The following is a 57,671-nucleotide window of genomic DNA, read 5'->3' on the forward strand; positions in this document are numbered from 1 at the left end:
CCGGCACCGTTTCGTTCGTCAGCACGGGAGGCGTAAGCTATACGTTCTTTGGTTTGCCGCTGTCCTCCGATATCAAGAGCGGACTGTCCCTGTCCTGGAACGAGGACGGAAACATTCAAGGATACGAGACGGCGTTCCAGGTTAAAGAGGAATCCGGCGCACCCGTAGAAGGAGCGCAAATTTCGGCCGACGGCAATCCGGTCGGAACGACGGACGCGCAGGGGCAGCTGAAAACGAAGGCGCTGACGTCCACCGTGAAGACGTACAAAGTGCAGGCGGCCAAAGGCGGCATGTACAGCCCGGTGGCGGAATTTAAGGTTTCCCCGCTTTCCGGCACGGAGACGCCGTATAACATCAACGTCAGCATGGGCGCCGACCCGACCGCTTCGAGAGGATTTACTTGGCACACCCATCCGGGAACGGAGCCGAGCGTCGTCGAATTCGCAAAGCAGTCGGAGTTCAACGGATTTGATCAGGCGAACGTGAAAAAGGCGGATGGCACAAGCTATTTGTACCAAACGGTGGATCTGGGTACCGTGCGGGTGCACAAGGCGACCGTCGACGGCCTGGAACCGGGCACCGTTTACGTTTATCGCGTAGGGGACGGCCAAGGCCATTACAGCCCGCAAGGGACCTTCAAAACCGCCGAAGCTTCCGGGGATCATACGAGTTTTCTGTATTTTGCCGATTCTCAGGCAGGTGATCAGAAGGGGTTCCAGCTGTGGGGCAACACGGTGAAAAAAGCGCTTGAAAATACGCCTGACGCCGAATTTATGGTGCATGTCGGGGATATGGTCGACAAAGGCTTCAACGAGCAGGAATGGAAATGGTGGTTCGGCGAAGCGCAGGAAGCGTTCCTGAACACGACGCTCGTCGGGGCGATCGGCAACCATGAGGTGATGGGCACGAAGGAAAACAACGATTTCCTTGCCCACTTCAATCAGCCGGGGAACGGGCTGGACAGCTTGAAGGGAAGCCAATTCTCTTTTGATTACAAAAACATTCATTTTGTCGTCCTGAACAGCGAATACCAATACGAAGAGCAGCAGCAATGGCTGGAAAAGGATTTGGCGGCGACGACAAAGCCGTGGAAAATCGCCATTTTCCACCGCGGCCCGTACGGCAGCATTTACGATACGGCCGAAATCCGGCGGCTGTGGGCGCCGGTGCTTGAAAAACACGGGGTCGATCTCGTGCTGAACGGCCATGATCATATTTATTTGCGGACCTACCCGATGCTGGACAATAAAATCGTCGAAGACGGCCAAGGCACGACGTACGTCGTTGCCGGCTCGACGGGGCCGAAGTTTTATTCGCTGACGAAGCGGGATTGGCAGCGGATCACGGACGATGAAGCGACGCAAATGTACGCTTCGGTCGAAGTCGACGGGGAGCAGCTCAAGTTCGTGACGAAAACGGTAGGCGGACGGATCGTCGACCAATTCACGCTGTCCAAAACGGCGATCGCTCCGGTAAGCATCGAAATCAAGGAGCAGGACGTAAAACTCGCCGTCGGCGAAACGCGCCGGCTTACCGCGCAGGTAAAACCGGAGCAAGCGACGGATAAAAGCGTCACCTGGTCCGTGTACAGCGCCGATCCTGCGGATCAAGAGGTGGTGAGCGTCTCCGCCGAGGGGCTCGTTACGGCCAAGGCTTTGGGAACGGCGGTCGTCAGGGCGACAAGCACGGCCGACCCGAACGTATACGGAGATACGACGATTACCGTCGGTCGGGTACCGGAAGGCGTGATCGAATCCATCCGTTTACAAGGAAAAGACAACCTGAAAGTCGGCGAGACCGATCAGACCGTGACGGAAGCGGTCTATCAGGACGGTACACGCATTCCGCTGCTGGACGGCGTCTCTTATGACAGCAGCCGCAAGGATGTCGCATCCGTCAATGAACGGGGCATGGTGACGGGATTGTCGGAAGGAACGACCGTCATTTCGGCAACCTATGAGGCATTCCATGCAGAGTATGTACTGAACGTCCAGGCTTCAGGGAAACCTGGCGGAGGCGACGGCAATGGGGGAGGAAACTCCGGCGGCAGTAATGGCAACGATGGTAGCGGCCATAACGGAGACGGCGGTAAGCCGGATCCGGTAACGCCTCCGAAAAATACAGGGAAGTGGAGCGTGTCGGAAAGCGAGCTGTCCGCGCTTGTCGCCAAAGGCGACGTTTCCTTCTCGACGGACCAGCCTTTCGAGGAACTGATTCTCCCCGGCAGCGCGGGTGCGCTGCTGCAAAATAAACCTGTACGCATTGAGGCGGGCAACGTCTCGCTGACGCTTCCGGCATCCGTACTTCAAGCTTTAAGCGAGTTGATCCCCGAGGGACAGCGGCAAGGAAGCCAAATCAAATTCAACGTGAACCGGATGTCCGGCAGCGAACTCGCGCAGTACATCGCGGCAGGCGAGCATGAATCAGGCGCTTCGCTCCGCGCGGGCAGCGATATGCTGAAGTTTAGCCTGAGCATTACCGCGAAGGACGGCAAAATCTATTCGCTGACCGATTTGAAGCAGCCGATCACGTTGACGCTGCCGGTTTCATCGGGCGTGAATCCGAAGCTTTCCGGCATTTATGGCCTGACAAGCTCGGGCAAGCTGAACTATTTCGGAGGGGCGTTGGCAAGCGGCAAACTGACATCCGGAATATCCAGTCTTGATCTTGCCTATGCCGTGTTGGAATACCGCAAAAGCTTTGCGGATACGGCGAATCATTGGGCGGCGGAGGTCATCCAAGAGCTGGCTGCGAAACATCTGATCGAAGGGATCGACGCCGGCCGGTTTGCGCCGAACCAGCCGGTGACCCGCGCCGAAATGGCAGCCATGCTCGTACGCTTGCTGCACCTGAAGGGCAGCGGTACGACGCCGTTTGCCGACGTGGCCGCGGATCAATGGTACGCGGAGGCCGTATCGGCGGCGGTGCAAGCCGGGATCGTGCAGGGCGTAAGCGAGAACAGCTTCGCGCCGAACGCTTTGATCAAACGCCAGGAAGCGGCGGCCATGATCGCCCGCGCGTATAAGCTGGCGGGTGGAGCTTCCGCATCCGGCGGTTCCGCCGGCAAGGCCGCGTTTAACGACGTCGCCTCTTCGCCGGCTTGGGTACAGGAAGCGGTGCAGTCGGTTTACGCTTCGGGACTGATGCAAGGGCAATCGCCGCAGCGCTTTAATCCAACAGGGGCGGCGACCCGAGCGGAAAGCGCGCAAATCATCTACAATTTGCTGGGCAAGTTGACGCCAGTCAATCCATAAAATAAAAGGCGGCAGGACCCGATTCGGGTTCTGCCGTTTTTTCATGTGAAACGCTCCTGCCAGTCACTGAGGGAACCATTTTCCGTATGATTGAGCCAAGCTTACTCACCTTTAATATGGAATTGGAGCCCGGGAAAATTTTCAGCGCATGACCAAGCGTACGAATCTAACAACCTTTCCAAATGTTTCCGATAAATGATGTAGTACGCATTCTTTCAGAAAACATACAAATAGACAATGCATCTTGCCTAAAAGAGGAGTGGAGACCATGTTTAAACGGGTGGAGAATGAACTGGAGCTGGCTATGTTTAACGGTATTTGGACAACCGTGTGGCTGGAAAAAGGATTCGAACTTGAGTTTTCCGAACAGGCTTTGGAAAGATATGTGGTCGTAACGGATGAAGGGCATTATGTCGGCACGGCCGAAATCAAACCATACGGCAATGACAGCCCGATCAACGAGGCGGCAGCCTTTGATCATCATCCCAAAATCATAAGCGCTGCGGGCGCCGTTGCGGAGATTGACAAAATGGCGCTGCTTTCCACCTACCGCGGTCATTTTATATCGGATTTACTGTCCGCCCTGGTGGAATTCGCCGAGAGCAACAAACTGAAGTATTATGTCACGCTGCTGGAGCCGGTGCTTTTGCGCGCACTGCGGATCACGTTTCAGGTGCCGGTGGAGAAGGTGTCGAATCGCATTTTTTATAAAGGAGACTACGTCATTCCGACAATCGTGGATGCCGAGGAGGTGTATACCAGCAAAGAACGTTACCCATGGCTGCGGAGCGTTGCCCAAGCAGGACCGAGGATTTGACGGTTGGCAGTAAAAGCAGCCGAAAAACAATTTACATACTCAGATTAAAGGGGCAAGAATAATGAAAAACGGAGCTCTTACCGAACTGGACAAGCGTAACCGATTGTTTATCAAAATATTATGGGCTATGTTGGCCCTCGGCGTGGTTACGGATTTGGCGATTGGCCTTGGCATGAACATGGTTTTGCTGCTGGCCGGCGTCGGCCTGGTCACTTGCGGTGCCGCAACGGTCATGACTTACCGGCGTTTGTTGGTATCTTATATCAAGTATTTCGTTGCATGTATTTTCACCTTGATCGTATTGCTGCTCATCGTGTCGGACCCCCATCCCATTATTAGCACGTATTTTCTGGTTTACGTGAATTTGGCCGTTATGACGCTGTATGCCGATTATAAGCCGATCGTTTTTACGGGAGTGCTTGAAGCGGGGGTTACCACGTATTTGTTTCTGACGCCCGATTTTCGGAACCAGTTGTTTCCGGGCGAGTCGCTTGTTTACTTGTATCTTTACCTTGGGTTCGCGACGGCGGCGTTGGCTTTTTCGGCGGGGTTCAGTCAGCGCCTGCAGCGCCAAGTGACGGCAAAACAACAGGAAACGCTGGAGGCGAAACTTGCGGTAGACGGCTTGCTTGATCAGTTGAAGGCTTCAGTGTTGGTTTTGAATGAATTCAGCGGCAATCAGCAGGAGGGCGTGCGTGCGACCGGGGATATTTCCAGAGAGGTGACGCTGAGCTTTTCGGAAATGTCGGCGTCGATCGAGAAGCAGACGGATCATATCATGAACATTAATGACACGTCCCAGCTGATGAACGAGGCCGTCGGGCAGCTGCTGGAGGGAACCGGCCGGCTGCGGGAGTATGCGGCGGATAACGCCAAGCTTACGGAACGGAGCAGCGAGCAGATCGGCATATTGTCCGGCGAGGTTGAAAACGTACACCGGATGATGGACCATACGGTTCACATGATGAAGCTGCTGAACGAGGAAAACGAACGTGTCGGCTCCATCGTCATGGTCATCCAAGAGCTTGCCGAGCAGACGAACCTGCTTGCGCTGAATGCCGCGATCGAAGCGGCCCGTGCCGGGGAACATGGCCAAGGATTTGCGGTCGTGTCCGGGGAGGTTCGGAAGCTGGCGGACAGTTCGCGCAAAGCAGCAGGCGAGATCGAAAGCATTCTTTCCGGCATCCGAGACCGCATCAGCGCCGTCCATGAGCAGGTTGTAGACGGCCAAGCCGCCGTAGCGACCAGCAGCGACGTGTCGCAGGAAGTGAAGCAATTCATCGGCAGCATCCATAAAAACATGGAAAAAGTAACGGAACATGCCCATTCCGTCGTCCGTTCCGCGGAACATCTGCACAAGCGGCAGTTGGAAGTGACGGATAATATGGCCCAAATCGCGGCGGCAACCCAACAAAATATGGCTTCGGTCGAAGAAATGCACGGAAGCATGCTCAGCCAGGACTCGCAAATCGGCGAGATGGTCAAAGACTTTGCCAAGCTGGATCAGTTGATATCTGACATGAAGCAGTTAGTCTCCAAATATTAGTTTAAGGCGATGACGCCAGATTTTATTATTAGGAAAGGCATTCTACAGCTTCCTTGACAAAAGGGCTTCCGAATCGGAGGGGCAGACTCCCTTCCGAATCCGGCAGCCCGTTTCACCGAGTTTCCCCTCATAAGCCTTATCGTCGATATCTCGCCTATAAAGTACCGGAATGTTAATAAAAGGTTATTCACTTGTAGTAGAATGAGATGTATACGGCAATATAAAGGGTCTAACAGGGAGTGATAGCACTTGGAAGATTTTATGTTCACAGGCGAAAAGATTTTTATAAGACCGTTCACACAAGAAGATGTAGACGCAAGATTAAAGTTACAAACGGAAAACCGTCATTTTTTTGAAATGTACTCGATGACCCGACAAGATAATTATTATACGGTCGAAGGTCAACGAGAGTTGATTGAAGAGTATGATAACAATTTTAAAAACGATCAAGAATATAACTTTGGAATCTTTACGACGGCCGATAAAAAATTGATAGGCACAATTAGTCTGTTTCAGGTTATACGAGGCTCTCTTCAAAGTGCGTTCATTGGATACTTTATAGACAAAGAGAATAATGGAAAAGGGTATGCGACCGAGGCTGTTAAATGGATCGTCGAATTTGCATTCACCAATTTAAATTTACATCGTATAGAAGCTGGTGTAATGCCCCATAACCTCGGCTCGATTCGAGTGTTGGAAAAAGCGGGATTTCATAAAGAAGGCCTAGCGGTAAAAAACGTAAAGATCAATGGGAAATGGGAGGATCATCAGGTTTTAGCCATTATTAACCCGAATGATTAAACCGCGATGGTGGAGCGTAATATTATAGAGATGATCGAATTTTTTATAAAAGAATGAGTCAATTGAAAATATAAAGAGCGTGTTTTGATCAAGCTTTTTTTCAAAACACGCTTTTTCTATTTGCTCATATATCTTTGTCGGAAACGCAGGATCATTAAGAAAAACAGCTATACGAGTGATTAAGGTTGTCGAGAAAATTCTCGACATCTTGAGCAATTTACGCAAAACGCAGCTATTTCGATTTCTCCCTTTTCTTTGTAGTAATGCTATAAAAGCTAATAAAATTGTAAAAAAACAGCATGCCTTTGTAGAGTTTTTGTATATTTCCTTGTGATAAAGTGAATGGGTTACAGCCGTACGTCCTAGGACGTTGGTTGTAGACGATACAGCACGTATTTTGGTCTAGAAGGAAGTGTTGCTTCATGGCAAGAGTGATTTGTGTTACTTCAGGCAAGGGTGGGGCAGGCAAAACGACGGTTACGGCCAACTTGGGGACGGCGCTTGCTTGCTTGGGACAAAAGGTCTGTGTGATCGATGCGGATTACGGCCTGCGCAACTTGGACATTCCGCTCGGGTTAAGCAGCCGATTGAACTATGATATTTCGGATTTTATGGCGGGGCGATGCGGTTTGCATCAAGTGATCATCCCGGATAAACGCCTATCGAACCTCTCGTTTGTCTCCTGCACCGCGAGCGCCGATCATCACGAAGATCCGGGGTTGTTTCGGGATGTGGTCCATTACATCGCCCAAAACTATGATTATGTACTGATTGATTCTCCTGCAGGGATCGAAAACGGATTCCGCAATGCCTCTTACGCCGCCGACGAAGCGATCATCGTCACGACGCCCAACCGGACGGCGCTTCAGGACGCCGATCGTGTCATCGGTTTGCTTGGTGACCTGATTGATTCCCCTCCGCAGCTTATCGTTAATATGTCGGATGATCCGGCCGAGCGGGACTTAAACCTTGAAAATATCGTAAATATTCTCAATATCGGTCTCATCGGAGTTATACGGATGGACGTGGATATCATACGTTCCGTAGCCCGAGGAATTCCGATCGCGCTTGACCCCGAGCAGGAAAGCGGACGCCGTTTCCGCCAGATTGCACAAAATCTCGTAACAAACGAGCAGGAAACGATATTCTCCGATAAGCCGCAAAAGAAACGCAAGCGTCTCTTTTCCTTTTCCAAAGGACTGCGGTGGGGGCAGAGCAATTCGGTTTGATTGGAAGAGGGGAAGAACCTGCCTTTAAAAATGGTGATGTGCCCTTAAGCAGGTTATGGAAGATTCTTGTCGAATATTAAAGCTGAAATGATGAAAGAAATGATTGGGTGCGAATGTATAGTGAACAAGATTTTCCAATGGGGTTCGCACCAAAAATATTTTGTTATTTATACATTTATGTAAATAAATACAATTTTAAATGGATACATGAGTGGTTATGAACGACTTTTCAGGTTCTTTACTTGAAAAATCGGAGTCGCACCCTATGTGGGTGCGTGGATTGAAAGAAAAATGCGGGGAAAGGCGTATCTGTTGGCGTTGTCGCACCCTACGTGGGTGCGTGGATTGAAAGAATGTATATTCGCCTAATAACGTTTTGACTGATGTCGCACCTATGTGTGCGCGTGGATCTTTAAAAAAGATACTTGCCTCTCCGGGGTACCCTTTACTTGTTTAAAGGGACATCGGTGAGGCAAGACGCGATCCGGATCGAACAAGCGAGTGGTGACCTTATCAATACGGATTATTCTTCAGCAGCTCCGACAAAAACGCCAACGCCAGCCCCTGTCCCCAGCCTTGAATCCGTTTGTCGGGCACGCCTTTGTAGCCCGCAGCGTCTTTCATGACGGCCGTGCCGGCGGAAACGCCGGTGACGGTGCCGTCGTCCGTGATTTTGGAGAGGATGCCGTCGATCGATTTTTGCGTGTATTTGTTGTAGATCCGGCCTTTGGTCAAAATCGCGGTCGCAATGCCGGCGGAGCCGGACGTTTCGAGCGGGGAATCCGGGTCGCCCACGATCGTGTGCCACAGCCCGGAATCGTCCTGCAGCCGGACGAGGCTGCTGAGCTGGTCGCGCAGCGAACCTTCGATGATCATAAAGGACGGATGCGTGACCGGCACCAGCTCCAGCGCCCGGGCCATCGTTAGAGCCGCCCAGGCGTTGCCCCGCGCCCAGAAGATGCCGGACATGTGGCTGCCCGCGATGTTGTCCCAGCCGTGGTAATACAGATTCGTGGCCGGGTCCTGCAGCACGTTTTCATGGCCGTGATACTGCCTCAGGCCGTCCTCGAAATAATCGTCGCGCTGCAGCGCCGCCCCGATCCGGAGCAGGAAATAACCGGCCATAAACATCGTATCGACCCATGCCTGTTCCGGGAAATTGTACGTTTCCGAGTTGACGGTGTGCTGAAAAATCCCGTCTCCGAAGCGGACGGCTTCATGCGTCAAATATTCGGCCATCTCCTGCGCCGTTTTTATGTACCTTTCATCGTTATACACCTCGTACAGCGTAAGCAGCGAATGCCCGATGGAGACGCCGTTCACCGAAAGTTTGGGCAGGCCGTCTTCCATATTTTCGTCGACCCAGGCTTTTAGCGGCTCCAGGTATTCGATTTTTCCCGTTGCTTTGTACGCTTCGCAGACGCCGTAAAAGGCGACGCCCCCCGGCCAGTCCCAGCCGAAATCCATCCGGAACGTGCGGTCCACCACGCGGTCGATCGTGTCAAGAATTTGTTTTTCGTCAAATACGAGTGCCGGCATATCGTTCATGCCCCTTTCAAGGTTGGTTTTGTCGCTTGCAGAATCCATTTGTTTTTCCATTCGGCGCCCCCTGGTTGGATCAGCCTTTCAGCCCGGTAGTGCTGATGCCCTCAACGATATATTTTTGAAAAATAAAGAAGACGATGACGACCGGCAGCAGCGACAGCGTCGCCATGGCGAACATGCCGCCCCAGTTGTTCAGGGACTCGCCGTCCAGGAAAAGCTTGAGCGCCAAGGACACCGGGTATTTTTCCGGGCTGTTCAAATAAATGAGCGGGTTGATGAAATCGTCCCAGCGCCAGTAAAAAGAGAAGATCGAACTCGTAATGAGCGCCGGCCCGATCAGCGGGAGGACCACCCGGTAGAAGACGCCGTATTTGCTGCAGCCGTCGATTTTGGCGGCTTCGTCGAGCTCCTTCGGAATCGTCCGGATAAACTGCATGATCAGGAAGATGAAAAACGGCGTCCCGAAAAAATGCGGGATGATCAGCGGTTTGAACGAAGACAGCCAGCCGAACTTGGCGAACATGACATATTGCGGCACGATGACGACGTCATGCGGCAGCATCATGGTGGCCATCATGCAGGCGAACCAGAACTTTTGCCCGAAAAACTTCGTCCTGGCGAGCCCGAAGGCGACGAGAGCCGAAGAAGCCACTGCGCCGATGGTGGAAAGGATGACGATGATAAAGGAATTTTTGAAAAAGGTCGCAAACGTCGTGCCGCCGAAACCTTTGAAGCCGGATGCATAGTTGGAAAACTCAAGTCGGCTCGGGATCAGGCTGTAGGAAGTCGTAAAAATTTCGTCGTTTGGCTTCAGGGAGCTGGCGACCAGCCATAGGATCGGGTAGATCATCAACAGGGCGAACACCGTGACCAGCACGTGATAGAGGATACGTTTCGGTTTCGATATGGCCATGGCTTTAATCTCCCTTCGTTTCGTAGTGGACCCAGCGGGTTGAAGATTTGAAGATCAGCATGGTCAGCACGCCGACGATGATCAGCATGATCCAGGCCAAGGCCGAAGCGTAACCCATCTCGAAATGGGAAAACGCCTTGCGGTACAAATAAAGCGAATACAGCAGCGTTTGATCGAGCGGACCGCCTTCACCGCGGGAAATGATGTACGCCGGCGTAAACGTCATGAACGCGGAGATCGTCTGCAGCGTCAGGTTAAACAGAATGATCGGGCTCAGCATCGGCAGCGTGATGTTGAAAAAGCGGCGAACCGCGTTCGCCCCGTCGACGCTGGCCGCTTCGTAATAGTCTTTCGGGATGTTTTTCAGCCCTGCCAAAAAGATGATCATCGACGAGCCGAACTGCCAGGTGGATAAGGCGATCAAAGTCCACAACGCGGTGCTCGGATTGCCGATCCACGAGGTGGAGGACGGGATGCCGATCAGTGTCAGGAAGGAGTTGATCAGACCTTTGTCCCCGAAAATTTGCTGCCACATGATCGACACCGCCACGCTGCCGCCGATGAGGGAGGGCAAGTAAAAAGCGGAACGGTACAATCCGACGGCGCGGGTTGCCGTGTTCAGCACCATTGCCACCAGCAAGGCGAAAATAAGGCGCAGCGGCACGCTCCCGAGCACGTACGTAAACGTGACTTGAAACGATTTGGCGACTTTTTCGTCGTCCATAAACATCCGTTTGTAGTTATCGAAGCCGAGCCATCTCGGCGCCTCCATCAGGTTATAATCCGTGAAGGAGTAATACAGCGAAGACAAAACCGGATACAGCGTAAAGATCAAAAAGCCAAGCACGAACGGGGCGGTGAAAACATAACCGGTAATGTGCTCGTTATCCCGCAGCTTTCTCATAACGTCAACTCCTAGGCTCACAAGTTCAGGACTTTGCATGCGAAAATCCTTGTATACTTCGATTATAGAAACGGGGACGGGCGGGGGTAATGGATAAAACCGGGCAGTTTGTTCAAAAAGCAGAGGTATGGAGAAGCCGGATCGACCTATATCCGCACATAAAAAGAGGCCGAAAAACCGCCGCCGGTTTTCGGCACTCTTTTTTTGGACGCTGCGTTACTTCTGGCTTCGGGCCAAAATGGCGTTCGCCTCTTTGCGAAACTCGGCGGCCGCTTGATCGATGGCGATTTTTTTGAACAGGATTTTTTCGCTCAAATCGCGCAGCAGCTTTTCGATTTCGACCGAGCCGATCGGGTTCGGCGGATCCATCGGGCTGCTGTTCGATTCGGCCCACGTTACGTAATCGAAAATTTTCGCTTCGTTTTCCGTCAAATTCGGCTTCAGCGCCTCTTTGACCTTGGAGGAGACCGGAACGCCGCGTTCGCCTTTGATCAGCTGGTTCGCCTCGAGATCGTTGATGAAGAAGCTGATGAATTTCGCCGCCTCTTCTTTTTGCTTGGACGATTCCGAAACGGCGAAGTACATGGAAGGCTTCAGGAACAGGCCTTCTTTCGTTCCCGGACCCGGCATCGGATTCAGCTCGAGCGGACGGTCCTTCACCAGGTTGGCGACGGCCAGGAACTGGTTGGACCAGCCGGTGCCGGATACGGAGTGGCCGAGCAGAATTTCGTCCTCTTCGGCGACGCCTTTTTTCTGGGCTTCCTTATCCAGGGACAAAATATAGCCGTTGTCGTACCACTTTTGGTAGCGGGTGAAGTAATCGATAAACGGCTTGTCGTCGGCGTAACCAAGCGTCTTGCCGTCCTCGCTGTACATTTTTTGGCCGATGGTTCTCAGGTAATAAGGGAAGAACACCTCATGATGGTATGCGAATCCACCGATTTGAAGTCCTTTGGCCTTGGCCTGGGCGCCCAACTTGTCCATGTCGTCCCAGGTCCAGTCTTTCGAAGGGATATCGATGCCGTTTTTCTTCATCGTCTCCACGTCGAACGTCGTTTGCAGTGCATTGACGCCGAGATTCATCGCCACCAGCTTGCCGCCCACTTCCCCGCCTTTCAGCGCATTTTCGCTCACGTCCTTGACGTCCAGCACGCCGCTGTCCATAAAAGGCTTCAAATCCGCCAATTGGTTGCGACCGGCATACTGGCTCAAATACGAAATGTCCATCTGGATGATGTCGGGCAGCCCTCCGGCCACCGCTTGCGGGGCGAGCTTTTTCCAGTAGTCGTCGAAAGGCGCGTATTCCGCTTCGATCGTGACGTTCGGATTTTTTTCTTCGTACATTTTGATGACTTTTAGCGTGTAGTCGTGTCTGGATTGGCCGCCCCACCAGGCGATGCGGAGCTTGACCGGATCTTTTTTCTCGTCTGCTTTTTCCCCGGCGGCCGCTTGGGTTCCCGAATTCGGCGTCCCCGCCGTTTCGCCGGGCTTATCCGCCGTTCCTCCCGAACAACCGATGAGGCTGCCCATAAAGGAAAACAGCAGTAAGGCAGTCAACGTTTTTCTCATCGTTTTTCCTCCCCTTATGTCGAACCGTTTCTTTGGACTGATTGTGCTTACAAGTTCATTATCGTTATTTGCCGCCGGCGGGGTAAGGAAAAAAACCGACCTGTTTGTTTAAAAAGCAGAGTTGTGGCATGGCGGGGGTTCCCTGGTTTCTTGGGCGGGAACGAGAGCTTATGAAATCGAAATGCAGCCGATGGGTTGTATGTACAACTTAGAGCGCAACCGGTCGCTCCTTGGATCATCCGTTTGGCGCGTCCTAAAGCGAAAAAGCTTTGCGGATATACTCCGACGGCGTACAGCCCACCTGTTTTTTGAACACTTGGCTGAAATATTGGGGATTGTCGCCGAAGCCGAGCCTTTCGGCCATTTCGAATATTTTGACATCCGGATCGGCGGACATCAGTTCCGTTGCCCGCTGGATTCGGATGCGCATCACGTAGTTGGAGAACTTTTCCCCGGTTTCTTTTTTGAACAGCTTGCCGAGATAATCGGCGTTCATGTACAGCATTTCATGGGCGACCATGTTGAGGGACAGGTCGGAGTTCCCAAGCTGCTCTTCCACGATGTCGACCACCTTCCTGACGATCGTGTTATATTTGCCTGCGTTTCGTTCGCCGTTGCGGCGCGCGACCTCTTTGACGGATTCATCGAGAAAGGAATGGATCGCCTGCAGCGATTCCATCTCGGCGATTTCGGGAATGCGTTTATACGCTTCGTTCAACCGTTCCGGATCAGCCACCCGGATCAGCGAGGCGTATTGCTGAATGGCGCAGGACTTGGCCATGTCGATGCTGAGCTGGGCGCGTTTCATTTCGGCGATGAGCTCGGACAAGGCCTGCGCAGCCTCCTCGATGCGGCCGGAACGGGCCGGAAGGATGAGACGTTCTTCGTCAAAGAAAAATTCGCCTGTTTCTCCGCAAGCAAGGGGGGCGTCTTGTTTCGTAATGATGCCGCTTTCGTCCAGATAGAACCGGTAATCCAGGCACTTCAGCGTTTCGCGGTACAGCTTCCGGGCTTGCACCATGGGGCCGGAATCGCTGACGGCAATGGTCATGCCCATCTTATAGTAAAGGTTGAAGGTATGCCGGATCTCCTGAAGGCGCTGATGAAAAAGCTCTTGGTCCTTCGGGTCGGCAATCAGGATCAGCACATGGTCGCCGATCGTTGTGCTCAGCAGCGTCGTCTGCAGCAAGTCTTCGGCAATGTTTTTGGCGGCAAATGGGTGCTCGGAATCCGTTTTGCCCTCAAGCCGGAAAAGCAGAAGCCGGATCGGATGATCGAAAGGATAGGGGAAAAGTCCTCGGTATTCTTCCAGGTCTCGTGTTCCGTAGGTTTTGTTCGTGACGAATTCTTTCAGCACCTGTTCCTTGACATGGGGAATGAATTTCTCGAAACGGTGCTTCATATCGCGGATGAACGTTTCCCTGCCGCGCTGCAGGTCCAGCTCCTCGGTCACTTCCTTGAGCGCTTCGGCGATTTTGACCTCGTCGGTCGGTTTGAGCAAATAATGTTTGACGCCGTACTGCATGGCGCGGTTCGCGTATTCGAATTCCCCGTAGCCTGACAGCAGCACGAATTTGACGGCGGGGTGGGAGGCATGGGTTTTGGCGACAAGCTCCAGCCCGTCCAGGCCCGGCATCCGAATGTCGCTGACGACGATATCCGGGGCCGCCTCGGCGATTTTTTCGTAAGCCTGGATCCCGTTTTGCGCGGTTCCGATCAGCTTCGTCCGGAATGCGGGCCAATCGACCATTTGGGATATGCCGTCCAAAATGATTCTTTCGTCGTCAACAAGAAGAACTTTATACATCGTTAGCCCTCCAATTCTTTTGGCAACTTGATGATGACGCGCGTTCCTTGGCCGGGGGAGCTGTCGATTTCCACGCCGTAAGGCTCCCCGAAGGCAAACCGGATCCGCTCGTCAATATTCAACAGGCCGATTCCGTTTCCTGCCGCCACAAGCTCGCCTTTTTGCAGCAATTGCAGCGTATCCGGAGCCATGCCCGGACCGTCGTCCTCGACGATCAGACAGAAAGCGTCCTTTTCATAACGGCTGTAAATAGCGATCGTGCACGTATCGACCGAAGGCTCCAGCGCATAGTGGACCGCGTTTTCGAGCAGCGGCTGCAGCGTCAGCTTAGGGATTTTGCGCAAAAGCTCCTTGTCCTCGACGTCAAGCCGGAAAGACAGCCTGTCCTCGAACCGGAATTTTTGGATCGTCACGTAATTCCGAACCATTTCCAGCTCCTCCGCAAGCGACAGGACCGGTTCCTTCAAGCTGACGGCATTGCGGAGCAAAAAGGCCAGCGCCTGAACCATTTGCGAAATGCGGGTTTGTTTGTTGATCTTCGCCATCCAGTTGATGGATTCCAGCGTGTTATACAAAAAATGCGGATTGATTTGGGCCTGCAGCGCCTTGAATTCGGTTTCCTTGATCAGCAGCCGGCTGGCATAGTTTTCCGTGATCAGCGCGTTGATCCGCTCGACCATCAGGCGGAAGGTCCGGTGCAGTAGTCCGAGCTCATCCATGGCCGGCGGCTCCTGGTCGGTGGCAAGCACGTTCGCTTCGGCGAAATTGCCTTTTTCGGCCAGCTTCATGCGGGCGATCAGGTTTTCGATCGGGCGGGTCAAGCCGCGGGAGAAGCGGATTCCCCACAAAATCGCCACGGCAAAAATGAGAATAAAGACGATGACGACAAGCTCTTTAATAAAAACGATTTGCTTGAAAATCCGGTTGAACGGCGTCACGTTCAAGTAGGTCCAGCCCGTCTCCGCCGAGCGATTGTAGGCGATGAAATAGGTTTGGTTTCCGATTTCTTTGGTGAAGTATCCGCTCCCGGATAACAGGGAGTCCTGAACGGCGGCTGGATCGAAGTGAGGTTCGGAGGGATAAATCGGATCGGTGCCCGCGGTCATGATAAGATCCCCTTCCTCGGCAGCCATCTCATGGACGATCCGGTCCATGTTGATCCGCAGAAAAACCGTGCCGATTTCCTTCAGGTCAAACAGCGTCCCGGAATAGGAACGGACGTCCCGCGACAGGATGAGGGCCGGATCGGAAGCGTCCGGATACGTCCATCGGGCTTCGCCATTGGCTTCCGCGGCAATCCGCAAGATGGCTGCCTGTTTGTCCGGGGTGATCGGGATAACGCTGCCGAGATCCTGCTGAACTCCGTAAGCGTCCACGACATGGATGGAATAAAGAGACGGTTCGGAGCCGACGTAATTGAGCAGCCGGTCGACCAGCCGCTTGCGCAGGATGAGGCGGTCGTAGTCGGAATCGCTTGTTGCGATGGAACGGAGCAGGGACTGGACTTGGGTGTCGGTAACGATGCTGAAGGAAAGCTGCTCGATCCGCTCCAGCTCTTTTTCGATTGCGGAAGACGACAAATGCAGCACCTGCGAGGATTTTTGGTATAACTGCTCGTCATACACCGAAAAGGCATATTGCTGGACGAGGATCGCGAATGCGAACGTCATCGCCACGATAAAGGCGATCAGCAGGGAAAGTTTGTTTTTGATCTTCATATGCTTGAATGAGACAAGCCATTTCTGCACGCGATCTTCTCCCTATGATGTGGAATTTAGTACACATTATGTCACCGGGATGTAAACGCTGTCAATAATAGGATGCGCCTTGCGGATCGCAGGACTGGCGGCTCAAGGCTTGCGGGAGCTCGGGTTTAGGCCGCTGCCCTCTATTTTTTGAAGCAGATGAATAACGACAACAACAGACCTTGGAATGAATATAATAAAGACATGAAGCGATCGCGCTTGATATCTTTTTTCGCAAGCCGCAGATTTGACATTCCTAACTGTGTTTAGTATTATTACAGTAATCTTCGATTTTATTTTGTTATATATTCAATTACAGTTTGTATACACGATGAAGAGTGAGGCGGTGGAATGATGAAATTCGAAATTGGCGATTGGGTTCAAGGAAAGACGGTAGACGGAGAGTTTATTCACGGATACATTGAAACGGCGGACGCCCAGCGGGAAATCGTTCGAGTACGCGTCGTTCAATCGGATCATGAAGAAGCGGTCGGCAAAACGGTGTCCGTTCGCGGTTCATGGCTGAAGCTGCTGCCGGTGAATTCCCTGGAAGATCCGGATAATCTCGAAAGCCTGGTTGACCTTGCGTTGTCCACGATGGACGAAGTGTGGTTTCAAGAATTGACGGACCGCATGAAGCAATTGCGAAGCGATAAGGGAAAGGAAACCCGTGAAATTCCGTTTCGCGGCAAGCTGTCGAACCGTTGGGGCTTGTCGGGGAAAAAATCATAAACGCTTAAGAGGCGAAGCGCCGGATTTTTCCGGGCTTCGCTTTTTTTGTGAGTCACAGAATTCAAAACCTTCCGGGTCACCAGAAAGTACTTGGACCGGCTTCGAAGCTACAGGACCGCATTGTAGGGGATTTAACTGTACGAATAAGTTGGCGACCGGCCCGATGGGCTCCTCTGGAACAACCGCGCCGCCCGGGATGGCGGACGCGCGATTGTCCCTTCATGCGTTCGCCCGTATAATGAATGTGACTGGTTTCAGATTGCGAGAAAACGGGAGGAATCCATCCATGGCGCTGGAGATTGAACGAAAATTTTTGCTGCCGGCGTTTCCGGCGGCGCTCATCGAAGAAAACGTGTTAAAGATCGAAAAAGAACAGCTGATTGAACAGACCTACTTGGCGCTTCATGAAGACCAGGAGCTGAGGGTTCGGAAAATCGTCGACCTGGCGAGCGGCCGGGAGGAATACACCCATACGTTCAAAAAAGGCCACGGCATTGCCCGCGAGGAAGTAGAGTATGCCATTTCGGAAGGGCTGTACGAGCAGATGGTTGCCAAACATCGGGCGGTCCCGTTGATCAAAAAGCGCACCACGGCCTATTGGGGTGACCGCGTGGTCGAAATCGACGATTACCGGCAAATCGACCTGCTGGTGCTGGAAGCGGAATTCGCCTCCGTCGCGGAGGCGGAAAACTTTGAACCGCCGGCTTGGTTCGGCAGGGAAATCAGCTCCGACAAACAATACAGCAACAAAAAAGTGTGGGCCGACCTTCAAAGCCGCTAAAAACGACCGAAGGCGGGGAAAAGGCGGACAAGCAAACGGCGGTGCCGAATGATGAGAAGGTATGGACAAACCTGGCGGCGGATGCCTATTATCTTATTAAGGAATATCATTCGGCCCATGACAGCGGCGCTATTTGATCCATCTTAAGATTTGCGCAGAATCGTACGGAATACCGGAACGGGTGGCCTTACGCGCGATCGCACGTGAAAGGCACCGCACCTGGGACAAGCGGCCGAACCAGCTTCGGCTGTCCCCTCCGCGAAAGTTTTTGTAAGCGCATTCGCGGCGTTTCCCGTACGACAAGAAGAATAGCCATGGTTTTTTCAGGAGGGAATGGGACCGGCAACCGTCAAGGTTGCTTCGAATCATGAAACCGAACTTGAAAAGGAGAAAAACGGGCGATGTGGCAAAAGGCGATTGAAGACGCGGCGGCCAAGTTGAAACGGAATATCAGTTCTCACACGGGGCTTTTTCCGCATATTGCGGGCAAAGACGCCATGGGGGAGAAGCGTTACGACTGGGGCGCGAACGTAGACTGGATCGAAGGATTTTATACCGGGATGATGTGGCTTTGCTACGAATACGGCGGGGACGGTTTTTTCCGCGAAGCGGCTGAGGCGCAGCTGGACGATTACCGCAACCGTTTGGAAAAGCATATTAGCCTCGACCACCACGACATCGGGTTTCTGTATTCCCTTTCCGCCGTAGCCCAGTGGCGCGTGCTGAAAGACGAGAAAGCCCGGGAGCTTGGGCTGCAGGCGGCGGACAAGCTGCTTCAACGCTGGCGGCCGCGGATCGGAGCCATTCAGGCTTGGGGTCCCGAAGGCGATCCGGAGAACGGCGGGCGGATCATTATCGACTGCTTGCTGAACCTGCCGCTTTTATATTGGGCCCATCGGCAGACGGGCGATGAAAAATATTACGATATCGCCTACCGCCATGCGCTCCTCAGCCGGCGTTTCCTCGTTCGCGGCGACGGCTCGTCGTACCATACGTTTTATTTTGACCAGGAAAACGGCAACGCCATCCGGGGTGGCACGCATCAAGGCTATCAGGACGGTTCGACATGGACGCGCGGGCAGGCATGGGGCATCTACGGTTTTGCTTTATCCTACCGTTATACGAAGGACGCGCGTTTCCTGGACACGTCCAAGCGGATGGCGCGCTATTTTATCGAGCATTTGCCGGAGGATGACGTCGCTTATTGGGATTTCGACGCACCGGTCGAGCCGGGGACGTCCCGCGACAGCTCCGCTTCGGCCATCGTCGCTTGCGGTTTGCTCGAGCTGCTCGAGCTGATGGACGCAAACGATCCGGAACGCGCATGCCTGCAGGAAGCCTTGCAGCGGATGATGACATCGCTTGTGGAGAATTACGCCACGATCGGGATTCCTGACGCGGAAGGATTGCTCCAGCACGGCTCCTACCATGTGCGCGGCGGTATCGGCCCGGACGACTACATGATCTGGGGAGATTATTATTATCTCGAGGCGCTGGTCCGGATGTCGAAGGGCATTAAGGGGTATTGGTACGAATAAGGCATGATCGAACTTCATAAAGACTTGAACTGAGAAAGCAGGGGCACCGCTTGCGATGCCCGCTGCTTTTTCCGGTTTCCGGCTTTATTTCAGCTCCCAATCGGTCACTTTTTTGATCGCGGCATCGGCGTCCTTCAAATCGGTTTCGCCCATATTGAGAAGCGTACTCCATTGTTTGACGCGGTTTTTCCCGTTTGGCGGCTGGTTGTAATCGTGGGTGTCGACGATTTTGGTCCGTTCGGCGTAAAATTTCGTCATAAACGTCTTTTCGTCCTTGCTGCTTCCCGAGCGGGAAAGGATGCCTTCCAGGCTGCCGGAATCGCCCGTCGCTCCCTGATTCAAGGCGGTGTCAACAAAAGAGCCGATCGTCAGCGCCGAAGTAAAACCGCGTTTTCTCGCCTGCTCGACGCTGTATTTGATATACACGTTATAGAAGGTGCGCCACATCGCTTCCCGCCAGGCCGCGTCATTCTGGAGGCTGTTAATCTTACTGACGAACTTGCTTTTGCTGTCCGAAATGACGAGGATGCCGTTTTTCATCTTGCCGTTGATGCCAAGGCGCTTCAGGGCGCCTTCGACGCTTGGATTGCTTGCGCCCTTGGCGCGGTCGTACTCTTTAAAAAGGTCGGGGCCATCCGGCCCTTCGTCGTTCGGCCCCCCGGTCGTCGCGCCGAAAATGCCGATGGTATACCCGCGGTCATCTCCGATATCCTCGCAATATCCGTAATATTTCGTCCAGTTGAGGTCGTCCTGCTCCGGTTTGTTGACGAGCTTCATGATGTTGTCCCACTGCTCGCCGTCAAGGCCGGTGTTGGCTTTCAGAAATTGCAGCGTTTCCGGCGAAAAATTGGCGTCATGGCTTCCCGCCGCAGCGGCGAAGGCTTGGACGTCCGCATCGGAGGCTCCGGCGGGACTTGCGTTCACTTCGGCACCGGGGTCGTTAGCGGAATCCGTCACATCGGGCTGCTCCGCGGCAGCTGCATGTTCGTCGGCAAAAACCTTTGTCGGCACGGGACCGGACATGGCCGTCAATGAGCCGACCAGCGTAAAGCTGAGCAGGAACGCGGTCAGTTTTTTTCTTGCGGCGGCTTGTCTGTTGGTATTGTTCATGGATTATCCCTCCAAAAGTGATGAATGGCAAAAACGGTATTCGATTTTTCTTGATAAAAGTAAAAACGCTTTAACTTTAAATGGGTAAAAAACGAACGCAGTAAAAAATATATGTTTGGTACAAATCCCCCCTTCCGGTTTTCACATAATGTTTAAGCGCTTAAACTTTTGGGGTAAAAAGGCATTCCGTTTCCGATCCGCTGCGTTGGAGGCTCCGGAGCCGCGGGCCATGATCAGTGTCGCGTGGATGCAGCAAGAGCATACTTGAGATCGCGGCGGTCGAACAAGGGTCCAAACGACTATTCATTTGGCGGATTTCTGTGTAGATATTTTATCCTAATCGGGGATTTCGCACGACAGGATACCGCACCGTTCGAGCCAAGCCGCTTTCGGGCGCAAAATGAAGTCGAATTACCGCTTGGGCGCCATTATCGTTTTCGGAAACGATGTCGTTTTTTGACTGTCCGGCTGCACGCTTCATTTTGGCGGACAAAGGGCAGGCGATTTTTTTTCGGCAGGGGTCTTCTGCCTTGGCTGCGTTTCTGATATGGTGATGAGGCAGGGAATTTATGGGCCTTCCCGGCGAGTAAGCGGCTTTAAAATCCATATGCTATACGATGAATGGTCAGGTACATAAAGTTCGGATCGGCGGCATCTTGGCATCAAAGGGGGACTGATCGGCAATGTGGATTGCCTTTGCGTTTGGGTCGGCGCTGTTCGCCGGCATCACATCGATTCTCGCCAAAATCGGAATCCGCAACGTGGACTCCAATTTGGCCACCGCGCTGCGCACGTGGGTCGTGTTGATTTTCTCCTGGCTGATGGTTTTTGTGGTCGGGTCGCAGAACACGATCACGGCGTTAAGCGGGAAAAGCTTGCTGTTTCTCCTGCTGTCCGGCTTGACGACGGGAGCTTCCTGGATTTGTTATTTCCGGGCGCTGCAGCTTGGGGACGTCAACAAGGTCACGCCGGTGGATAAATCGAGCAACGTGCTGACGATGATGTTGGCGTTTGTTTTTCTCGGCGAGCGGCTGACGTGGAGCAATGCCATCGGGATGGTGGTCATCGCGGCCGGCACGTATATGATGATCCAGAAAAGCAAATCGGAAAAAGCGGCTTCCGCCGTCCGCAGAAGCTGGCTGGTTTACGCCTGTTTATCCGCGCTGTTCGCGGCATTAACCTCGATCTTGGGGAAAATCGGCATCGAGGGCGTCGAGTCGAACCTGGGGACGGCCATCCGGACGATCGTCGTGCTTTTGATGGCTTGGCTGATCGTGTTTGCCCAAAAAAAGCAGCGAGAGATCAAACGGATCGACCGCAAAAGCTGGCTGTTTATCACCCTGTCCGGGCTGGCGACGGGCCTGTCGTGGTTATGTTTTTACAAAGCGCTGCAGGACGGACCGGCAAGCGTCGTCGTGCCGATCGACAAGCTCAGCATTTTGATCACGGTGCTGTTCGCCTTCGTTTTCCTGAAGGAAAAACTGTCGCTGAAATCGACGGCCGGATTGGTGCTGCTGACGGCGGGAACGCTTTTGTTGCTGCTCAAAGGATAGCGAATGAACCCCCGAAAGCGGGGGCAACGGCCTCGAAGCCGATTCAGGTGCTTCGCGGGGACGCCGGAAAGTCTAAATTCTTATTATGGAAAAAGGAGCTGTCCCGCAGGTCGCTTAGCGCCCGGGCAGCTCCTTTTATTTATGACCAAGCAAGGAAGGCGGTCACGTCTCGAACAAAACCTCTCCCGTGCGCGATAGATCGTACCCCGCGATCGTTTGCAGCTCCTTCCGGAACTCCTCCGAACGCAAAATGTCAAGCAGCGCCCCGATCCAGGCCATGTTTTCCGCTTTTTTCAGCATCACCAGATCGTAGCGCTCCTGAATGAGCGGGATAAAATCCACCTGCCCTACGATCGCCGCGGCTTTTTCGATGCCGACGCCGACGTCGGCGTCGCCGGACGCAACCTTGGCCGCCACGCCGATATGGTTGGTCTGCTCCTCTTCATATCCGTTGAGCTGCTCCGGCCGGATGCCGTGCAGGCGCAGCTGCTCGTCCAACAGGACGCGGGCGCCGGAGCCTTTTTCGCGGTTTGCCATCCGCAGCCCGGGACGGGCGAGATCGGACCAGCCGGAAAGCCCGAGCGGATTGCCTTTTTGCACGTAAAGACCGGCGTTTCTCGATAGCAGGTTCACGACCATGCAGGGAAAACCGACGAGCAGCTTGCGGATGTACGGAATGTTGTATTCCCCGGTATCGCCGTCCAGCAGATGGGTGCTGACGATGTCCGATTCCCCGCGGTACATTGCGATCAGGCTGTCCAGGCTGCCGACATACGCCCGTAGCGGCCGGATGCCGGCAACGCCTTTTTCCATATATTTGACCAAAATGTCCAGGCTGATATCCTGTCCCGTCACGACCAAAGGGCGAACGCCGCTCAAGGACGCTCCGTGATGAAGCGGATCCGCCGCTTGGACGGGCTGGGGAACGGCTTTGATGCCCTTGGCCCGCTGCTTGTAAGCATCGAGGTCCGCCGCGTCGACGCGCATCTGCTTGCCGACCCGGTAGGACGGAAGTTCGCCTTTTTTGATCAGGTCGTAAACGGTGAGCTTGGATATTTTCAGCATTTTGGCGATTTCTTCGGTGGTATAGGATATATCGCTCGACATGGAAATCCTCCTTATTCGAAACAGGCGCTCGTTTGGCGGCAACGCCGCACTAGCTTCTTTCATTGTAACACGCGGAAGGCCAAAGAACATGCTTCATCCTGCCGTACCTGCCGGACAAACCGATGGAACTTCTCCGAAGACCTACTTTTGACGGTTTGTGAAACTTTTCCGAATCCGGTTTACAACGCCAGGAATATCTAGGTATAATTTATATCAATTATAACTATTTATAACTAAATATAATGATTTGGAGTGCTGACATGCGGATTAATTATCGAAACAGTCTGGTTTTATTTATGATCATGATGGTCATGCTGCTTGCGGCAGGTTGCGGGGGCGGGGCAGCCACCCAAACGGACGGCGCTGCGGGAACCGCGGGCAAGGGGACGGATCAGGCGGTATCGGATGCGAAGCAGGCGGCCAAGACCGACCTGACGATCTCCGCCGCGGCAAGCATGACCGATGCGCTTGAGGAAATCAAAAAGGCCTATGAGCTGGCCCATCCCGATGTGGAGCTGAATTTCAACTTCGGCGGTTCCGGCGCGCTGCAGAAACAGATCGAGCAGGGGGCGCCTGCGGACCTGTTCCTCTCCGCCGCGGTCAAAAACATGAAGCCGCTTGTCGAGCAGGGGCTTATGGCCGACGGCAAGGTGAAAACCCTTCTGAAAAACGAGCTGGTCGCCGTCGTGCCGGCGGATTCGGCCAACCCGGTCGCAAGCATCGCGGATCTCGGCAATGCGGACGTCAAAAAGGTTGCGATCGGCATCCCGGAAAGCGTTCCGGCAGGCAATTACGCCAAGGAAGCGCTGACGAATTCGAAGCTGTGGGAACCGCTTCAGCCGAAACTCGTACAGGCCAAAGACGTGCGTCAGGTGCTGCAATACGTCGAAACCGGCAATGCCGACGCCGGGTTCGTGTACAAGACGGATGCTTTGTCTTCGTCCAAAGTCAAAATCGCGTTTACGGTGGATCAAGGCACCTATTCGACGGTCGAATATCCGGCGGGCATCGTCAAAGCGACCAAACATGCGAAGGAAGCGGAAGATTTTTACGAATATTTGCAGTCCGAGGCTTCGCTTGACGTTTTCGTTAAATACGGCTTTTCCGTTCCGGAGTAAAAAGGATGTGCGCTTATGAGCTGGCATGACTTTTGGCCGCCCGTCCGTATTTCCCTGGAGGCGGCGCTGCTGTCGAGCGTGATCGTTCTCGTCCTGGGCGCTGCGGCGGCCTGGTGGATGGCGCGAAAAACGTTCAAAGGAAAAAGCGTGCTGGAGACCGTTTTGATGCTGCCGCTGGTGCTTCCCCCGACGGTGGTCGGCTTTTTGCTCCTTGTGCTGCTGGGGCGGAAAAGCTGGATCGGACAGGCCGTAGAATGGCTGTTCGACGCGCCGATTATCTTTTCCTGGTGGGCTGCCGTCATCGCGGCGGTGGTCGTTTCCTTTCCGCTCGTATACCAAACGATGAAAAACGGATTCGCCGCCGTCGATCCCGAGCTGGAAAACGCCGGGCGCGCGAGCGGTGCAAGCGAATGGCAGGTATTCCGATACATTACGCTTCCGCTTGCCGTCCATTCGGTCGGCACCGCCTTTATCCTCGGCTTTGCGCGCGGACTCGGCGAGTTCGGGGCGACGTTGATGATCGCGGGCAACATTCCGGGCAAAACCCAGACGATTCCGACGGCGATCTATGTGGCGGTGGATGCGGGCAATACGCCGATGGCATGGGCATGGACCGGGGCGATCATCGTCATTTCGTTCCTGATGCTGTCGTTAACCGGACGCCGGAACCCGGCCGATGCAAACCGCGCTTCGGCGGCATCCAAAACAATCTAGTCGGGCGCAGCGAAAATGCTGCCATAGTCTAAAGGCATAAAAAGGCTTGATTTGGTGGTGCACCGAATCAAGCCTTTTTTCCCATCCTCCCCGTCCCTTTTTCAGAATATATTCAGAGCTTTATAGTTAAATGGATATATACTCGCTGAAATGGGGGAAAGGGTTATTCCATCGGCCGTTACACGGCAGAACATTAGAAAAGGATTTGTGTGGTGATAAATTGATGTTATCCGAAATACAACAAGAGGCGCTGAACAAGGCGCAAACGCATGGAGGAAAACTCGTCCGCTGGAGACAGGGCGGATATTGGACATATGAGGGAGCCGTGTCGAATATAAAAGACCGTTCTCCGAAAGTGTCCGATTTGGAATGGTATTGCACGACCAACACGATCTTCGCCCTCGTCCGGCGGGGGTTTATGACCATGGAGGATTGGGAGAATTGCTTGGTCATCCCGGAGGAAGCGAAAGAAGAAACCGATGTAAAAGAATTATAGACGAACCGGAGTTATTTGGTGCAACCTGGCATGCTTTGCTGTTAAAATATTTAGAAGAAAAGCAGCACTGTCCAGGAGGAGAGAACCTTGAAGGTCTTGATCGTCGACGATGAAAATCTGGCTTTATTAAAATTGGAAAAACTGCTGCATTCGCAAGGCGGGCTTGGTTTTCCGATCCAGGTGATTGGGGCGTACCAGAATCCTTATGCTGCGCTTGAAGCGGTGGGGCAGGAGGCGCCGGACGTCGCCTTTCTGGATATCGAGATGCCGGAATTTTCCGGTTTTGAGCTGGCGGAGCAGCTGTTGGAAATTCATCCGCAAATGCATGTCGTTTTTGTTACCGCCTACCAGGATTTTGCCGTAAAAGCATTTGAAGTGAACGCGCTCGATTATTTGCTGAAGCCCGTGCATCCGTCGAGACTGGCCGTGACGCTGGACCGGATCGGGCGGTTTTCGCTCCTTGATAGCGCAAATGCCGCCGAGGAACAAACCGGAGAAGCGATACTTTGCTGCCTGCAAAGCCTGCATTACCGGGATCGGGAAGGCAGGCCGCAATTCTTCCGGTGGAAAACGCTGAAAGCCCCGGAATTGTTTGCATATCTGATCTATAACCGGGACAAAATGGTGAGCAAGCAAACCTTGATCGATTTGCTGTGGCCGGAGCAAGACATGAAGAAAGCAACAACACAGTTACATACGGCCATCTACCAAATCAGGCAAATGATTAAGGCGAGCGGGCTCCAGCTGCAGATCAAATACCATGACGAAGGTTATCGGCTGGTTTGGGGCCAGGTGGCGTTAGACGTGGACATTTGGGAAAACAGCCTTCGCGCCGCGCCGCCGGTAACGCCCGAGACGCTCCCCCGGCACTTGTTGACTTTGGACATGTACGCGGGCGACTATCTGGAGGAGCACCGGTATATTTGGGCGGCGCCGGAGCAGGAGCGCATCCGGCTGCTCTGGCTGAAATATGCCAAACCCGTAGCGGAATGCCACGTCCGGCTTGGACAGCATGCCGAAGCGGCGAAGCTGTACCAGCAGATGATCGGAAGGTTGCCTTATTTGGAGGACGGTTATCTGGGATTGATGAAAATGTATGCGGAGCTTCATAATTCCACGGAAGTCAGAAGGCTGTACCAGCAGCTGACGGACGTGTTCGAGGGCGAATACGACATGACCCCAAGCGAGGAAACGACGGCATGGTACCAGGAATGGGAGCAGGCGGTCGCAAGCGGCGCATAGACGAAAAATTTCCGCTTCAAAAGGGGCGCAGACATAATAAACGCTGCCTTAAGCTCTAATCGCACCCATCTTTCGGATGAAGGATGTTGAATTCGCGGCTATCGGCATATAAAACGATGGCCTTAACGATAGGAAAAAGCAGCCTGCGGCTCTATGTCGCAGGCTGCTTTTTCTATTCCTATGATAGCGCAGGATGTTGGCTTGCTTTACTTGCGCGATGGTTCGGGATGACGAAGGACATGACCGTGCCTTCCCCAAGCTTGCTTTCAATCTGCAGACCTTGCCCGTAATGCTGCTTCAGCCTTCGGTTCGTGTTCAGCAGTCCGATGCCTCCGGAGATCCGGCCGCCGCCGGCATCCGGGTGAAGCAGGTGCGCGGCTTCCTCTTCGGACATGCCTTTGCCGTTATCCCTGACCTCGAACCTCGTGCCTTCCTCCTCCCGTCGGATCCGGATTTCTACCGTCCCGCCTTGAATCCGGCTCAGCAGGCCGTGCTTCACCGCATTTTCGACCAGCGGCTGCAGCGTCAGCGGCGGAATGAACAGCGAAATGTCCGGATCGACATTCCATACGACCTCCAGCCGCGGCCCGAAACGTTCCTTCTCGATGTAAAGATAGGACTGGACCAGATCCAGTTCATGGGAAAGGGGAACGACCTGTTCCGAATTCAGAAAATCGATGCTGATCCGCAAATACGAGGTAAACGCATCGGCCAAATCCCGCATTTTATCCAGATCGATTTCGCTTAGCGACATAATCGAATTGATCGTATTGAACAGGAAGTGCGGCTGGATTTGGGCCTGCAGATAAGCGGCTTCGATCCGGAGCCTTTCTTCGGCCGATTTTTTGAGCGTCCCTAAAGAAAGTACCCGGTATTTCAGCTCCAGTGCATCCACCGGCTTCGCCACATAATCGTTTGCCCCGGCGACAAATCCGGCGTAAATGTCCTCCGGCCGGCTTCTGGCGGTCAGCAGCAGGATGGGCAGCTCGAAGCTGCTGAACCGTTCCCGGACGATCCGCGTCAGCTCATAGCCTGACATATGCGGCATCATGACGTCGGAAATCAGCAGATCCCATGAAGAGGATTCAAGATGTTGCAGCGCTTCTTTCGCCGATAAGGCCGTTTGGATTTCGTGGCCTTCATCTGCAAAAATGCCGGTAAGAACTCTCAAGTTGACGGGATCGTCCTCTACGATCAAAATCCGTATTCCCTTGGTCAAAGCATGTCCATACATGCCGGCGCGATCGTTGGCAAGGTCCGGTTCGACGGCTGCGGCCGTTTCCCGGGCGAGTATGCCGTCCCACTCGTTTTCTTCCGGCTTCGGCACGGTGCTGTCGGCTTTTTGAACTTCTGCATCCGCCTCGAAGCCGCTTTCCGCCAGCGGGAGGGAAAAGCTGAACACCGTGCCTTTGCCAGGGGTGGACTCGGCCGTCAAGGTGCCGCCATGAAGCTCGACCATCTGTCTGCAGATGCTGAGGCCCAGTCCGATGCCGCCGTTTTCGTCTTCGCCTTGCCCCTGCTCGTACGGAAGAAAAATCCGTTCCAGCGCATCCTGCCTGATGCCGCGCCCGGTATCGGCCACACGGATCACGACCGCTCCTCCATCGGCCTCAGCCGAGATGTTGATGGTGCCTTCGTCGGTAAACTTGATGGCATTATGAAGCAAATTGAACAAAATTTGAGTCAGCCTCTGCTCATCGGCATACACCGAAGGAAGCGACTCCGGAAACCCCGAGGTGACCCGGACGGGTTTGCCTTCCGTCATGTAGGCGAGCATGCTGATTACGCCGGATACGACAGGCTCCACCTGAAGCGGCCGTTGACGGAGCACGATCCCTTGGTCCTTCAATCTGACGGCGTCGAGCAGATCGCTGAGCAGATAAGACATCCGGCGGCTGATGGTGACGAGAAGCTCCATGTTCTTGAGGCTTTCTGGGTCCATGGAGTGCTGCTGGCGGGTCAATACCGACTGGGCGATATTGATGATGCCGTGCAGCGGCGTCCGCAGTTCATGCGAGGTGTTCGCCAGGAACTGGTCCTTCCGTTCGTCCGCCTTTCGCAGCTGCTCGTTCAGCTTGGCGTTTTCCGCCGCGTTCCGGAAATAACGTTTAAACCAATAGGCGGAAAAGCCGACGATGGCGGCCAAAATGTCGACCGGATAATAAATGGGAGTGAAATTCCAATCGAAATTCACCGTCCCCCATAAAATGTTGGATATGACGCTGGCCGCCGCGAGCAGGATCAGAAAAGCATCCTTTTGCTTTTGGCGCATCATTTTGCCGATCAGGAAGAAAAACCAGAACGTAGGCAGCAGGTACAGCACGCCAAAGACATGATAGGTCCTTGATAAATGCACCAGGTTTGCCGGAGCAATAAGCAAAAACGCGCAGTACAGGGCACTGGCGCCGACATATCCGACAAACAGAGGGCCCCGCCGGGTTTGCCCGGAAAAACTTCTTCCCATCAGCAGCATGCAGAACGTTATGCCCAAATAGGACAGAATCCGGATCTTCAGCATCCACGTGTAATTGAGGGGGAGCCAGCGCAAAAGCACGTATTCATGATCCGACACCACCGTCAGCCCTGCAAATATAAGCAGCAGAACGAAAGCCAGAAGCAGCTTCTCCCTGGGGTTGATGATATACATAATGCCGGCGTACAGCGCATGAAGCAGCAGGATCATAAAAACGACCAGCTGAAAACCGATCGAATACCACCACTGAAAATCGATCGCCGCCTGCGTGCCAAACCGCATAGACTCGATAATCCCCCCGGTGGTAGGATCGTCGTAGTTGGCGGATTGGATCAGGATATCGATCACGTTCTGCTGATTTGGAGTGATGGTGTTGGTGAAAGATACGAGCTCCGGAATATACTCTTTGCCCGTTGCAGCAGGTTTCCCGAAGCCGCCCATAGGTTTTCCGTTGACGATGACAACGGAGGAAGATTTAATCTCCTTGACCCACAGTTCGTAAGGCTGGTCCAGCGGTTGATCCACAAGAATGCGGAGCCTGTAGGTTCCGTAACCGAACGACGAACCGTTTTTATCGTTCCAAGCGGAACTCCAATCGCCGGGAACTTGAATATAGCGGCGCTCATCCTTGGCCTGTTCGGCCTGCCGGCTGTCGGAGATCAGCCGATTCGGGTAAAACTCCCACGCCCCGTCCAGTACGATGGAATGCCTGTTATCCAACTGGGCCTCGCGCAAGTCGAGAACACCCTGCTGCACTTTAGGCTGTTCCTCGGTTCCGAATGCATCCGACCAAAGCATTCTTGCACAAATGAGCAGCGCGATGTACAGCAAAAATACGACCGTTTTTTTCATTAATATGTATCGTCCCTGTTATAAAGTCGTCGTCAGGCGAGTTCATGTTGTCAAAGTACATTCTATTATACGACATGATTCGCGGTTCCGTCTGTCCATCTAGAGCACCGTCTTCTTTTTTACGAAGGAAGACTTCTCGGGCTCGCTTCAGCTTTCGGAAAGGATACATCCATTTCAACGATTGCGCTCTGGACGGATGGGGATTCTTCGTCGATAATGGGAAAGGAAAGATATGGATCCTGAATAAGGGAGAGCTGAAAACATGAAGATTCGGTTTCTGGGCACGGCGGCGTTCGAAGGAATTCCTTCGTTGTTTTGCCGTTGCCCGCTTTGCGTGAAAGCAGTGGAGGAAGGCGGCAAAGAGATCCGCTCCCGTACTTCGGTGATGCTGGATGATGAACTGAAAATCGACTTTCCGCCGGATACGTTTATGCACATGATTCGCGACAGGCTGGATTTGGAAAAAATCAAGGATCTTATTTTTACCCATTCCCATTCCGATCACTTGTATGCCGACGATTTGGTTGCAAGACTTCCAGGATATGCGCGTTCTGCCGATCATCCGATCGAGGTGTACGGGAACGACGCGGTTCTTCTGCGGATCAAACAGGCGCTGGACACGAACGGAGGAGCGCAGGGCAAATACAATTTGCACAGACTCCGGCCGTTTGAACGAACGCAGCTGCAGACGGCGGTTGTCGTGCCTCTTCCGGCCAGCCATGATCCGAACGAAACCTGTTTGCTTTATTACATCGAAAAAGACGGCAAAACCTTGCTTTACGGTCATGACAGCGGCTGGTTCCCGGAGGAAACGTGGCAATGGCTTCAAGGGAAAAGGCTGGATTTGGCCATTCTCGAATGCACGGTCGGGCAAATCAACTACCGGCAAAGCCATATGAACGTCGATGCCGTATTGGAAACCAAACAGCGTTTTGAGGAGTACGGGATCCTGAAGCCGGACGCGCAAATCGTCGTCACCCATTTTTCCCATAACGGGCAGCTGTCTCATTCGGATTTGGTGGACATATTTACGCCTCACGGCATCCAGGTCGCTTACGACGGCATGATTCTTGAACTTCCGTGATCTGACGCCACATCTGATGCGAAAAGCATCGGCTTTTTTGCAAATAACTTGGCCATGATTAGGGTGCGGCTGGAGGAGTAGAGAAGGAGCCGATCATTTTGGGGTCTCAGCTTGAAAAGAAGCCATTGGAGCGGAAACGAATATGCACTCAGCATTTTTGGCTGCTGGGCTGGGCAGACTCGCTTCGAGGCGGCTTCACGGATGCTTTGGGAGGCTGCTCGGCCCGTTTGGCTTCGGCGCAACCCACAATCAGAATGCTGAGGGTCATGACTGCCGCGACGACGGAATGCATCTGCCTTGATTTCATCATTTCACCTCCTTTGGCTTCAAATTAGAAAGTGTAAGTTCTGGAGCCTTCACATGCCTTTATCGCAAGGGAAATTTCCGCTAATCGCGGTCTGTCTAAAGTGCGTCGATGGACGTTTTTCTTATAAACGAACAGGCAGACGAGATCATTTTGTAACCGCTATCTTATATAACGTTTTTCCCTGGACCTGGTTCCGGACTTCATAAAACGTTCACAAGTTCATTTTGAAAGCGCTAACGTTTTGTTACAAATACCCGTTGGGAGATTTTGCGAAACATTCATTTTGTTGTTGAAATAAATGGAACAGGTTGCATATAATTAGATTGTAAGCCTATGCAGGCTCCGCGAACGTCGGGGTATGGCGCAGTCTGGTAGCGCGCACCCTTGGGGTGGGTGAGGCCGTGGGTTCGAATCCCGCTACTCCGATTGAGTTCCATGCAGAAACCAGGAAAAAGCGTTCACTAAAAGTTTCGGCTTTTAGTGAACGCTTTTTCTATGTATGGTAGAATTTAGGCAGCGAGGTGATTGAAATGAGCCGTTTTATGAAGCCGCTGACGTCTTCGCTGCACCTTTATACCGCGATGACCGAGCGCGTACCGATCGTCGTTTTTATCGGGAATGAGCTCGTCGGGGCCGGGCGAATCGCGGAGATCACGGAAGAGAGCGTGAAAATCGGGGGCGAGCGGTACATGAGGAAAGTCTGTACGTTTAAATATGCCAGTTAAAATACCGCCTCATTCTAGTGCCGCACCGATGTTCAATGGGCTTGAGGCTGTAAGGATCCGGAGGTTTGTTTATGCCCGTTTCTCCCGTTCCAAATCATCCCTCAGCGCATCCATCCACGTCCTGTTTCCGCCCACCCGGATCATTTGTTCAAGCAGCCACTTTTTCGATTTCCGGTCGCGGCTGCGCTCCAAATAGACGTTAAAATCATGCTCGTCTTCCGGCCGCGTGCTCAGGCTTTTGAACAGCAGCTGCCAAGCCGGGTTGACGAATGGCCGCGTCAAGCTTCCCATCGCAAAGTCGCCGATCGGCATGGTCACGGTCCGGTCCTTCCGGAAAATGACGTGTTCATCGCTGCGTTCGGTCAAAAGAATCTCCAGAAACGCCGCCCCTTTGAACAGGTGAAGGCAATATCGCGGCGGTTCGACGTCCCCCAAATGACGGACAGGCTCCAGCCGATGTTGGCCGGGGATGGCCACGTTAATGTCCCAATCATTGAAAAAACTTAACGCATACGCCAAATCCTCTCTGAAAATGCAAATGTCCATATCTTTATGGCTTCGCGTCGCTTCCCCGACGGCCAAATCGATCGTCCAGCCCCCGGCAATGAACCAAGGTTTTTGGAAGGAAGCCATAAGCGATTCGATGCCGCCAAGTTCTTTTGCATGGATCATGTTCGTTTCCTCCAAGGCACGGATTATGCCAATGTATTTTTGGAATGCAATTCACTTCATGCCGTTATGAATCTGCAACAGGTTTCCGTTGAATTTAGCAAATCATTGCGTTTGCGCTCAAGGCCGGTGAACCAACTCCATGGCAGAGGCCTGTGACTAAACACTTCTTAAAACCGAGAAAATAAAAAGAAAAACGCAAACGATGATAAGCGTGATTTTGGAGAATTGCTTCAGCTTGCGGTTGTCGAACGTCTTGTTCAGCAGGAAAAAGAATCCGGCCACCCAAATCGCTTCCTGAAAAAAGTTCATGAGGATGTTTCTAATCATATTGATAAAAAAGAATACATTATTCATTATAAAGGCCTCCTTGCGAGGTTTCTGAAAAAGTTCCCTTTTATATAGATTGAACTGAAATTTGCATCGAACTTCCTGTTAAAAGGGCCCGATGCGGCTCTATAACCTTCATTTCTTTAGTTCGTTCTATATAGTTAACGCTTGTGGAACGTCGTTCGTAACCGCATGCTGAAAATTCCTACACGATTGTCGCGTTATACCCCGTCTTTTTTCCTTCCTCCACAGCTTGGACGTACCCCTCAAAGTAAAAAGGGATATCGTCCTCGCTTCCGTTCGCGAGCCTTCCTCTCACTTTGTCAAAGGCGAAGATCGAGATCGAAAAAGCGGGCTCTCCGGTAATCAGAACGGGTTGCTCTTTCTCCGCAGCCCAATAGTACTCCCCGCCGTAATTCCGCCTGGCCACCTCAAAAACATAACATCCCGCCATGGAGCATACGGAATCCAAATGTTCGTCATCCGTTACAAAATCGCTGATTTCATCCAAAAGATCATCCAGCGGGCGCAGGCTTTCCACGCTAAAATCAAAATTCCCGCGGTCCGCGAAATTGGCGGCAAAACTTTCTGCTGTAGAGATCACGTCGTCTTTTAAGCTTCTCGGCATGTTTTTAGGCTCCCTTCAACGATACGATGTTGATCGTCGCGATAATTTTTTGGCAACTCATCTAATATTTGCAGTTTGTTTCTATTTTTTCAAGCTTTTCGGTAGATGAGTCAATATAATCAAAGTTGTACGACACAAACGATGCAGGAGGGCCATCGATGAGCGGGCGAATACCGGAACCGTATTTCCGTTAATCCCCCGCTTCCTTTGACTTTAACCTGCCACTGGTTTATCTTGGGTTGTACTTGGGTGTTTATGAACGCCCATTCGAATAAACCGAGGGAGGCGTCTTTTGATGAAAAATCTTCAATCTACGGTAACCTTGAACAGCGGTCATTCCATGCCATGGTTTGGACTGGGCGTATACAAGGTGCAGGAAGGCCAAGAAGTGGTTGATTCCGTCAAAACCGCGATAGCTAGCGGCTACCGGAGCATTGACACGGCTGCGCTTTACGGCAACGAGGAAGGCGTAGGGCAAGCGATTCGGGAGTCGGGTGTTCCGCGCGAGGAATTGTTTATTACGACCAAAGTGTGGAATTCGGATCAAGGATATGACAGCACATTTAAAGCTTTTGAAACAAGCATCACCAAGCTTGGACTCGATTACGTGGACCTCTACCTGGTGCACTGGCCGGTAAAAGGGAAATATAAAGAGACTTGGCGGGCGCTCGAGAAGCTGCAGCAGGACGGCCGGGTCCGTTCGATCGGCGTATCCAATTTCCATATCCATCACTTGGAGGATGTAATGAAAGATGCGAATGTGAAACCTGCCGTCAACCAGGTGGAGCTGCATCCGCTGCTGAACCAGGCCGAGCTTCGCGAATACTGCAAATCGCAGGGCATCCAGATCGAGGCTTGGGCTCCGCTGGCGCAAGGGCATCTGCTGGACAACGAAGTGCTGAAGAACATCGGCGCGAAATACGGCAAGTCCACGGCACAGGTGATCCTTCGTTGGGATATTCAAAATGAAATCGTCACGATTCCGAAGTCCATCAATCCGAAACGGATCGTCGAAAACGCGGACATTTTTGATTTCGAATTGACGGCGGAAGACATGGAGCAAATCAACGGTTTGAACGAAAACCGCCGGTTCGGAGCCGACCCGGACAATTTCAATTTTTAAATGCACGGTTAATAACGTGAACCTAAAATCGCGTCCTCCTGCTTCTTGGCAGGGGCGCGATTTATTTGTTATTTTACATCTAGCCGGGGAATATGTGCATGCGGGATCCCCTTCAACCGAAGCATGCGCAGCGGTTCTGTCGCCCAAAAAAACCTTGCCTCGGGAGCGGAGGCAAGGTTTTTTTGGGAGAGTGAATGGCATCAAGGTACCTGTACTTGGCCATGTTTTGGAACCCCACAGGAATACAGCGATACAAGCTGCGATGGCGGTCCATATTCCGGTCATGCCGGGAACGTAACTCACATCGTAATTCGGCAAAAAACGTATCGATAACGTTCAACAGCGCGTGGATGATAATGGCCCCAAACATGCTTTTTCCCGTATTGTTAAACACCCAGACGATAATGACCCTTGCCGCTACGGTGCCAAGGAACCAGCAAGCGATCCACAATGGAGGATGATGGGCCTCAATGAGCGGAATGATATGCCAAATCCCCCACAGGCCCCCATAATCAAGCCTGCCCTCAATGCGCCCCACCGGTTTTGCAGCGGATCGATCGCATATCCCATCCACCCGCCGATTATTTGTTTCATGATTTTAATATAATCGGCAGTTCCTTAAGCGCAAACATCATCGTGCTTTCCTGGCGTACAAGCTCTGCGGAACGGTCGCGGCGGAAATCCGGGAAACGTCTTAGCAGCGTTTCGACGGCGATTTTCGATTCCAGCCGGGCGAGCTGGGAACCGAGGCAGTAATGGATGCCGCTGCCCAGACCCAGATGCGGATTCGGATTCCGGTGAATATCGAATCGTTCCGGCTGCTCGAACACTTCCTCATCATGGTTGGCCGATGCCATCCATATGTGGACGAATTGCCCTTGCTTCAGCTTTTGCCCGCGCAGTTCGGTATCCTGCTTGACATGGCGGAACATCAGCTGCACCGGGGAGAAATATCGGAACGTTTCCTCGATGGCGCCCGGAATCAATCCGGGGTCTTCAAGCAGCTGCGAGCGCACCTCCGGCAGGCTGTCGATGGCCAGCATGGCCGAGGAGATCAGGTTGGTCGTCGTTTCGTTGCCGGCCACGAGCAGCAGGATGCAAAATCCGATGATCTCCATTTCGGTTAAATGTTCGTTTTCGATGCGGGCCTGCACCAGCTTCGTAATCAAATCGTCCTGCGGATGACGTCTGCGGTCCTCGGCGATATCCGCAAAATAGGCGCCCATCTCCCGCTGGCAGGCATAATAGGCATCGGGATGATCGCCGACGAGGGCGTCCGACCATGCCTTGAATGTTTCCCTGTGCTCTATGGATACGCCGAGCATTTCGGCAATGACGGTAATCGGAAGCGGGCTCGCCAAATCCGCGATCGCGTCCATCCGGCCCTTTTGTTCGGCTTCGTCAAGCAGGGAGTCCGCGATGGATTGGATTTTCGGTGCGAGGGACTCGATCACGCGCGGGGTAAAAGCCTGTGAGACCAGCTTGCGCAGCTGGCGGTGCTTCGGCGGGTCCTGGCGCAAAATGCTCGATTCGAGCGGATCTTCCGAGGACGGAGACCCTTGGGAAGAGAAGATTTCGTAATTTGTGAAGACGTATTTAACGTCCTCGTATTTAAAAACGTTCCAGATTCCGTTGCCTTCCGACTGAACGACCGGGGAGTTGCTGCGCATTTGCTTGAACCAATCCAAAGGCAGCAAACCGTTTTTATTCCATTCCATACGTAGCACCGTCACTTTCTTTTGTGATTTTTGAACTGACTGGTCAGTTTTTGGTCATGAAAAAAAGAAGGCCTTGCTAATCAATGGAGATAAACAGGCCTTGGGTAATGATCGTAAAGACAAAATGCTCCAAATCGTCCCGGGTGTATTCATCCGGATGGTTCAGGTAATAGTTGCAGGTGCTTTCCAGCGTACCGATGATGCTTGCCGCCGCCAAATTGGCGTCCACGTCGCGGATCAGGTTTTCATCGCATTTGCCTTCTTCCAAGATTGCCGCCAAAAAACGGAGATGCTCCCGCCGGAGCTGCTTCAGCTCATCCAAGACATCCTGCTCGATTCCGTTCGAAAGCTCGTTAAACACGATATGCGAAAAATGGCGCGATTCCAAAAACAAATCCAGATGATGGCGGATGATCCGCAAAATCTGCTCCTTGATCGGAAGGGGGGCGTACAGGTCGGCTTGGGTCCGCTGCATAATATCCTCGAAGCCTTGCTTGACGACCGTTTTGAAAAGTTCGGACTTCCCCGGAAAATTGTAGTAAAGCGTTCCTTTGGCCACCTGGGCCCTCAGGGCGATCTCATCCATGCTCGCGCGATGGTAGCCGTTTTCGGAGAACACTTCGATGGCGGCGCTTATAATTTTGTCTTTGCTCAAGCTCAATCTACCTTTCCTGCAAAATCAAATCCGTTAATCTGACTGGTCAGTTCAAAAATAAGATACCATGCTGGGAAAAATTAGTCAAATAGGTTAACATGAAGTAGAATAGGTCCGATGATTTGCTTTCCGTGCGTATCATGTACATATGGACCGTAGTGGTGTATATTTCAACATGCTGGTTCATTCATCAGCGGAATTGGATATGACTATACCAAGAACACTATACGGTAACGGAGTGATCACTTGAGCAAATCAAAAGGCAAGGGCGGAACAGGCAGGGGAACGGGCAAGAAAGGCTGGACCCGCTGGGATGCTAAAGCCCGCCGGATCAAAAGCGCCCCGAAGCCTTATACCAGTAAGGGGACGAAAAAAACCGGTGAAGCCACAGGCGATGGACCTATATAAGGAGTGGTATTCTGAGAAAGCATAAACCAATGTCATTTGACGATCTGCTAAAAGAGCTGCAAGGCCAAAAAATGGTTCAGGAAGATCCGAATCATGTACCGCTGAACGAATTGTTTAATGCGTCGTTTATGCGGAAGCATTCTTCTTTCAACAGTTTTGGGGAGTTTGTAGAGAAGGGCAGCTTCCAAATCCAGACGTATGAAGACATCGACAACATCCCTGACGAGCTGTTTGATCGGCATATCTTCAGAGAGACCGACTTCATAGACTGGAAGTCCATGCTGGATCAAGCCAACGCGGAGTATAATGGGAAATAAGAGGATGCTTCCGCATCTCAGTTTATGGAACCTCGATTCACAGAAGAGCGCACCGATACCGGCTGCGCTTTTTTTGTATGAAGAGCAATCCGCTGGGGCGCGACTTTTAGGTCCACCGCGCCGCCCAAAGCTTCATTTGATGGCAAATGCCGTGCAAATCCTGACCCTTGGGGGTCAACGTATATTCCACCGTCACCGGCACCGTCGGGTACACCTTGCGTTCAAGCACCCCATGTTCTTCCAGATGGCGCAGCGTGCTTGTCAAAGCCCGGGGGCTCACGCTGGGGATCCGCCGCTGAAGCTCCCCGAACCGGAGCGTTCCGCAGAACAGTTCGCGGATGACGAGAAAAGCCCATTTTCCGCCGAGCACGTCCAGCGTTTTTTCGATGTTGCATTCGATAAACTCCGGATTTTTCGGGATATAGCTGCTGGCTTTTTTTGCCGTTGTCACGAAGGTCACCTCCATAGGGATATCTACTATACTGAAGTATACTAGATATCCTTGGTATAATTAAGTGAAAAACATTTCACTTCTTCAAATCGGATACGAACTTCTTTAGAATGTAGGGTGTAACCAGAATGATCTAGAATGATCTCAAGGAGGAATGAAAAATGAAATACCGGAGATTGGGCGGCAGCGGCCTGAAGGTCAGCGAAATCAGCTTGGGGAGCTGGCTTACATACGGCGGTTACGTTGAACGCGAAAATGCGGTGAATTCGATCAAAACGGCATATGATCTGGGCATTAATTTTTTCGATACGGCAAACGTTTATGAAAAGGGCGCGGCGGAAGAGCTGGTGGGCGAAACCTTGAAAGCGTATCCGCGCGAGTCCTACGTGCTTGCTACAAAAGCATTTTGGCCGATGGGCGACGGTCCCAATGACCGCGGCTTGTCCCGCAAACATATTATGGAACAGGTACACGCCAGCCTGAAGCGTCTGAAGCATGATTACGTGGACATCTTCTACTGCCACCGCCATGATGCCGAAACGCCGCTGGAAGAAACGCTCCGGGCGATCGATGATCTGGTCCGTCAGGGCAAAGTGCTTTATGTCGGCGTAAGCGAGTGGCAGGCCTCGCAAATCGCTGAAGCGCTGGGCGTAGCCGACCGTTATCTGCTGGACCGCATCGTGGTTAACCAGCCGGAATACAACATGTTCAACCGTTACATCGAAAAAGAAATCATGCCGCTCTCCGAGCGTTCCGGCATCGGTCAAGTCGTCTTTTGCCCGCTGGCGCAAGGACTGCTGACAGGCAAATACACGTCGGTTTCCGATATTCCGCAGGACAGCCGTGCCGCCAAACTCGAATGGATGCGCAAGGGCATCACCGAAGAAAAAATCAACAAGGTGAAGCAGCTTGAAGGCATTGCGGGCGAACTCGGAATTTCCATGGGAAATCTGGCTTTGGCCTGGATTTTGCGCAATCGCAACGTAGCCAGCGCGCTTGTTGGCGCAAGCCGTCCGGAGCAGGTGACGGAGAATGCCAAGGCTTCCGGCGTGGAGTTGAGCGAAGACGTGCTGAACCGCATCGAGGACATTTTGAAATAGAACAGGGATAAACCGGGCTAAGTGACGATTGATTCAACGATAATGAATACAGATCAAGAAATAGCGGCTCAAGTCATCATGATTGGGCAGCTATTTTTTTGTCCGGATGTATTCCCATATGCCATTGGTTTCAGCTGATAAAAGCGCGGTCGTTGGCTGGATGAAGGTTGTCTTCTCCTCCCCGACCGGGCATTGTCCATATTTGCATAGTTCGCTTGTTGCGGGAATAAAGTCCGATTTTTTACCTTTTTCCATTTCTTATATTCTGAGCGGCGTAACCTAGGGTATGATTTGGAAAGAAGTGATTTATGAGGGGGCGGCTGCTCCCTGCGTCATCCGAATGATCCACATGTAAACGAACTCATGCCAGTACAGCCTATGGGGAAAGCTGGATTTCGGTTAAGGAGGGGTTGAAATGGATACGGTCTGGCGGATCCGATGCAGGATCAGGGACCTGGCGGAAGCGGCATATGATCGGCTGAAAGCGATCGGGCGGCGATATCCCTGGATTGGGGCCCTGTACGCCGTATGGTGCTGGATATCGCTGCTGTTTTTTTTCTTGGGCCTGTTTTTATACAGGGATTCGCGCACGATGCTGGTTCAGTACTTATGGTCTTTTTACGTAATGCTTCAATTTTGGTTTTTGTGCCGGAGTAAAACCTTTACTTGGAAACAGGCGGCCAGGTTTATGCTTCTGGGCATATTTCTCGTTATTCCGATGACGGCGCTGACGCTGTTAGCTGCTCACGGGCTGTTTGGCGGAGACACGGATGACCTCTGGTCCCAAGCCGTGTTGACCCCGATTTTCGAGGAAGTGTGGAAGTTGCTGCCGCTGGGGTTGTTCCTGCTGTTCTCGCGGCGCGCCTCTTCCATGAGTCTGGCGGATTATACGCTCGCAGGAGCGGGGGCGGGCGTCGGTTTTCAGCTGATGGAGGAGCTCAGCCGACGGTGGCTGAATTCGGGCATTATCGGGCGAACGTATGGCTACAGCACCACGATGCTCGGAGGAGAGACCATCCATTGGGATTTCTGGACTCTTTTCCCCGGACGTTTTGAGGAAAGTTTTTTCCCGACGATCATGTCCGTCAGCCATCCCGTACACACCGGCATGATCGCACTGGGCATCGGTCTTGCGGTACGGTACCGCAAGCGGTTAAACGGCGCCATATTCGTCCTGCCGGGACTTCTGTTGACATGGTCCATCCTGGAACATGCTGCGTATAACGGGCAGGATTCCTTGCCAGGCTGGTTTATGAAACTCAGCGAATGGACCGGCAGCGGATACCGGACAAAGGGTGTTTTCCTGATGCTGCTGGCTTTGGGACTCGTCATGGATTATACCGCGCTGAACCGGGTCAAAAGCCAATTGCCGAGGATGGAGAAAGAAGGGGTCATCAATCCGGTGTCTGAGCTTTGGTATATGCTCGAGGCGCTTTTGACCCGGCGGGAGAGCTTCGCGAGCGCCATGTCCTGGACCCGGGAACGAAGAGAGACGGGGTTCTCGCTTTTATACGGCAATCGTGAGGCTGAAAGCCTCCGGGAGGATCTGCAGGCGCGTATGCTGAAGCATTTCCGGGCTGCAGCCGGCGTAACCGTGCTTCTCGTCTTCGTTATGCTGGCCGGACTCGCCGTTTACTGGCAGGCGCATGTTCATCCCGCAGAACCTGCATGTTTCTCCTGCATGTTTGATTCGCTGCAGGACTGGTGGGACCGCCTCGGCTTTTGGGAAAAAGGCGCCATCGTGCTTGGGGCGTTCGCCCTGTCGCTGTTATTCGTTGAATTTTGGCCGGCTCTCGGCATCGCAATGACGGCAGCGAGCATCCCGGCTAGCGGCTATGAGATTGCCAAGGACATTCGGGACCCCAAGCGGCTGCTCACGCCTGAAAATGCGATCTCTGCGCTGATCGGTTTGGCGCTCAGCCGCGTTCCTTTCGGCCGGATCGCCGAACGCTTCGGCAAGCGGGGCAGCCGCCGGTTGAAAGACTGGCTGGAGAAGCTGCAGAAGAGGAGAAAAAAGCCAAAGCCGGACCCCGAAGTGCCTAAGAAACCCTATAAGCCTGAAGGGGAGAAACCTCAGCCGAAGCAGGATCCCGAGGAGCATCCTACGCACGGGGATGCCGACGATTATGTTCACTGGAGCAAGGCGAAATACCGGGGAGTTGAGCTGTACGACAGCCGGAATTCTCCGCTTGGGGAAATCGACGGGATCGATTTGGAAAAGGGCGTGTTCTATGAAGCGAAGTCGGCTGAAGGACTGGACCGTATCCATCCGAAAACGGGCAAACCGCAGCAGACGCCGCAGGAGTTTACGGACAAACAGCTATACAAGAAAACAAAGGTGAGGATTAACAACCTTCAGAAAGCGGTCGGAACACGGACGACGCCGGACGGAACACCGGAAATCCCGACGCTTGAGCAAATCAAAGGTATCCGGCGTTTCGAGTTTCAGCTGGATGGAGATACGCCGGCGCTGCGAGCCGCGGCGGAGAACAGCTTGAACCGCTTGCGCCAGGAATTTCCGGATTACACATTTTCGATACGGTTTGGAGTGAAGTAAAATGTCTGTAGGGGTTTTTATTGTTGATCCTGTGGATGATTTTGAACGTTCCTTTACGATTCCGGTTGCGACGGAGTCTTTTTACCGCAAATATTGGGTGCCGGCCATCAGGGAATTAAATCTTCAGTGGATTGCATTGTTCGAGAATGGCGTTGACTTGGAGCAGGAGGACCTTCCCGCGGTTCTGGGCGAGGTATCCCGGCTTAAGGAATGGGCGCAGGCCAACATGCGCGGGGACGATCTTGAGCATATGCTGCAAAGGCTGGAGCTGCTCGAGACGGAACTGCCGAAAGCATACAGGCGCAGCGGCACTGTCGTATATATAGGTTAAGCGAATAAGGAAAGTCCGGAGAGTTTATTTCCGGGCTTTTTTTAATGGAGATTGCGGTACGGCAGCCACTTATTAGTGCATTTACATAATGATGCGTTTGGCTTAACCGTCGGGAAATGTTTCGTCTGTACGATGGAATGGAATTGGAATCAAAGCAACAAACCCTCGAAAAAAATGCTTAAAACATACGGGATTTCGAATGATAACGAAGGAGGCAAACCGATGAATGACGCGATAACCAAAGAGGAGTTTTACCGTGGTCTCGCCAAGCATAAGCGTATCGCCTCAATTAAAGACCCGCGGCATATTGAGCTGGCTCTCCGCCAACGGGACCAGCTAAGCGGCATATTTCTGCTGACGGGGCATATCGGGGTGGTCAAGGGATACGTCAACGTATTCAAGGAACACGGCCTGCCCGTATTCATGCATTTGGAGAAAATAGGCGGGCTCAGCACCGACCGGTACGGACTGGAATATTTGGCCAAGGGCATCCGGCCGTCCGGGGTGATTTCCACCAAAACGAGCATCATCAAAAACGCGAAAAAAATGGGGCTGCTGACCGTGCAGCGTTTTTTCCTCGTCGACAGCGAAGGGCTCGACAATATCGCCAAAAGCCTCTCGCAAACCGAACCGGACATTATCGAGCTGATGCCTGCCCGGATTCCGGAGATGATCTGCAGGGTAAAGTCGTTTACGGAAATTCCGATTATTACCGGAGGGTTATTGTACGAGGAAGCCCATGCGGAGGCCTGCCTGACCCACGGCGCAACGGCCATCTCTTCTTCCAGACCCGAACTGTGGGGGAAACCGGAACGAAAATTGATGAAGATTTAACCTTTTGCCGAAACGGATTTAACAGTTGTCCTTTATATTGGTATCAACAAGTAAATAAACCGGTTGGAGTCTTGGAGAAACCTGATCTGCTGCGGCCCGCGCTTTCGCTGCCGTTAGTTTTTCAGGTTTCTTTTTTGCTGCTTCCGGGCCGTTTTTACAAGAGGATTTTGCAAAAATCCAAAAAGCGACTTCCAATCAGCAATATATAGAGCGAAACGGTTTAATTCGTCTATATATTGTACCCTGGAGCGGCAGGAATCGAATTTTGCAAAATCCTTACAAAAAAAGGGTGGAGGAATGACTGTGTTCAAGAAGAAGTTAACGGCTTTAACGCTTGCGGCTTTCATGGCAGCGTCTTTGGCAGGCTGCGGTTCGGGCGGAGGGGATAGCGCCACGGTCGAAGGGCAGGCCGAAGCGGCGGGATCGTCCAAGAAGGTGGTCATCAAATACTGGTACGCCTACGGGGACAAAATCGAGGAAGCAAAGCTGCACATGGTCAAAACCTTTAACGAATCGCAGGACAAATACGAGGTTGTGGCCGAACACCAGGGCAACTACGACGACCTTCACGCGAAAGTGCAGGCGGCGTTTGCCGCGGGCAACGCTCCGGCGGTGACGGACCTTGAGATCGCCTCGACCGGCGTATTCGCCAATTCCGGCATGCTGGAAGAGCTGACCCCGTATGTGGAAAAGGACAAAGATCAGGTGAAGCTGGACGATTTCATCCCGGGATTGATGGGGAACGCCTACGTCAACGGCAAGCTGTACGGACTTCCTTTTATGCGCAGCACCCCGATCATGTACAAAAACGTGACGATGCTGAAAGAAGCCGGGCTTGACCCTGCCGGTCCGAAAACGTGGGAGGAGCTCGAGCAATATTCGAAAGTTTTGAAGGAAAAAGGAAAATTCGGCATGACGCTTCCGGTGGATATTTGGTATTACGAGGCGCTGGTAGCTCAAAGCGGCGGCCACATGCTGAGCGAAGACGGCAAACAAGCGGCATTCAACGATGCGGCGGGGGTCGCGCCGGTCGAGTTTTGGAAAAAGCTCTCCAGCGAAGGCCTGATCAAAATGCCTGTCGGCGATGAAGCGGGGGCGACCGCGAACAAGGATTGGGCAAACCAAATTTCGGCCTTCAAGTTCAATTCGACGGCAGGCGTGGCGGAAAGCCTGGAAATCGCCAAAGGCAACGGCTTCGAGCTGCAAACGGCCTTCATGCCGGCCAACAAGGATTACGGCGTGCCGACGGGCGGCTGCCAGCTGGTCATGACGTCGAAAAGCAAACCTGAGGAGAAGGAAGCGGCATGGGAGTTTATCAAGTGGATGACGTCCAAGGAAAACACGATTTACCAGCATAAACATGTCGGTTATTTGCCGACGCGCACGTCGGCTGTAGAAAGCGAAGAGCTTCAGGAGCATTTCAAGCAATACCCTCAATATAAAGTTGCCGTCGATCAGCTTCAATATGCCAGACCGCGCCCGATGGAGAACGCTTATCCGGAAGTAGCCAAAATTTTGCGCGACGCGATCGAAAAAGCGATCATCGACCCGAAAACAAGCCCGCAGGACGCGCTGAATCAAGCGGCTGAAAAAGCGAACAAACTGCTTGGGAAATAGAAAGGATCATGCCGAGATGACGGTAGACAGCTGGTTCGAGGACATCAAAGTCGTTATTTTCGATATGGACGGCACGTTATATCAGGAAGATACCTTTATGGAGCGCTATATCCGTTATTTGCTGGAAGGAACGGAGCATGAGGCGGATACGGAGGCGGCGGTCGGCATGGGAAAAGCGATCCGGTCCGGGGAGCAGGCTTTCGGGTTCGGCCACTTTTACCATCTGAAGGACGATCTGCTGGTCATCCGGCTGGAAGACGGATTGGCGCGGGGATATGCATGGGACGGTTCATCCGTCCCGATTCGAAAAAAGCTGTACAAGTTCGATTCCATCCTGGACGGGGAATTGCTTCATATCGGCGATCCTTGGGGCATCGTCGCCATGTTTAGCCACAAATACAAGCTGCCGGCCATAAAGCTGGGCGAAGCTTTCGACAGGGTGCGGCGGGAAATGCTTGCCGCTCCTTACCGCTTCGAGGTTCACGGCGGTTTGATGCAGGCGATCGGGGAGCTCGGCGTGGAAAAAAGAGTGCTTATGACCAATACGCATCCGGAGTCTGGCGCCGAATTTTTGGAGTTCATGCAGATTCGGCATATGTTCGAAGAAGTGTGCTTCGGCGCGGGGAAACCGGCGGGGCTGGAGTCGTATTTAACTTCCCTGCTGCGGCAGGGGTACAAGGGGCATGAAATATTGTCGGTCGGGGATAACCCGTGGAATGATCTGCATCCGGTGAAACGGATCGGGGGCCGGACCTGCTTTATTTCCCCTTATCCCAGCCATGATTCCGAAGCTTGGGACTTGCGGCTGACGACGCTGGATGAACTGGAACGGCTCATGCGCGCCATACGGGAGCGGAAAATGAAGGAGGAGATGCACGAATGGCACGAATCCTGCTGAAAGGAATCAGCAAAAAATTCAAGGACGAAACGGTCATTCAAGATTTGAACCTGGAGATTAAGGACGGCTCCTTTACGGTGCTCGTCGGCCCGTCCGGCTGCGGCAAATCCACCACGCTGCGCATGGTCGCGGGGCTGGAGAAGCAAAGCGGTGGGGAGATTTGGATCGACGACACCTGCGTCAACGATACGCCGCCCGGGCTGCGCGACGTCGCCATGGTGTTCCAGAATTACGCGCTGTACCCGACCATGACCGTCCGCGGCAATATCGAGTTCGGCCTGAAAAACAGGGGGGTATCCCGAAACGAACGCGAGAAGCTCGTCAAGGATATTTCGGAGATCGTCGGGCTCGCCCCTTTCCTGGACAAAAAACCGCAAAACCTGTCCGGCGGGCAGCGCCAACGGGTCGCGCTCGCGCGCGCCATGGTCAAAAAGCCGAAGGTGTTTATCCTCGACGAGCCGTTGTCCAATCTGGACGCCAAGCTGCGCAACCAAATGCGGACGGAGCTGATCCAGCTTCACAAACGCCTGGGCACCACCTTCGTTTACGTAACCCATGATCAGGTGGAGGCGATGTCGATGGGAGACGAGATCGTCGTCATGAACAAGGGGGAGATCCAGCAGGCGGATTCCCCGATGAAGCTGTATCAGGACCCGGCCAATCTGTTCACCGCCCAATTTATCGGCACGCCGGCGATGAACGTCATGAATATGGGCGACGTGCAAGGGCTCGACGTCCGTTCGGACCGTCCGGTAGGTTATGTCGGTTTCCGGCCCGAGCAGGGTATCCTGAACCCGGACCGTCCGGTGGAGGGGCTCGTGCTGAAGGGAGACATCGTCACCCGCGAAAGTTTGGGCGCCGAAAGCATTTATCAGATCCGTTCGGACGCCGGCATGTTTTTCGTCAAAACCTTCCTGAAACCGCTGGAGTCGGCGGACAAGGTAAACGTTGCGGTTCCGTACGAGCAGCTCTTTTATTTCGGCCCGGACGGGGGCAGAGTGCACGAGGCGGGAGTTTCGGCCAAACCTTTGGTTGCCGGAGGCGCGATCGTATGACGCTTTGGCATAAACTTCGTCCCTATAGCATGGTTGCTCCGGCCATCATCATTTTTTCGCTGTTTTTCATTTATCCGATTTTTTACATGCTTTATTTGAGCTTGTTCGACTGGAATTTCGTCAGCCCGACGAAAACGTTCGTGGGCATTCAAAATTTCGTGGACCTGCTTACCGAACCGGAATTCAGGCAGGTGCTTTCCAATACGACCATTTATACCGTGTTAACGGTGGCGTTGACGACGGGGCTGTCGCTGCTGCTCGCCTTATGGCTTAACCGGGGGAACGTCTTCTACGGCATCGTGCAGGGCGCGATTTTCAGCCCCCACATCATTTCGCTCGTCTCGATTTCGCTCCTGTGGAGCTGGCTGATGGATCCGGAATACGGGCTGCTCAACTGGGTGATCGGGTTGTTCGGCTTCGGGAAGCTGCAGTGGCTGTCGCATCCGAGCACTTCGCTCATTTCGCTCGTCATCGTCGCCGTCTGGAAGGGAATCGGGTACAACACGCTTGTGTTTATCGCCGGTCTGCAAAGCATTCCGGCCGACATTTACGAAGCGGCTTCCCTGGACCGTTCCCGGCCGTGGACGACGTTTACGAAGCTGATTTTGCCGATGCTGTCGCCGACGATTTTTTTCCTGGTCATCATCAACATGATCGGTTCGTTCCAGGTGTTCGAAACGATCGCCATCATGACCCAGGGCGGACCGGTCAATTCCACGAACACGCTCGTGTACTACATTTACGAATACGGCTTCCGGTTCTTTAAAATCGGGTATGCTTCCGCGGCAGGCGTCATTTTGCTGGTCATTGTCGGCATTCTGACGATCATTTACTTCAAACTGCTATCGAACCGGGTTCATTACCGTTAAGAAAGAGGTGTAACGCTTGAAAGCCGCAAACCGCGCCATCGAAGGCCCGATCCGGGCCGCAGCCGGCCATCCGCTGAACGGGATCCGGACGAAACAAGCCCTTTTGCGCAAAATTTTGAACCTTATTCTCCGCGTCGCGAACGTCGCCGGGCTGCTGCTGCTGGTGCTGATCTTTGCCCTGCCTTTCGTCTGGATGCTGTCCACGTCGCTGAAGACGCTGCCGGAGACGATGATCTTCCCGCCGGAGTGGATTCCGCGCCATCCCGTTTGGAAAAACTACGTCGACGCCTGGCATACGGGGCCGTTCCTGCACTATATAACGAACAGCGTCATCATTTCCGTCAGCATCCTCATCCTGCAAATGCTGACGATCATTCCGGCGTCCTATGCGTTCGCCAGGTATAAGTTTGCCGGGTCGGGCTTTTTGTTCAGCGTCGTGATGGTCACGCTGATGATCCCGAGCCAGCTGATTTTCCTGCCCGTCTATTTGGAGCTGAGCACCTTCAAGCTGCTGAATACCCATCTCGGGCTGATCCTGCCATTTGCCTCGAGCGCTTTCGGCATTTTCCTGCTGCGGCAGGCGTTCCGGCAAATCTCCGACGAATTGATCGAAGCGGCAAGGCTGGATCAGGCGAAAGAGTGGAAAATCATCGTCCGGATCATGGTCCCGATGGTGAAACCGGTGCTTGTCACCTTCGCGTTGTTCAGTTTTATCGCCCATTGGAACGATTATTTCTGGCCGCTGGTCATGACGACGAACGAAACCGCCAGAACGCTGCCGATCGGGATCGCCAAAATCCGCGAGGTCGAAGGCGTGGGCACGTGGAATATTTTGATGGCAGGCAACCTGATCCTCGTGGCGCCGATCCTTGTCGTGTTTTTCCTGTCGCAGCGCCAAATCATCAAGGCGTTTGTATATAACGGCGTCAAATGATCGAACGTTTACGATCGAAGCGGGAATCTGCAAGGTAAACACGGCGGATCCACGTACATCGATAACGGTATTTCAAATCAATTTTCCTACAACGAAAACAGGAAGCACCAAGCGTGCTTCCTGTTTTCGTGCATATTATCCGTTTTTGAATATCTACTGATAGTTACACAAGTTAGCTTCATCCTTTTCACGCATATGCTCTCTTCGTCATTCGGGAATTGGAATGGTAGGTTTTGGAGGAGCTATAGCCCTTTTAATCATATTTTTAGTTGTTATATTAGCATTTTATAAAATCGTACAACTTGCTGTTAACAGATCCGAAATCAGAAAGGATATCATCAAGTTAAAGGCTGAAATAAAAAATCTCCAGGAAAAGATCGATCATATTGAAAAGAGAAAAGAGTAGGAAGCAACTCCTTTATTGGCTAAGTTCAAAAGAGAACCTTTTTGCGACATATAACAACTTTTACGGCGGCATGGAGCAGCTTTTTGCTGTTTGGACGGCAATGGGCGCGCGTTTAAGCGATATCGGCTGCCAGTATCGTCAGCGGCCCTTCCTCGGCGGCGATGTTTTGCAGGACGTAGACCGAAACCGGAAACATCGGGAACCCGACGTAATAGGGCGTAATCGAATACAGCGGATAAAAGATGACGAGCGCTTTGTCGGCCAAATAATAATCCTGGGTCGGCTGCACGGTGACCGCCGTGCCTTCCAGGACGGGAAGGTTCCGCTTTTTGATCTGCGCGTTGATTTCGTCCGTCAGCAAGGCCTGGTAGTTCGAGCCCGGTTTAAACAAATCGGACAGCGCATAGGAGGCGCCGGAGCCGGTGTAGAAGGTCAGCCCTTTGGCGACGGTATAACCGTGGGCCATGGGAGTGGAATACGTGTAATTGCTGAGCATCAGGCTTAATATGCCGCGCTCGTTCGTTTTGATCTCGAAATTTCCGACCGTTTGCGGGTTGCTCCCGGTTTGAACATGCTGCTGGATGCGCTGCATTTCCTGAATTTTCTCCACGATCGCGCGGTTGATCCGCTCCTCCGCCCGGGGATTGGCCAGTCCGGAAATTCGGGGATAATGGATCCGGATGCCCGGGGCGTTATACGTTTGGGTTTGCACATGAACGGGCGGCTGGTATAGAGGCATTTTCATTCGCTCCCATATGTTCGAATTTTGCTGCATTAGCCTATTCGCAAGCGGGTTACTTCGTGACTTTGGCGAAAGCCATTGGCGAGGAGAGGCGATCCCCCGAAAAAGAATCCGTTGCCCGCATTTTCCTTTTCGGCTAAAATGAGGATAATTTACGACAGCCTCGCACAGCACGCTTTTTTGAATGCTTTTCAACCGTTTTCCCCATGAATCCGCATATTCAACTCCGTAAAACCCGCATTTTTCCGATATCAGCTCGGGAAGTCGCAGTACCGCAAAAGGCATCGTTAACTGCCGAAAGTAGATTTTTCCGATCGTCGTCCGCCAAAATGATAGCGCTTACCCATCCTTGTCCCGGGCATTCTGCCTGCATACAGCCTGGATTGTTTTCCGTGAGAGAACGTCGATCGATGTTTTTCTTAAGATACAAGAAGGTACAAGTTTCGAAGCGAGGGCTTCCTTATATCTCAAGGAAAATTTCCGCTAAGCGCGGTCTCTCTTCTGTGAAAGTACGTCGATCGATGTTTTTCTTAAGGAGGGAAAAGTTTGGAACGGGGTTATTCTTACTACAAACAGGCGTTTGAGCGTATTCCGAAACCTTTCGCCTACGTTGATCTGGATATGCTCGGCAAAAATATCGGGCACATCCTGGCGCGGGCCGGCTCCAAAAACATCCGAATCGCGACCAAATCGGTCCGGAGCGCCGCGCTGCTGAAACGGATTCTTCATCAAAGCCCGGTTTTTTGCGGGTTGATGTGCTTTTCCCCGCAGGAGGCCATATATCTGGTAAAGCAGGGGATGGACGACATCGTGATGGGTTACCCGGTCTGGGAGCCGTCCGCGCTGGCGGGGATGGCCGAACTGATCCGCCAAGGCAAGTCGGTTACGCTGATGGTCGACTCGGTCGCGCACATCGAGCATCTCGAACGGATCGCGGCCCGGCACGGCGTCCGGTTTCCCGTATGCATCGACATGGATATGTCGCTGGACGTTCCGGGGCTGCATTTCGGCGTGTGGCGCTCGCCGGTTCGTACCGTTGCCGAAGCCGGACCGCTCGCGGAGCGGATCTTGTCTTCCCGCCTGGTCATGCTGGACGGGGTGATGGGTTATGAAGCGCAGATTGCCGGCGTGGGCGACCATTACCCGAACAAAATGGCAAAAAACATGTTGGTGCAGACGCTGAAACGGCGTTCCGCCAAGCAGGTAGCCGAAAAACGGGCGGCGCTTGTGGCCATGATCGAGGACGCGATGGGGGCGCCTTTGCGTTTCGTAAACGGCGGCGGCACGGGAAGTTTACATACGACGGTCCTGGAGGAAGCGGTGACGGAGGTGACGGTCGGCTCCGGTTTTTTTGCGCCGGCGTTATTTGACCACTACAGGGATTTCCGTTATCTGCCTGCGGCGGGTTTTGCCGTTGAAATCGTGCGTCAGCCGGGTAAGCATATATATACCTGTCTGGGGGGCGGGTATACGGCTTCGGGAGCCGCGGGCCGCGATAAACTGCCGCTGCCTTATTTGCCGGCCGGGGCGTCCCTATTGCCGCTGGAAGGCGCGGGGGAGGTGCAGACCCCCGTAAAGTATGACGGGGAGGAGCCCCTCACGCTGGGCGACCCGATCTTTTTCCGTCATGCGAAAGCCGGCGAGCTATGCGAACGGTTTAATTATTTGTACGGCCTATCGAAAGGCGGCATCGTTGAAAAAATCACAACCTACCGGGGGGATGGACAATGCTTTCTTTAAACGAAAACCGGAAAGTCTGGAAAAACTGGTCGGGCGCCGTCCGCAGCACGCCCAAACATATCGTTTATCCGGCGGCCGTTGACGACATCATGTCTTTGGTCCGTTCCTGCGCCAAGGAAGGCAAGGGCATCCGCGTCATCGGGGCGGGGCATTCCTTCACGCCGCTGGTGCGGACCGATGACGTGCTGCTGTCGCTGGACCATCTGGCCGGGGTCGAGCCGGTGGACGAATCTTCGCGCAGCGTCTGGATTTGGGCCGGGACAAGGCTGCGGGACATCAGCGAAGCGCTGCACAGGCAGGGCTGGGCGCAGGAAAACCTCGGGGACATCGATATCCAATCGATCGGCGGGGCGATCGGAACCGGAACGCACGGGACGGGAATCCGTTTCGGTTCTATATCGACGCAGCTGCTCGAAGCGCAGGTGATTACCGCATCCGGCGAGCTGCTGACATGCAGCGAGGAGGAGAACCGCGAGCTGTTCAAGGCGCTGCAGGTTTCGCTCGGCATGCTCGGGATCGTGGTCAAAGTCCGCATCCGGGTCGTTCCGAGAACGGTGCTCCACTACAAAAGCATGCGCCTGACCGTTGACGAATGCTTCGGGCGGCTGGCGGAGTTTCGGGACGACCACGACCATTTCGAATTTTTCTGGTTTCCCCATACCGACACCGTCCAGGTGAAATTGTTGGATGAAACGGACGAAACGCCGTCCGAAAGCCGTTTTTGGCAGCAGGCCAATCAGCTTGTGATGGAAAACGCCTTTTTCGGCATGCTGTCGGCTGGCTGCCGCATCCTTCCAGGCCTGTGCAAGCCGGTAAGCCGGCTGTCGGCGCGTTTTGTCCCGACGGGAGAGGATACGGCGTACAGCCACGAGCTTTTCGCCACGCAGCGGCTGGTGCGCTTCAATGAAATGGAATACAGCGTCCCCGCGGAAAAGATGGAGGAGGTCGTTCGCGAAATTCGCGCCAAAGTCGCGGCCGAAAAACATGCGGTGCATTTTCCGGTCGAATGCCGTTACGTCAAAGGCGACGACATATGGCTCAGCCCGGCCTACGGCCGCGACTCCGCGTATATCGCCGTTCATATGTATAAGGGGATGGAACATCGGGCGTATTTCCGGGATATCGAGGACATTTTCCGGCGGTATGACGGGCGTCCGCATTGGGGGAAAATGCATACCCGAACAGCCGAGGAATTGTCAGGACTGTACCCCAAGTGGGATGCCTTTCAGGAAATCCGCAGGCAGCTGGACCCGCTGGGCATATTCCAGAACGATTACTTGAAGAAACTGTTTGCCGTTAAATAAAGAAGAAACCCAAGCCCGCGATTCCCCGCGGGCTTGGGTTTTGCGTTGTGCGGCTATAAATCTCACGAATAGTCTCTCCGGACGGGCCAAATGGCGATGCCAAGCGCGCCAGCCTGGGCAACCTTCCAATTAAACCATAAGCTTGCGCAGGCTGCGGACATACTGCATCCGAACGATCAGGAAATAGACGGTTTGAACGACGATGAAACCCGCGGCCGTAGTAAGGATCGGCGGCATTATGCCGGTTTGATTCAACCCATGCAGGATGGGCACGATAACCACCATCGTTTCGACGATGGCTGCCGCGATCGGAACGTAAAAAAGCAGCGCAATTTGCGTCGAGGCGGCTTTCGCCATCTCGTCTTCGCCAAGGCCGATTTTGGACAGGGAGCGATACATCCGCTGATCTTTACGAAGCTCCGTATGCAGCTTGAAATAGAGAAAGCTTGCCGACGACAACGAGAAAATAAGGGCGATAAAAACGCCGATAAAACTCATCACGGCCGTAGACTGCTTGGAGCTTTGATAATTTTCGCCCCGGGCATATAACATGTATTCATAGTTGTGCTGGGAAGTCACCGCCTGATTCCACTCCGCGAGTTTCGCACCTAGGGTTGCTTCCGGATCGGACCGGGAGGGAGGCGCTCCATCCCAAGCCGGAATCTTATACAAATAATAAGTCATCTTCGAGAACAGCTCCGGATCTTGGGCAAAATCCTTGTACGCCGCATCGCTCACGACCAGGAACGGGGAAGAATACGGTCCGAAAGGCATAATGTCCGTATTGACCGTCTGTTTGACGGTAAGGCTATGTCGTTTGTTTTGCAGATGGGCATCCGCAAAATCCTTGAAATGTTGGACGTTGGTGGTCCTGCTGAGGAGCAATGCCGCATCCGAAGCGGACACGTTTTGAATGCCCGGCAGGCCGGTTTGTTCGGATAACAAGCGATATGCAGACAGCGGAAGCAGGTCGATGCCCCGTTGCTTGCCATTCAGCGCAAAGCCCCGATAGTGGATGAAATCCAGTTTTTGTTCGGCAAATTGGACTCCGTTGGCCTTCAACTCCTTGGCGATGTAGCCGCGCTCCCCTTCTCCGTCGTTGGCGTCACGGATGATGTAGACCAAAGCATAGGGAGAATTTTTGTACGTCGCGGCATTGGTCTGGTACATGAACAGAAGCACGCTGGAGACCATGCAGGCCATCGCGGTGACCACCGTAACCATGAACAGAATTCGCGCGTTGTCTTTCAGCTTGTAGCCCATTTCGGAGATTCGGATCAGGTTCGTTTTTTTCCACGTGAGCGGCCGATTTTTTTTCAACAGTTTGACGATGACCACCGACAGCTGCGTATAAAAGAAATACGTGCCGGCGATGCCCGCGACCGCAGCGTACATCAGCGTGTTTTTGGAAAACTTGCCGGTTACGGCAATCACACCGAGAAGCAGAAGCGAAGCGCCCAGGATGGACAGAAGCCAGGAAGCTTTAGGTTCTTTTTTCGGCATCACGCTGCCTTTGAGCAGCTCCAGCACCTTTTTATGCCGGATCAACGCAAGCGTGAAGACCGAGGCGGCGACAAAAAGCAGCAGAAACGCGGCGGCGGTTACAATCAGGGCTTTGGCCGGCCAGTAAAAGCGAAGTTCGGTTTCCCCGATGATTTTGCTGGTGATGAGCAGAAAAAGCTTGGAAATCAGCATTCCGCCGAGGACGCCGACGACGATGGAGCCGATGCCGACCAGCATATTTTCCAGAAAAACAAGCCGGTTGATTTGGCCCGTCCGCGCGCCGAGAATCATGAGCATGCCGAATTCCTGATTCCTTGATTTCAGAAACGCGCTAAGCGAGTAGAACACGAAGAAAATGGAAAAAACGTAGACCACATAGGACGCAATCCGCATGCCGGTGGAGACGTATTGGCCGAAATCCGAATGGGAAAGATCGGGGTGGTAAATGAACATGGAGTACGCGAAAAAAATCATAACCATGACGGCGCTGCTCAGGAAATACGTGAAGTAGGCGCCGAAATTGCGCCTGACGTTGTTAAACGCGAATTGAGGAAAGCTCATGGCTGTGACCTCCCCAGAATGACAGCGCGTCGATAATGTGTTGGAAAAAGGCCTGCCGGCTTTCGCCGCGATGGATCTCGGCCGCGAGCCTTCCGTCCTTGATGAAAATAATCCGGCTGCAGTAGCTCGCCGCTACCGGATCATGCGTGACCAGCATCAGCGTCGTATGGTCCTCACGGTTCAGGCGCTCAAGCGACTCCATGACCTGTCTTGCCGAACCCGAATCCAGCGCTCCGGTCGGTTCGTCGGCCATGACGATGGCGGGGGAAGTGATCAGCGCCCGGGCGATGGCTGTCCGCTGGCGCTGGCCGCCTGAAATTTCGTACGTGCGTTTTTTCAAAATATCGGCGATGCCGAGTTTGCCCGCCACGCGCTCCAGCGAAGCTTCGATGTCGGACAGCCTCCGGTTGTCCAGGGTGAGGGGAAGCACGATATTTTCGGCGACCGTCAACGTTTCCAGCAGGTTGAAATCTTGAAACACAAAACCTAGCTTTCTGCGGCGGAAACGCGCCAGCTCTTTTTTATTCATGCGGTGCGGGCTGATCCCTTCGATTAATACTTCTCCCGCACTGGGCTCGTCGATGGTGGAGACCACGTTCAGCAGCGTCGTTTTTCCGCTCCCGGAAGGACCCATAATGCCTACGAATTCCCCTTGTTCAATATTGAAATGGATATCGGTTAAGGCTTGGGTGTTTATTTTTCCCGGATAGACCTTGCTTAAGGCTTTGACCTGCAGCAGTTCCATAAGCAGCATTCATTCCTTTCCTGTCGTTTGGCGGCGGTCTCTCATTGGGAGAGCCCGATATCAATCTACCGAACCCGAAAAAACCTATCCATCGAATTGAATTAACGTTTCCTTACAGCGAGGTTAAGATTGTGTTCGTATGCGGAGCGGCGAACGGCATGAACATCCATCGCTTGTTCTCTTCCTTCTCTTTTTTCAACTTATATGATATTCCCCTAGCAGACTTACGCAACAGGATGATGCGGCAAAATGAACCTGACCTTTGTGCCTTGCCCCAGCTCCGATTCGATCGCGACTTCATGCCCTAACCGGGAGCAAATCTCGCGAACGAGATACAGCCCCATCCCCGTCGATTCCTGGTACTGCCGTCCCCGTTCCCCGGTGAAGTAGGGCTGGAACACCCGCTTGAGATCTTCTTTGGCAATGCCGATGCCTTGATCCCGAATGTCCAATATGACGCTCTTCCCGGAGATTTCGGCCGTGATGGACACGGTTTTCCCTTTTCCTGCGGAATAGTTCATGGCATTCGTCAGAATCTGATTCAGCATGAACCGGAGCCATTTGGCATCGGAGTAGACCGCGATCTCTTCGCCGATCCGGATATCCGGCCGGAGGCCTTTGCGTATAAAAAGCCGGCGGTTCTCCGTCACGGCCGCTTTGACCGCCTGCAGCAGCGCGATCCGCTCGATCCGGAAATCCTCCTCGAACCGGTCCAAACGGGAGGTATACAGAACCATCTCCAAACCTTTGCGCATGCGTTCGATTTCCTCCTGGATGCTGTCGGCCGCTTCGGATTGGTCGACATCGCGCAGGGTCAGCTGCATGACGGATAGCGGCGTTTTCATCTGGTGCACCCAGCGGTTGATGAACGTAATGTGCCGATGCATCTGGTCTGCGTGCAAGCTCAGCTTGTCCCTGTAAGATCGGTCGCGTGCGTCAAGCAATTCCTGCACGGCTTCCGGCAGCGGCGCGCCGCCAATCGTTTCCAGCGAAAGCTCCGTATCGGGAGCGATATTCCCGATGCTGCTCAAACAAGCGTAAAGCTTCCGGAGTTGAATAAACCGGATGATGAGGTAGATGGCGAGGATGACGCTGCTGAGCAACATGCCGTATCCGATGATGCGCAGCGGCCGGTTTTCGCCGGAAAGCCAGTAGAGCAGCGGGACCAGCAGCATTTGCGCGAGGTAGCAGGCAAGAAGGGGGATTTGATCCTTCCAAAACAGCTTCATCGAGCCTCACCGCCCGGATTCAGCCGGTATCCTGCACCCCGTACCGTTTCAATCAAGTCACCCGCGCCCAATTCCTTCAGCTTCTTCCGTACGCGGGTAATGTACACGTTCAGCGTATTATCATCGATAAACTGCCCGTCGCTCCACATCAGATCCAGTAGCTGCTCCCTGCTGACGACACGGCTTTGACGGTCCATCAGCGCCTCCAAAAGCAGAGACTCCTTTTGCGAAAGCTCGGCAGTTCTTCCGGCGATCTGTACGACATAACGTTCCGGGTACAGCCTGAGCTTGCCCGCATCCATGGTCCGTTCTTCCAGCGACTTGGCGTACGAGCCGGATGCGCGGCGCAAGTTGCTGCGGATTTTGGCCAAAACGACCTCGTAATGAAAAGGTTTGGTGATATAGTCATCCGCTCCGTTTTCGAGCGCCATCACCTGATCCATCTCATGCTCCCGCGCGGATATAAACAGGATCGGGCAGAGCGAGAGGTTGCGGATTTGCCTGCACCAGTAAAAGCCGTCGAATTTGGGGAGGTTGACGTCGAGCAGCACCAGATCGGGTTTGCATGACTCGAATGTTTCGATCACACGGCTGAAATCTTCCACCACGACCGCATGAAAATCGTATTTTGTCACATATTCGCTGAGCAGCCCGGCCAATTTCCGGTCGTCTTCAATAATAAGGATGGTTTGTTGCAAAATGATCACCTATTCTATTGGAATCAACATGATCATTAGTACTTGATAACAAAGCGGAACCGCAGCGATTCAACTTGCATGAAATCAAGATCTAATTCCCGTATTGTTCCATTGAAATTCCAAAATTTGTACTCGAATCCATCTTATCATGAATGAGGCGAATTGCGACGGATGTATTGACTTCGAATTTCAAGGTGTGATATATAAAAAATAAGAATTAGCACTCATTGTGCAAGAGTGCTAACATATCCAACGAGCCGAAAGGAGCCTGACTCATGATCAAAAAA

At 53.2% G+C, this 57,671-nt stretch carries 52 protein-coding genes and 1 tRNA gene (2 of these 53 only partly in view); 32 read left to right on the forward strand and 21 right to left on the reverse strand.

The window, feature by feature from the left end; all coding sequences use genetic code 11:
- The 5 genes from RJP21_RS19540 to minD form a co-directional block, all read left to right on the forward strand.
- Positions 1-3,254, forward strand: partial view of a phosphodiester glycosidase family protein gene (locus RJP21_RS19540; protein WP_310860799.1) — the 3' portion only. 2,866 nt of this gene lie to the left of the window's left edge; 3,254 of the gene's 6,120 nt are visible here — the last part of the coding sequence; the start codon falls outside the window, past its left edge; it ends in the stop codon at positions 3,252-3,254.
- Positions 3,255-3,522: 268 nt separating this feature from the next.
- Positions 3,523-4,071 carry a GNAT family N-acetyltransferase gene (locus tag RJP21_RS19545; RefSeq protein WP_310860800.1) on the forward strand — a complete coding sequence of 183 codons (549 nt, stop codon included), beginning with the start codon at positions 3,523-3,525 and terminating at the stop codon, positions 4,069-4,071.
- Positions 4,072-4,132: 61 nt separating this feature from the next.
- Complete coding sequence (locus tag RJP21_RS19550) at positions 4,133-5,617, forward strand: methyl-accepting chemotaxis protein (RefSeq protein WP_310860801.1); 1,485 nt, start codon at positions 4,133-4,135, stop codon at positions 5,615-5,617.
- Positions 5,618-5,878: 261 nt separating this feature from the next.
- On the forward strand, positions 5,879-6,418 hold the full coding sequence (locus RJP21_RS19555; protein WP_310860879.1) for a GNAT family N-acetyltransferase: 540 nt from the start codon (positions 5,879-5,881) through the stop codon (positions 6,416-6,418).
- Positions 6,419-6,840: 422 nt separating this feature from the next.
- The gene (minD, locus tag RJP21_RS19560) at positions 6,841-7,647 is read left to right on the forward strand and encodes a septum site-determining protein MinD (RefSeq protein WP_310860802.1); all 807 of its coding nucleotides are present in this window, start codon (positions 6,841-6,843) and stop codon (positions 7,645-7,647) included.
- Between the two features lie 513 nt (positions 7,648-8,160).
- On the opposite strand, the gene RJP21_RS19565 is transcribed toward minD, so the two are convergent.
- The 6 genes from RJP21_RS19565 to RJP21_RS19590 form a co-directional block, all read right to left on the reverse strand.
- Positions 8,161-9,186 (reverse strand): glycoside hydrolase family 88/105 protein, encoded by a 1,026-nt coding sequence (locus RJP21_RS19565; RefSeq protein ID WP_310860880.1) that lies wholly within the window; start codon positions 9,184-9,186, stop codon positions 8,161-8,163.
- A gap of 79 nt (positions 9,187-9,265) precedes the next feature.
- Positions 9,266-10,105, reverse strand: a complete 840-nt coding sequence (locus RJP21_RS19570) for a carbohydrate ABC transporter permease (protein ID WP_310860803.1) — start codon at positions 10,103-10,105, stop codon at positions 9,266-9,268.
- Between the two features lie 4 nt (positions 10,106-10,109).
- Entirely contained in the window at positions 10,110-11,009 is a 900-nt protein-coding gene (locus RJP21_RS19575) for a carbohydrate ABC transporter permease (protein WP_310860804.1), read from the reverse strand.
- Positions 11,010-11,225: 216 nt separating this feature from the next.
- The gene (locus RJP21_RS19580; protein WP_310860805.1) at positions 11,226-12,578 is read right to left on the reverse strand and encodes an ABC transporter substrate-binding protein; all 1,353 of its coding nucleotides are present in this window, start codon (positions 12,576-12,578) and stop codon (positions 11,226-11,228) included.
- 253 nt (positions 12,579-12,831) lie between these two features.
- Positions 12,832-14,385 carry a response regulator gene (locus RJP21_RS19585; RefSeq protein ID WP_310860806.1) on the reverse strand — a complete coding sequence of 518 codons (1,554 nt, stop codon included), beginning with the start codon at positions 14,383-14,385 and terminating at the stop codon, positions 12,832-12,834.
- A 2-nt stretch (positions 14,386-14,387) separates the two neighbouring features.
- The gene (locus RJP21_RS19590; protein ID WP_310860807.1) at positions 14,388-16,133 is read right to left on the reverse strand and encodes a cache domain-containing sensor histidine kinase; all 1,746 of its coding nucleotides are present in this window, start codon (positions 16,131-16,133) and stop codon (positions 14,388-14,390) included.
- 348 nt (positions 16,134-16,481) lie between these two features.
- Here RJP21_RS19590 and RJP21_RS19595 point away from each other — a divergent pair, with 348 nt between their 5' ends.
- The 4 genes from RJP21_RS19595 (at position 16,482) to RJP21_RS19610 (ending at position 19,181) form a co-directional block, all read left to right on the forward strand.
- The gene (locus RJP21_RS19595) at positions 16,482-16,862 is read left to right on the forward strand and encodes a hypothetical protein (protein ID WP_160043528.1); all 381 of its coding nucleotides are present in this window, start codon (positions 16,482-16,484) and stop codon (positions 16,860-16,862) included.
- A gap of 286 nt (positions 16,863-17,148) precedes the next feature.
- A complete protein-coding gene (locus RJP21_RS19600) occupies positions 17,149-17,643 on the forward strand; it encodes a CYTH domain-containing protein (RefSeq protein WP_310860808.1) in 495 nt (164 codons plus the stop codon).
- Complete coding sequence (locus RJP21_RS19605) at positions 17,619-17,780, forward strand: hypothetical protein (RefSeq protein WP_310860809.1); 162 nt, start codon at positions 17,619-17,621, stop codon at positions 17,778-17,780. Before RJP21_RS19600 ends, RJP21_RS19605 begins: the two co-directional genes overlap by 25 nt.
- A 264-nt stretch (positions 17,781-18,044) precedes the next feature.
- Complete coding sequence (locus RJP21_RS19610; protein ID WP_310860810.1) at positions 18,045-19,181, forward strand: glycoside hydrolase family 88 protein; 1,137 nt, start codon at positions 18,045-18,047, stop codon at positions 19,179-19,181.
- An 84-nt stretch (positions 19,182-19,265) separates the two neighbouring features.
- On the opposite strand, the gene RJP21_RS19615 is transcribed toward RJP21_RS19610, so the two are convergent.
- Positions 19,266-20,291, reverse strand: coding sequence for a chitosanase (locus RJP21_RS19615; RefSeq protein ID WP_310860811.1), 1,026 nt, complete (start codon positions 20,289-20,291; stop codon positions 19,266-19,268).
- A gap of 683 nt (positions 20,292-20,974) precedes the next feature.
- Here RJP21_RS19615 and RJP21_RS19620 point away from each other — a divergent pair.
- The gene (locus RJP21_RS19620) at positions 20,975-21,844 is read left to right on the forward strand and encodes an EamA family transporter (protein ID WP_160045202.1); all 870 of its coding nucleotides are present in this window, start codon (positions 20,975-20,977) and stop codon (positions 21,842-21,844) included.
- A gap of 162 nt (positions 21,845-22,006) precedes the next feature.
- Here RJP21_RS19620 and RJP21_RS19625 read toward each other — a convergent pair whose 3' ends face one another.
- Positions 22,007-22,951 carry a substrate-binding domain-containing protein gene (locus tag RJP21_RS19625; RefSeq protein WP_310860812.1) on the reverse strand — a complete coding sequence of 315 codons (945 nt, stop codon included), beginning with the start codon at positions 22,949-22,951 and terminating at the stop codon, positions 22,007-22,009.
- A 260-nt stretch (positions 22,952-23,211) separates the two neighbouring features.
- On the opposite strand from RJP21_RS19625, the gene modA reads away from it, so the two are divergent.
- From modA to RJP21_RS19645, 4 genes are all read left to right on the forward strand, one after another.
- Positions 23,212-24,069, forward strand: coding sequence for a molybdate ABC transporter substrate-binding protein (gene modA, locus RJP21_RS19630; protein ID WP_310860813.1), 858 nt, complete (start codon positions 23,212-23,214; stop codon positions 24,067-24,069).
- Positions 24,070-24,084: 15 nt separating this feature from the next.
- A complete protein-coding gene (gene modB, locus RJP21_RS19635) occupies positions 24,085-24,783 on the forward strand; it encodes a molybdate ABC transporter permease subunit (protein ID WP_160045199.1) in 699 nt (232 codons plus the stop codon).
- 223 nt (positions 24,784-25,006) lie between these two features.
- Positions 25,007-25,279: a hypothetical protein gene (locus RJP21_RS19640; protein WP_310860814.1), complete on the forward strand. Its 273-nt coding sequence runs from the start codon at positions 25,007-25,009 to the stop codon at positions 25,277-25,279.
- A gap of 87 nt (positions 25,280-25,366) precedes the next feature.
- Positions 25,367-26,521, forward strand: a complete 1,155-nt coding sequence (locus tag RJP21_RS19645; RefSeq protein WP_310860815.1) for a response regulator — start codon at positions 25,367-25,369, stop codon at positions 26,519-26,521.
- 178 nt (positions 26,522-26,699) lie between these two features.
- Here the strand turns inward: RJP21_RS19645 and RJP21_RS19650 are convergent, their stop codons facing one another.
- Entirely contained in the window at positions 26,700-29,846 is a 3,147-nt protein-coding gene (locus RJP21_RS19650) for an ATP-binding protein (RefSeq protein ID WP_310860816.1), read from the reverse strand.
- A 262-nt stretch (positions 29,847-30,108) separates the two neighbouring features.
- Here RJP21_RS19650 and RJP21_RS19655 point away from each other — a divergent pair, with 262 nt between their 5' ends.
- Positions 30,109-30,930 (forward strand): MBL fold metallo-hydrolase, encoded by an 822-nt coding sequence (locus RJP21_RS19655; RefSeq protein WP_310860817.1) that lies wholly within the window; start codon positions 30,109-30,111, stop codon positions 30,928-30,930.
- A gap of 148 nt (positions 30,931-31,078) precedes the next feature.
- Here RJP21_RS19655 and RJP21_RS19660 read toward each other — a convergent pair whose 3' ends face one another.
- Positions 31,079-31,240: a hypothetical protein gene (locus tag RJP21_RS19660; protein WP_160045194.1), complete on the reverse strand. Its 162-nt coding sequence runs from the start codon at positions 31,238-31,240 to the stop codon at positions 31,079-31,081.
- Positions 31,241-31,589: 349 nt separating this feature from the next.
- Between RJP21_RS19660 and RJP21_RS19665 the strand changes: the two genes are divergently transcribed.
- Positions 31,590-31,663, forward strand: a tRNA-Pro gene (locus tag RJP21_RS19665).
- A 104-nt stretch (positions 31,664-31,767) separates the two neighbouring features.
- Positions 31,768-31,962: a hypothetical protein gene (locus RJP21_RS19670; protein WP_310860818.1), complete on the forward strand. Its 195-nt coding sequence runs from the start codon at positions 31,768-31,770 to the stop codon at positions 31,960-31,962.
- A gap of 69 nt (positions 31,963-32,031) precedes the next feature.
- Here the strand turns inward: RJP21_RS19670 and RJP21_RS19675 are convergent, their stop codons facing one another.
- The 3 genes from RJP21_RS19675 to RJP21_RS19685 form a co-directional block, all read right to left on the reverse strand.
- A complete protein-coding gene (locus tag RJP21_RS19675) occupies positions 32,032-32,634 on the reverse strand; it encodes a nucleotidyltransferase domain-containing protein (RefSeq protein ID WP_310860819.1) in 603 nt (200 codons plus the stop codon).
- 156 nt (positions 32,635-32,790) lie between these two features.
- Positions 32,791-32,988 (reverse strand): hypothetical protein, encoded by a 198-nt coding sequence (locus RJP21_RS19680; RefSeq protein WP_310860820.1) that lies wholly within the window; start codon positions 32,986-32,988, stop codon positions 32,791-32,793.
- A gap of 178 nt (positions 32,989-33,166) precedes the next feature.
- Positions 33,167-33,589, reverse strand: coding sequence for a hypothetical protein (locus tag RJP21_RS19685; protein ID WP_310860821.1), 423 nt, complete (start codon positions 33,587-33,589; stop codon positions 33,167-33,169).
- Between the two features lie 295 nt (positions 33,590-33,884).
- Between RJP21_RS19685 and RJP21_RS19690 the strand changes: the two genes are divergently transcribed.
- Positions 33,885-34,712: an aldo/keto reductase gene (locus RJP21_RS19690; RefSeq protein ID WP_310860822.1), complete on the forward strand. Its 828-nt coding sequence runs from the start codon at positions 33,885-33,887 to the stop codon at positions 34,710-34,712.
- 590 nt (positions 34,713-35,302) lie between these two features.
- Here the strand turns inward: RJP21_RS19690 and RJP21_RS19695 are convergent.
- Both RJP21_RS19695 and RJP21_RS19700 read right to left on the reverse strand, forming a co-directional pair.
- Positions 35,303-36,430: a cytochrome P450 gene (locus tag RJP21_RS19695; protein WP_310860823.1), complete on the reverse strand. Its 1,128-nt coding sequence runs from the start codon at positions 36,428-36,430 to the stop codon at positions 35,303-35,305.
- Positions 36,431-36,506: 76 nt separating this feature from the next.
- Positions 36,507-37,085: a TetR/AcrR family transcriptional regulator gene (locus RJP21_RS19700; protein ID WP_310860824.1), complete on the reverse strand. Its 579-nt coding sequence runs from the start codon at positions 37,083-37,085 to the stop codon at positions 36,507-36,509.
- A 246-nt stretch (positions 37,086-37,331) separates the two neighbouring features.
- On the opposite strand from RJP21_RS19700, the gene RJP21_RS19705 reads away from it, so the two are divergent.
- Positions 37,332-37,493, forward strand: coding sequence for a DUF3934 family protein (locus RJP21_RS19705; protein WP_081992626.1), 162 nt, complete (start codon positions 37,332-37,334; stop codon positions 37,491-37,493).
- Positions 37,494-37,522: 29 nt separating this feature from the next.
- Positions 37,523-37,810, forward strand: coding sequence for a hypothetical protein (locus RJP21_RS19710; RefSeq protein ID WP_310860825.1), 288 nt, complete (start codon positions 37,523-37,525; stop codon positions 37,808-37,810).
- 106 nt (positions 37,811-37,916) lie between these two features.
- Here the strand turns inward: RJP21_RS19710 and RJP21_RS19715 are convergent, their stop codons facing one another.
- Entirely contained in the window at positions 37,917-38,261 is a 345-nt protein-coding gene (locus tag RJP21_RS19715) for a winged helix-turn-helix transcriptional regulator (protein ID WP_160045184.1), read from the reverse strand.
- Positions 38,262-38,422: 161 nt separating this feature from the next.
- Here RJP21_RS19715 and RJP21_RS19720 point away from each other — a divergent pair, with 161 nt between their 5' ends.
- From RJP21_RS19720 to RJP21_RS19760, 9 genes are all read left to right on the forward strand, one after another.
- Positions 38,423-39,361: an aldo/keto reductase family protein gene (locus tag RJP21_RS19720; RefSeq protein WP_160045183.1), complete on the forward strand. Its 939-nt coding sequence runs from the start codon at positions 38,423-38,425 to the stop codon at positions 39,359-39,361.
- Between the two features lie 415 nt (positions 39,362-39,776).
- Positions 39,777-41,918: a PrsW family glutamic-type intramembrane protease gene (locus RJP21_RS19725; RefSeq protein ID WP_310860826.1), complete on the forward strand. Its 2,142-nt coding sequence runs from the start codon at positions 39,777-39,779 to the stop codon at positions 41,916-41,918.
- A 1-nt stretch (position 41,919) separates the two neighbouring features.
- Positions 41,920-42,249: a hypothetical protein gene (locus RJP21_RS19730; protein ID WP_310860827.1), complete on the forward strand. Its 330-nt coding sequence runs from the start codon at positions 41,920-41,922 to the stop codon at positions 42,247-42,249.
- Between the two features lie 222 nt (positions 42,250-42,471).
- Positions 42,472-43,083: a glycerol-3-phosphate responsive antiterminator gene (locus tag RJP21_RS19735; RefSeq protein WP_310860828.1), complete on the forward strand. Its 612-nt coding sequence runs from the start codon at positions 42,472-42,474 to the stop codon at positions 43,081-43,083.
- Between the two features lie 303 nt (positions 43,084-43,386).
- Positions 43,387-44,700: an ABC transporter substrate-binding protein gene (locus RJP21_RS19740; protein ID WP_310860829.1), complete on the forward strand. Its 1,314-nt coding sequence runs from the start codon at positions 43,387-43,389 to the stop codon at positions 44,698-44,700.
- Positions 44,701-44,716: 16 nt separating this feature from the next.
- Complete coding sequence (locus RJP21_RS19745) at positions 44,717-45,598, forward strand: HAD family hydrolase (RefSeq protein ID WP_310860830.1); 882 nt, start codon at positions 44,717-44,719, stop codon at positions 45,596-45,598.
- Positions 45,580-46,653, forward strand: coding sequence for an ABC transporter ATP-binding protein (locus RJP21_RS19750; RefSeq protein WP_310860831.1), 1,074 nt, complete (start codon positions 45,580-45,582; stop codon positions 46,651-46,653). The genes RJP21_RS19745 and RJP21_RS19750 overlap by 19 nt, the downstream gene beginning before the upstream one ends.
- Entirely contained in the window at positions 46,650-47,522 is an 873-nt protein-coding gene (locus tag RJP21_RS19755) for a carbohydrate ABC transporter permease (protein WP_310860832.1), read from the forward strand. The genes RJP21_RS19750 and RJP21_RS19755 overlap by 4 nt, the downstream gene beginning before the upstream one ends.
- A 103-nt stretch (positions 47,523-47,625) precedes the next feature.
- Positions 47,626-48,456, forward strand: a complete 831-nt coding sequence (locus tag RJP21_RS19760; RefSeq protein WP_310860881.1) for a carbohydrate ABC transporter permease — start codon at positions 47,626-47,628, stop codon at positions 48,454-48,456.
- Between the two features lie 518 nt (positions 48,457-48,974).
- Here the strand turns inward: RJP21_RS19760 and RJP21_RS19765 are convergent.
- Positions 48,975-49,607, reverse strand: coding sequence for a DUF3298 and DUF4163 domain-containing protein (locus RJP21_RS19765; protein WP_310860833.1), 633 nt, complete (start codon positions 49,605-49,607; stop codon positions 48,975-48,977).
- A 543-nt stretch (positions 49,608-50,150) separates the two neighbouring features.
- Here RJP21_RS19765 and RJP21_RS19770 point away from each other — a divergent pair.
- Positions 50,151-51,344: an amino acid deaminase/aldolase gene (locus RJP21_RS19770; RefSeq protein ID WP_310860834.1), complete on the forward strand. Its 1,194-nt coding sequence runs from the start codon at positions 50,151-50,153 to the stop codon at positions 51,342-51,344.
- On the forward strand, positions 51,332-52,648 hold the full coding sequence (locus tag RJP21_RS19775) for a D-arabinono-1,4-lactone oxidase (protein WP_310860835.1): 1,317 nt from the start codon (positions 51,332-51,334) through the stop codon (positions 52,646-52,648). The genes RJP21_RS19770 and RJP21_RS19775 overlap by 13 nt, the downstream gene beginning before the upstream one ends.
- A gap of 129 nt (positions 52,649-52,777) precedes the next feature.
- Here the strand turns inward: RJP21_RS19775 and RJP21_RS19780 are convergent, their stop codons facing one another.
- The 4 genes from RJP21_RS19780 to RJP21_RS19795 form a co-directional block, all read right to left on the reverse strand.
- Positions 52,778-54,712, reverse strand: coding sequence for an FtsX-like permease family protein (locus RJP21_RS19780; protein WP_310860836.1), 1,935 nt, complete (start codon positions 54,710-54,712; stop codon positions 52,778-52,780).
- Positions 54,687-55,457: an ABC transporter ATP-binding protein gene (locus tag RJP21_RS19785; RefSeq protein WP_160045211.1), complete on the reverse strand. Its 771-nt coding sequence runs from the start codon at positions 55,455-55,457 to the stop codon at positions 54,687-54,689. Before RJP21_RS19785 ends, RJP21_RS19780 begins: the two co-directional genes overlap by 26 nt.
- Before the next feature lie 224 nt (positions 55,458-55,681).
- Positions 55,682-56,686 carry a sensor histidine kinase gene (locus RJP21_RS19790; RefSeq protein WP_310860837.1) on the reverse strand — a complete coding sequence of 335 codons (1,005 nt, stop codon included), beginning with the start codon at positions 56,684-56,686 and terminating at the stop codon, positions 55,682-55,684.
- On the reverse strand, positions 56,683-57,384 hold the full coding sequence (locus RJP21_RS19795; protein ID WP_397386247.1) for a response regulator transcription factor: 702 nt from the start codon (positions 57,382-57,384) through the stop codon (positions 56,683-56,685). The genes RJP21_RS19790 and RJP21_RS19795 overlap by 4 nt, the downstream gene beginning before the upstream one ends.
- A gap of 275 nt (positions 57,385-57,659) precedes the next feature.
- Between RJP21_RS19795 and htpG the strand changes: the two genes are divergently transcribed.
- Positions 57,660-57,671, forward strand: the beginning of a protein-coding gene (htpG, locus tag RJP21_RS19800) for a molecular chaperone HtpG (protein ID WP_310860838.1). 1,869 nt of this gene lie beyond the right edge of the window; the window shows 12 of its 1,881 coding nt (coding positions 1-12); its start codon is at positions 57,660-57,662; its stop codon lies beyond the right edge, outside the window.

This window comes from Paenibacillus sp. VCA1, assembly GCF_031583795.1.
GTDB lineage: Bacteria > Bacillota > Bacilli > Paenibacillales > Paenibacillaceae > Paenibacillus_AQ > Paenibacillus_AQ albilobatus.

Coding starts and splice junctions, on each gene's coding strand:
- RJP21_RS19580 (WP_310860805.1), bottom strand. CDS start 12,578: ATGAGAAAAACGTTGACTGCCTTACTGCTGTTTTCCTTTATGGGCAGC.
- RJP21_RS19775 (WP_310860835.1), top strand. CDS start 51,332: ATGCTTTCTTTAAACGAAAACCGGAAAGTCTGGAAAAACTGGTCGGGC.
- RJP21_RS19640 (WP_310860814.1), top strand. CDS start 25,007: ATGTTATCCGAAATACAACAAGAGGCGCTGAACAAGGCGCAAACGCAT.
- RJP21_RS19785 (WP_160045211.1), bottom strand. CDS start 55,457: ATGGAACTGCTGCAGGTCAAAGCCTTAAGCAAGGTCTATCCGGGAAAA.
- RJP21_RS19685 (WP_310860821.1), bottom strand. CDS start 33,589: ATGCCGAGAAGCTTAAAAGACGACGTGATCTCTACAGCAGAAAGTTTT.
- RJP21_RS19735 (WP_310860828.1), top strand. CDS start 42,472: ATGAATGACGCGATAACCAAAGAGGAGTTTTACCGTGGTCTCGCCAAG.
- RJP21_RS19565 (WP_310860880.1), bottom strand. CDS start 9,186: ATGCCGGCACTCGTATTTGACGAAAAACAAATTCTTGACACGATCGAC.
- RJP21_RS19600 (WP_310860808.1), top strand. CDS start 17,149: ATGGCGCTGGAGATTGAACGAAAATTTTTGCTGCCGGCGTTTCCGGCG.
- RJP21_RS19650 (WP_310860816.1), bottom strand. CDS start 29,846: ATGAAAAAAACGGTCGTATTTTTGCTGTACATCGCGCTGCTCATTTGT.
- RJP21_RS19625 (WP_310860812.1), bottom strand. CDS start 22,951: ATGTCGAGCGATATATCCTATACCACCGAAGAAATCGCCAAAATGCTG.
- RJP21_RS19745 (WP_310860830.1), top strand. CDS start 44,717: ATGACGGTAGACAGCTGGTTCGAGGACATCAAAGTCGTTATTTTCGAT.
- RJP21_RS19660 (WP_160045194.1), bottom strand. CDS start 31,240: ATGATGAAATCAAGGCAGATGCATTCCGTCGTCGCGGCAGTCATGACC.
- RJP21_RS19620 (WP_160045202.1), top strand. CDS start 20,975: ATGTGGATTGCCTTTGCGTTTGGGTCGGCGCTGTTCGCCGGCATCACA.
- RJP21_RS19570 (WP_310860803.1), bottom strand. CDS start 10,105: ATGGCCATATCGAAACCGAAACGTATCCTCTATCACGTGCTGGTCACG.
- RJP21_RS19680 (WP_310860820.1), bottom strand. CDS start 32,988: ATGAATAATGTATTCTTTTTTATCAATATGATTAGAAACATCCTCATG.
- RJP21_RS19655 (WP_310860817.1), top strand. CDS start 30,109: ATGAAGATTCGGTTTCTGGGCACGGCGGCGTTCGAAGGAATTCCTTCG.
- RJP21_RS19555 (WP_310860879.1), top strand. CDS start 5,879: ATGTTCACAGGCGAAAAGATTTTTATAAGACCGTTCACACAAGAAGAT.
- RJP21_RS19675 (WP_310860819.1), bottom strand. CDS start 32,634: ATGATCCATGCAAAAGAACTTGGCGGCATCGAATCGCTTATGGCTTCC.
- minD (WP_310860802.1), top strand. CDS start 6,841: ATGGCAAGAGTGATTTGTGTTACTTCAGGCAAGGGTGGGGCAGGCAAA.
- modA (WP_310860813.1), top strand. CDS start 23,212: ATGCGGATTAATTATCGAAACAGTCTGGTTTTATTTATGATCATGATG.
- RJP21_RS19710 (WP_310860825.1), top strand. CDS start 37,523: ATGTCATTTGACGATCTGCTAAAAGAGCTGCAAGGCCAAAAAATGGTT.
- RJP21_RS19610 (WP_310860810.1), top strand. CDS start 18,045: ATGTGGCAAAAGGCGATTGAAGACGCGGCGGCCAAGTTGAAACGGAAT.
- RJP21_RS19575 (WP_310860804.1), bottom strand. CDS start 11,009: ATGAGAAAGCTGCGGGATAACGAGCACATTACCGGTTATGTTTTCACC.
- RJP21_RS19750 (WP_310860831.1), top strand. CDS start 45,580: ATGGCACGAATCCTGCTGAAAGGAATCAGCAAAAAATTCAAGGACGAA.
- RJP21_RS19615 (WP_310860811.1), bottom strand. CDS start 20,291: ATGAACAATACCAACAGACAAGCCGCCGCAAGAAAAAAACTGACCGCG.
- RJP21_RS19720 (WP_160045183.1), top strand. CDS start 38,423: ATGAAATACCGGAGATTGGGCGGCAGCGGCCTGAAGGTCAGCGAAATC.
- RJP21_RS19550 (WP_310860801.1), top strand. CDS start 4,133: ATGAAAAACGGAGCTCTTACCGAACTGGACAAGCGTAACCGATTGTTT.
- RJP21_RS19670 (WP_310860818.1), top strand. CDS start 31,768: ATGAGCCGTTTTATGAAGCCGCTGACGTCTTCGCTGCACCTTTATACC.
- RJP21_RS19730 (WP_310860827.1), top strand. CDS start 41,920: ATGTCTGTAGGGGTTTTTATTGTTGATCCTGTGGATGATTTTGAACGT.
- RJP21_RS19695 (WP_310860823.1), bottom strand. CDS start 36,430: ATGGAATGGAATAAAAACGGTTTGCTGCCTTTGGATTGGTTCAAGCAA.
- RJP21_RS19545 (WP_310860800.1), top strand. CDS start 3,523: ATGTTTAAACGGGTGGAGAATGAACTGGAGCTGGCTATGTTTAACGGT.
- RJP21_RS19595 (WP_160043528.1), top strand. CDS start 16,482: ATGATGAAATTCGAAATTGGCGATTGGGTTCAAGGAAAGACGGTAGAC.
- RJP21_RS19765 (WP_310860833.1), bottom strand. CDS start 49,607: ATGAAAATGCCTCTATACCAGCCGCCCGTTCATGTGCAAACCCAAACG.
- RJP21_RS19725 (WP_310860826.1), top strand. CDS start 39,777: ATGGATACGGTCTGGCGGATCCGATGCAGGATCAGGGACCTGGCGGAA.
- RJP21_RS19690 (WP_310860822.1), top strand. CDS start 33,885: ATGAAAAATCTTCAATCTACGGTAACCTTGAACAGCGGTCATTCCATG.
- RJP21_RS19585 (WP_310860806.1), bottom strand. CDS start 14,385: ATGTATAAAGTTCTTCTTGTTGACGACGAAAGAATCATTTTGGACGGC.
- modB (WP_160045199.1), top strand. CDS start 24,085: ATGAGCTGGCATGACTTTTGGCCGCCCGTCCGTATTTCCCTGGAGGCG.
- RJP21_RS19780 (WP_310860836.1), bottom strand. CDS start 54,712: ATGAGCTTTCCTCAATTCGCGTTTAACAACGTCAGGCGCAATTTCGGC.
- RJP21_RS19755 (WP_310860832.1), top strand. CDS start 46,650: ATGACGCTTTGGCATAAACTTCGTCCCTATAGCATGGTTGCTCCGGCC.
- RJP21_RS19790 (WP_310860837.1), bottom strand. CDS start 56,686: ATGAAGCTGTTTTGGAAGGATCAAATCCCCCTTCTTGCCTGCTACCTC.